We start from the raw sequence: 55,913 nt of genomic DNA, 5'->3' as shown, positions 1-55,913 counted from the left end.
ACCTGGTTATTTGTCGCTGTCGGGGGCGCCTTCGGTGCCTGCCTGCGCTTTGGCATCGCCGAGCTGATGGCATGGCTGCTGGGACGCCACTTTCCCTATGGCACCCTGGTGGTCAACGTGGTGGGTTCCTTCATCATGGGGATTGCCTATGCCCTGATCAGCCATGGTCACGTGGTGGAACACCCGATGAAGCCATTGCTGATGGTGGGTATCCTCGGCGCCTTGACCACCTTCTCCTCCTTTGCCCTCGACACGGTCGTGCTGGCCCAGCAAGGGGCCTATCTGAAGGCGCTGCTCAATATCGGTCTCAATCTGTTCCTCTGTCTGGCCATGGTCGTGCTGGGTATGCAGTTGGTCGCAAGCCGGGTTTGAGGTGTCCGCACGCCATCGGCTCTGGTAAACTGGCGGCCATTCTTTGCTCTATGGGTATTTGAGGGATGTCGGAACAGACTACTACTACGCATTTTGGCTATAAAACCGTGGCAGCGACCGAGAAGGAAACCCTGGTCGCCGGTGTCTTTCATTCGGTAGCGGCCAAGTACGATCTGATGAACGATCTGATGTCGTTCGGCATCCATCGCCTCTGGAAGCGCTTTACCATCGACTGCTCCGGTGTCCGCAAAGGACAGAAGGTGCTGGATCTGGCTGGCGGCACAGGGGATTTGACCGCCAAGTTCTCCCGCATCGTGGGCGAGACCGGTCAGGTGGTCCTGGCGGACATCAACGACTCCATGCTGAAAGTGGGCCGCGACAAGCTGCGCAACCTGGGGGTGGCCAACAACGTCTCCTACGTACAGGCCAATGCCGAGGCGCTCCCCTTCCCGGACAACCACTTCGACGTCATCACCATCGGCTTCGGCCTGCGCAACGTCACCGACAAGGACAAGGCGCTTGCCTCCATGTTCCGGGTGCTCAAGCCGGGTGGCCGCCTGCTGGTGCTGGAGTTCTCCAAGCCGGTGAGCGAAGTGATCGCCAAGCTGTATGATCTCTACTCCTTCAAATTGCTGCCGAAAATGGGCGAAATCGTCGCGAATGACAGCGAAAGTTACAAATACCTGGCGGAATCCATCCGCATGCACCCGGATCAGCAGACCCTGGCAGGCATGATGGAGAATGTCGGGTTCGAACAGGTTGAGTTCTACAACCTGACCCAGGGCGTGGTTGCCCTGCACCGCGGTTACAAGTTTTAAGGTCGCCTATGCCGATGGATGCCATGGTCACCGCAGTGATCGAAACCAGCCTCAACCAGTTGCTGGCCCTGGACAAACAGAGCCCGGAGCGGCTGCGCAAGCTGACGGGCAAGGTACTCAAACTGGAGCTGCGCGAGCTCAAGCCGCTCTGGTTTGTCTTCTCGGAGCGCCGTCTGGATGTGCTGGCCAGGTTTGAAGGGGAGGCGGATGCGGTGCTGAGCCTCTCCCTGACCGCCCTCGGCCTGCTCAAAGAGCCTTCCGCCCTGACCCGCTATATCCGCGAGGAGAAGCTGGACCTGAGCGGTGACCCCCTGCTGGTGCAGGCATTCAGCGCCCTGCTTGGCGAGCTCGATATCGACTGGGAAGAGGAGCTGTCCCGCTACACCGGCGATGTGGTGGCCCACACCCTGTGCAGTGGTGCCCGTCAGGCTCGCCGTTTTGTGGGGCGAGAGTTGTGCCGTTCCCAGCGTCAAGTGGCTGAGTATCTGACCGAGGAGGCGAGGCTTGCCCCGGGTCCGCTGGAAGTGGCGAGCTTCAATGACGATGTCGAAGAGCTGGCCCAACAGATGAAGGCGATCGAGTTGCGGCTTGCCCGCCTCGAACAGCAGGTGAGCTGATGACCCCGAAGGAGTTCAAACGCCTCTATCGCATCGTCAGCATCCTGCTGGAACAGGGCATCGACGAGCTGGTGCCCGCCCGTTATCAGCCCTGGCCTGGCCGTCTGGCCCGTCGCAGTCTGTTCTGGCTCAAGAACAAGCAACAAGGCATGAGCCGTGGCGCCCGTATTCGCCTCGCCTTCGAGGCCCTGGGCCCCATCTTCATCAAGTTCGGCCAGATGCTCTCGACCCGCCGAGACCTGCTGCCCCCCGACATTGCCGAAGAGCTGGCCCTGCTGCAGGACAGGGTGCCTCCCTTCTGTGGTCAGGCCGCCCGTCGCCAGATAGAAGAGAGCCTGGGTTGCCCCGTCGAGGCCCTGTTCGATGACTTCGATGAGACGCCGCTGGCGTCCGCCTCCATCGCCCAGGTGCACACCGCCCGGTTGAAGGAGAACGGCCGCGAGATCGTCATCAAGGTGATCCGTCCCGATATCGAGCCGGTCATCGAGGCCGACCTGCGCCTGATGCAGGCCCTGGCCCGTCTGGTGGCCCGTTTCGTGCCCCAGAGCGGACGACTGCGCCCCGTCGAGGTGGTGGAGGAGTATCGCAAGACCATACTCGACGAGCTCAACCTGATGCGCGAAGCGGCCAACGCCATCCAGCTGCGCCGCAACTTCACCGGTTCCGAGGCGCTCTATGTGCCCGAGGTGTTCACGGACCATTGCCGTGAGCAGGTGCTGGTGATGGAGCGTATCTACGGCATTCCGGTCTCCGACATTGCCGCGCTGGAAGCCAACGGCACCAACATGAAGCTGCTGGCCGAGCGCGGAGTGGAAGTGTTCTTCACCCAGGTGTTCCGCGACAGCTTCTTCCACGCCGACATGCACCCGGGCAACATCTTCGTCTCTTTCGAACACCCCGAGAATCCGCTCTGGATCGGCATCGACTGCGGCATCGTCGGCACCCTCAACCGGGAAGACAAGCGCTACCTGGCGGAGAACTTCCTCGCCTTCTTCAACCGCGACTACCGCCGTGTGGCCGAGCTGCACGTAGAGTCAGGCTGGGTACCGCCCGATACCAAGGTGGACGAGTTCGAGTTCGCCATCCGCACCGTGCTGGAGCCCATCTTCGAGAAACCGCTCTCCGAGATCTCCTTCGGCCACGTGCTGCTCAATCTGTTCAACACCGCTCGTCGCTTCAACATGCAGGTGCAGCCGCAGCTGGTGCTGCTGCAAAAGACCCTGCTCTATGTGGAAGGGCTGGGTCGCCAGCTCTATCCCCAGCTGGATTTGTGGCAGACCGCCAAGCCCTATCTGGAAAACTGGATGCACGAGCAGGTCGGCCCCAAGGCGGTGTGGAATGCCATCAAGGAGAAGGCGCCGTTCTGGGCGGAGAAACTGCCGGAGCTGCCGGAGCTGGTCTACGAGACCCTGCGTCAGGCCCGCCATCAGCAGCACCACTTCGACCAGATGTTTGCCGATTTCCGCCGCCACAGTCGCCGTCAGGGGCAGGCCCGCTACCTCTTAGGGGTTGGAGCCAGCCTGCTGCTCGCGGGTGTATTCTTGCTGACCCAGAAACAACACATTGAGTGGGGACAAATCAGCCTCGCCGGCGCCGGGTTATGCTGGCTGCTGGGTTGGTTGCGAACCCGTTCCCATTAAATAACCTGCGCCATCGGGCGCCTATCCGGAGAGAAAGTCATGGGTGGTATCAGTATTTGGCAGTTGTTGATCATCGCAGTCATCGTCGTGCTGTTGTTCGGCACCAAGAAATTGCGCGGTATCGGCGGCGATCTGGGCGCGGCGGTCAAGGGGTTCAAGAAGGCGCTCTCCGATGAGCCGGCCGACACCAAACCCGAGCAGAAAGATGCCGAGTTCCCGACCAAGCAGTTGAACGAGACGGCCAGCAACGCCGAAGCCGCCAAGCAGAAAGACAAAGATCAGGCCTAAGCCATGTTCGACATCGGTTTTTGGGAACTGGTCGTCATCGGCGTCGTCGCCCTGGTGGTGCTGGGTCCCGAGCGGTTGCCGGTCGCGATCCGCACCGCCAGCCACTGGATAAGGCTGATCCGCAGCACCGCCAACTCGGTCAAGGCCGAGCTGGAACAGGAGCTCAAGTTGCAGGATCTGCACAACGATCTGAAGAAGGCCGAACGGTTGCAGATGAACAACCTGAGCCCCGAGCTGCAGGAGTCCATCGAGCAGTTGAAAGCGGCCGCCCAGTCGGTGAATCGTCCCTATCAGGGGGAGAACGAGATCCGCCCGCCTCGGGAGCCCGCCCAGGCTGAGCCAGCCATTCCGGTGGCGGCCTCGGTGCCCGCGACCCCAGAGGTGCCACCGGTCAACAGCCAGCGAGAGAGCGAGCCTGTGCCTGCCAGCGAGTCCGCAGCCACAGGGGAGGTGAAGCCATGAGTCAGGCAGAACAACCCCTCATCAGCCATCTGGTGGAGCTGAGAACCCGTCTGCTGCGCGCCATCTCCGCCATCCTGCTGGTGTTCATCGCGCTCATCTACTTCTCCAACAACATCTACGACTTCGTGGCCCAGCCGCTGCTCAGCCAGTTGCCGGCAGGCACCAGCATGATAGCGACGGATGTGGCGACGCCCTTCATCACGCCCATCAAGCTGACCCTGGTGGTCTCCTTCTTCGTGGCGATCCCCTATCTGCTCTATCAGGCCTGGGCCTTCATCGCACCCGGTCTGTACCAGCACGAACGGCGGCTGATCCTGCCTTTGGTGGCCTCCAGCGCCGTGCTGTTCTATGCGGGGATGGCGTTCGCCTACTACGTGGTGTTCCCCCTGGTGTTCGGCTTCTTCACCAGTACCGCCCCCGCCGGGGTGACGGTGGCGACCGACATCGCCAGCTACCTGGACTTCGTGCTGACCCTGTTCTTCGCGTTCGGGGTGGCGTTCGAGATCCCGGTGGCCACCATACTGCTCTGCTGGACCGGGGTGACCACCCCCAGGAGCCTGAAGGAGAAGCGCCCCTACGTCATCGTCGGGGTCTTCGTGGTCGGTATGTTGCTGACGCCGCCCGATGTCTTCTCCCAGACCCTGCTCGCGATCCCCATGTGGGGCCTGTGGGAGATAGGTCTGTTCTTCGCCCGCTTCTACGTGAAGAAAGAGGACGAAGAGCAGCAACAAACGGAAGAGGGGAGCTGAGGCTCCCTTCCTCTTTTCATGCATCCGTTCGAGGCGTATGGTAAGGCCCCATCGAGTAGATGGTTTTCAAATGCCTGATATGCACCTCGTTTGTCCGGAACCCCTGACTCCATGATCGACATCGGTTTGAACCTGACCAGCAGCCAGTTCGCAGGCGAACAAGCCGACCTGGTGGAACGCGCGCGCGCCGCCGGGGTGGAAGCCCTGATCCTGACCGGCACCGATCTGGCCGGCAGCCGCGAAAGTGCCGCATTGGCCGCCCGCTGGCCCGGTTACTGCTTCTCCACCGCCGGGGTACATCCCCATGATGCCAAAAGCGTCAATGAGGCGACCCTGCCCGCCCTGCGGGAACTGGCGGCCCTGCCCCAGGTGGTGGCTATCGGCGAGTGCGGTCTCGACTACAACCGGGACTTCTCCCCCCGCCCGGTGCAGGATGCGGTGTTTGACGCCCAGCTGGCGCTCGCCGCCGAGCTCGGGATGCCGGTGTTTCTGCACTGCCGCGATGCCCATGACAAATTCGTCGAGATCCTGCGCCCCTGGTTGCCCCGCCTGCCGGGGGCCGTGCTGCACTGCTTCACCGGCTCCGACGCCGAGCTGGACGAGTGCCTGGCGCTGGGGCTGCATATCGGGGTGACCGGCTGGCTCTGTGACGAGCGCCGTGGCCAGCTGCTGCGCGAGCAGGTGGCCCGCATTCCGGCGGGTCGCCTGATGATAGAGACGGACGCCCCCTACCTGGTGCCGCGGGATCTGAAACCCAGGCCCAAACGCAACGAACCCGCTTTTTTGCCGCACATCGCCCAGGTGGTGGCGGCCTGCCGTGGTGAAGCGCCCGAGGCCTTGCTGGCCCATACCCGGGCCACCTCCGCCGCATTCTTCCAACTTCCGCTTTTGGAGTGATTCATGGCCACAACTCTTCCGGGGGCCTTCCCGGGCCGTCGCCTGCGCCGGGTGCGCAAACATGACTTCAGCCGCCGCCTGGTGCGCGAGAACGTACTGACCGTCGACGATCTCATCTATCCCGTGTTCGTGCTGGAGGGGGAGGGTCAGCGAGAGGCCGTTGCCTCCATGCCGGGGGTGGACAGGCTCTCCATCGATCTGCTGCTCGAAGAGGCCGCCGAACTGGTGGCCCTGGGTGTGCCGGCGGTGGCCCTGTTCCCGGTGACGCCGCTGGAGAGAAAGAGTCTGATGGCGGAAGAGGCTTACAACCCGGATGCCCTGGCCCAGCGGGCGACCCGTGCCCTCAAGGCTCGCTTCCCGGAGCTCGGGGTCATCACCGATGTGGCGCTCGACCCCTTCACCACCCATGGCCAGGACGGCATCATCGATGACGAAGGCTATGTGCAGAACGACATCACCACCGAGATCCTGGTGAAGCAGGCGCTCTCCCATGCCGCCGCCGGGGCCGACATGGTGGCCCCGTCCGACATGATGGACGGCCGCATTGGTGCCATCCGCGCGGCGCTGGAGGAGAATGGCTTCGTCAACGTGCAGATCATGGCCTACTCCGCCAAGTACGCCTCCCACTACTACGGCCCGTTCCGCGATGCGGTGGGCTCCGCCGCCAACCTCGGCAAGAGCAACAAGGCCACCTACCAGATGGACCCGGCCAACGGCAACGAAGCCCTGCACGAGGTGGCCCTCGACATCGCCGAAGGGGCGGACAGCGTGATGGTCAAGCCGGGCATGCCCTACCTGGACATCATCCGCCGGGTGAAGGATCAGTTCGGCGTGCCGACCTTCGCCTATCAGGTGAGCGGCGAGTACGCCATGCACATGGCGGCGATCCAGAATGGCTGGCTCAAGGAGAAAGAGTGCGTGATGGAATCCCTGCTCTGCTTCAAGCGGGCCGGGGCCGATGGCATCCTCACCTACTTCGCCAAGCGGGTCGCCCAGTGGTTGAAAGAGGACGCCCGACGCTGAGGCGGGGAGTGTCCATGCCCTCACAATGCCGGCCCTCGGGCCGGCATTGTCGTCTCTGGCTGATGAAGTGCTGGTTTTATGAACAAAATGCCTGAAAAAGTGGGCAACATGCCCGTCTCTTGGCGGCAAAGGCTTGATAAATGGGGTTTCTGCCTACATCTTAGATGGTCCAAGCAGGCTTCTGGACGGCAGGGGCTGCAGAGCATTTAGAGGTACCGCAGATGACTAACCCTTTGCTGACAATGGACTCGCTGCCTCCCTTCAGCCAGATCCAGCCCGATCAGGTGCAACCTGCCGTGACGCAGGCCATCGCCGATTGCAAACAGAAGATTGAGGACGTGCTGGCCCAGAAGGAGCCTCACACCTGGGACAGCCTGATCGCCCCGCTGGAAGAGGTCAACGACCGCCTCTCCCGGATCTGGTCCCCCATCAGCCACCTCAACGCCGTGCAGAACAGCGAGGCGCTGCGGGCGGCTCACGATGCCTGCCTGCCGCTGCTTTCCGAATTCCAGACCTATGTCGGTCAGCATGAAGGGCTCTATCAAGCCTATCTGGCCCTCTCCGAGAGCGATGACTTCCCCCGGCTCGATGATGCCCAGCGCAAGGAGATCCTGAACACCCTGCGCGATTTCCGCCTCTCCGGCATCGGTCTGCCTGCCGAGGCGCAGCAGCGCTACGGCGAGATCCAGGCCCGCCTCTCGGAGCTCGCCTCCCGTTTCAGCAACAACGTGCTGGACGCGACCCAGGGCTGGCACAAGCTGGTGACCGACGAGGCCGAGCTGGCCGGTCTGCCCGCGAGCGCGCAGGCTGCCGCGCGCCAGATGGCCGAACTCAAGGGCAAGGAGGGGTGGCTGTTCACCCTGGACATCCCCTCCTACCTGCCGGTGATGATGTATGCCGACAGCCGCGCCCTGCGTGCCGAGCTGTATGAGGCCTTCACCACCCGCGCCTCCGACCAGGGCCCCAACGCCGGCAAGTGGGACAACTCCGCCATCATGACCGAGTTGCTCACCCTGCGCCGGGAGCTGGCCCGACTGCTGGGCTTTGCCAACTATGCCGAGCTCTCCCTCGCGACCAAGATGGCGGACAAGCCGGAGCAGGTGGTGGACTTCCTCACCGACCTGGCTGCCAAGTCCCTGCCCCAAGGCAAGGCGGAGCTGGAGGAGATCCGCGCCTTTGCCGCCGAGCAGCACGGTCAGGACGAACTGGCGGCCTGGGATCTTGCCTATTACGCAGAAAAGCTCAAACAGCACAAGTTTTCGGTCTCTGATGAGCAGTTGCGTCCTTATTTCCCCGCTGGTCGGGTCGTGAAGGGGCTGTTCGAGGTGGTCAAGCGGGTGTTCGGCATGAAGGTGCGCGAGCGTCTCGGCATCGACACCTGGCACCCGGACGTGCGCTTCTACGACATCTTTGACGCCGATGACGAGCTGCGCGGCAGCTTCTACCTGGATCTCTACGCCCGCGAGCACAAGCAGGGCGGCGCCTGGATGGATGTCTGCCTGGGTCGCCGCTACCGTCAGGACGGCTCCCTGCAAAAGCCGGTGGCCTACCTGACCTGCAACTTCAACGGCCCGGTGGACGGCAAACCGGCCCTGTTCACCCACAACGAAGTGGTCACCCTGTTCCACGAGTTCGGCCACGGCATTCACCACATGCTGACCCGCATCGATGTGGCTGGCGTGGCCGGCATCAACGGCGTGGCCTGGGATGCGGTGGAGCTGCCGAGCCAGTTCCTCGAGAACTGGTGCTGGGAATCCGAGGCGCTGGCCTTCATCTCCGGCCATTACGAGACCGGGGAGCCGCTGCCCGCCGATCTGCTGGAGAAGATGCTGACCGCCCGCAACTTCCAGGCGGCGATGCAGATGCTGCGCCAGCTGGAGTTCGCCCTGTTCGACTTCCGTCTGCACCAGACCTTTGACCCGACCAGAGCGGATCAGATCCCTGCGCTGCTGGATGAGGTGCGCAGCCAGGTCGCCGTGATGACGCCTCCGGCGTTCAACCGCTTCCAGCACAGCTTCTCCCACATCTTCGCGGGCGGCTATGCGGCGGGCTACTACAGCTACAAGTGGGCCGAGGTACTCTCTGCCGACGCCTTCTCCCGCTTCGAGGAGGAGGGGATCTTCAACCCGGCCACGGGCCACTCCTTCCTGAAGAACATTCTGGAAAAGGGCGGCTCCAGGGAGCCGATGGAGCTGTTCCGTGCCTTCCGTGGCCGGGAGCCCCAGGTGGATGCGCTGCTGCGTCACAGCGGTATCGCCGCGTGAGGTCCCGCCGCCACAGTGAGCCTCGATTGGATGAGCTGCCGCGCCACTGCGGGAGCTTCAAGCAGGTACACATTTGCGGCATAGTGGGATCGAAACGTGATTTTTGATAGAAAAAGGGACCTTTTGGTCCCTTTTTCCAAGCCTTTTTAATATCTTGCGGAGTGCATGTTTGCACTGTCCCCGCCTCTTCAGTAGAGTCGGGTTCTACCTTCCAGGGAGAGAAAGAACCTTGCCATGAGGCGAGCACTCGAGTCTGTCTATCAAATCATCTCCAGCCTGTCTCATTCGAGTGGTCAGGGATATTTTGATGCCTTTGTGAGTGAAATCGCCAACGCGGTGGGGGCTGACTTCGTCCTGGTGTCCGGCAAGGATCAGGCGGGTCTGTTCTTTACCGTGCATGCCGCCTATCCCGCCTCCCTCGACATCAACTCCTACAGCTTCCCCCTCGCCGACACTCCGGGCGAGATCGCCATGCAACAGGGTGAAGCCTGGTTCAGTGATCGCACCCGCCAGCTGTTCCCCCACGCCGCCGTGCTGGAGCGCTGCGAGGTGAGAGCCTATGCCGGCGTCGCGCTCAAGAACGCCGAGGGAGAGACCATCGGCCTGTGTAGCGTCATGTTCAAGCGGGCCATGCCGAGAATGGAGAAGATAGTGGGCCTGCTGCGTCTGCTGGCCCCGCTCGCCGGTCGTGAACTGGCGCTGATGTATCAGCAGCGCCAGAGCCAGGAGCAGCCGGCGCAACCGGAACATCACCACTTCCTGGACACCATGATGTCCCATGCGCCCGTGGGCATCGGCAAGGTGGATCTGGGCGGCAAGATCCTCTGGGCGAACCCGGCCATCGAGAAGATGCTCGGCTACAGCCAGGAGGAGCTGCAACAGCTCACCGTCGCCGAAATCAACCATCCGGACGACTGGCAGACCAGCATTGCGCTCTACGACGCCCTCAAGCGGGGAGAGCGTCCCGCGTTTACCCAGGAGAAGCGTTATCTCCATCGGGATGGGACCGTCCTGTGGGGACGGGTGACGGTGACCCTGATCCGCAACGAGCAGATGCACCCCGACTATCTCATGGTGGTGCTGGAGAACATCGATCCCATCAGGCGCCATGCGGAGCAGCTCAAGCTCTCCCACCGGGTCTATGACAATCTCTCCGAAGCCATTCTGGTGTGCGATGCCGACAGTCGCATCATCTCGGTCAATCCGGCCTTCGAGAAGATCACCGGTTACAGCGAGGAGGAGGCGTGTGGCCAGCGGCCCAGCATGCTCAAGTCCGGACTGCACGATCAGACCTTCTATGCGGACATGTACCACGCCCTGGAGCGGGTGGGGATCTGGCGTGGGGAGGTGTGGAACAAGCGCAAGAACGGCAAGCTTTATCCCCAGCAGCTGATGATCAGCGCCGTGCGGGAAGGGGGCAAGATCAGTCAGTACATCGCCATCTTCAGCGATCTTTCCCAGACCAAGCTGGCGGAGCAGAAGATCGCCGCCCAGGCCAACTACGACAACCTCACCGGCCTGCCCAACCGCTGGCTGTTCGGTCGCTGTCTGGCCCGCTTCTGCGAGCGGGGGGAGCGCTTCGCCCTCATGGTGCTCGACCTCAACAACTTCAAGGCGGTCAACAACAGCATGGATCACCATGTGGGCGACGCCCTGCTGCGGGAAGTATCGGATCGGCTGGTGAGCCGGGTGCGCACCGAGGACCTGGTGGCCCGCATCGGCGGCGACGAGTTTGCCTTCCTGGTGCCCGGCATCGTCAACCGCCGTCAGGCCGAGGTGTTTGCCAAGCAGGTGATCGGCGGCTTTGCCCGCCCCTTCATGCTGGCCAACCAGCACCTCTATGTGACCGCCACCCTGGGGATCACCCTCTGTCCCAATGACGGCGGCGATAGCGACGAGCTCTTGCGCAATGCCGAGCAGGCCCTGTTCGTCGCCAAGCGCCAGGGACGCCCCCTCGGCACCTACAACGCCTCCATGCGGGAAGAGGTGAGCCAGCGCCACCAGATGCAGCACGATCTGGCGGAGGCCATCAAGCTGGGCCAGCTGACCATGGCCTACCAGCCCATCTGGGACAACCGCAGCGGCCGGGTCGCCAAGCTGGAGGCCCTGGTGCGCTGGTATCACCCCCACTGGGGTCAGGTCTCACCGGCGGATTTCATCCCGCTGGCGGAAGAGGCGGGGCTCATCCAGGGGCTGGGTGCCCTGGTGCTGTGGCAGTCTTGCCGGGATCTGGCCAGATTGCAGCAGTCCGGCTTCCCGGATCTGCAGATGTCCATCAACCGCTCCACCCTGGAGTTCCAGACCATAGACCCGGAGGCCAACGAGTGGCTCAGGGTGATCCGCCACTTCGAGCTGGATCCGGCGGACATCATCATCGAGATCACCGAATCTCTGCTGATGGAGACCAGCGATCAGCACAGGGTGCGGATCGATGCTCTGCGCGAGGCGGGCTGCAAGCTGGCCATCGACGACTTCGGCACCGGCTACTCGGCACTGAACTACCTGCGTACCTTCCCGGTGGATCTGGTGAAGATCGATCGCTCCTTCGTGCGCCATATTCCCTTCAACGAGCAGGACCGCCTGCTGCTCGACGGCATCATCAACATCGTGCACAACCTCGGCATGCAGGTGGTGATCGAAGGGGTGGAGACCCGGGAGCAGCTCAACTTCCTCTGCCAGAAGGGGTGCGCCTTCACCCAGGGGTATCTGCTCAGCCGCCCGCTGCCCTTCGACGATCTGACCGAGTACCTGAGTCTCAACCGTCAGGGAATGAACCTGGCGAATCTGACCACGGTGAGCTGACCCCCCGCTTCTGCTATCATGCCGGCTTCTGCGCCGTGATGAGTCCATGTTATGCCCCATATTCAGGTTTTCAGTGAAGTGCCCGCCCGCGATGGCGAGCTCGACGCCCTGCGCCAGCGCCTTGCCGACGTGGCGTTTCCCGCTCCCTTCGCCCTGGTGCTGACCGAATCGCGGTTGGAGCTGCGCAAGCTGGACGAACCCAAGCTGGGGGCCGTCTATGTGGACTTCGTGGAAGGGGCGGTGGCCCATAGGCGCAAGTTCGGTGGCGGGCGCGGCCAGTCCATCGCCAAGGCGGTGGGATTGAAGTCGGGAGCCATGCCGACCGTGGTGGATGCCACCGCCGGGCTCGGGCGCGATGCCTTCGTGCTCGCCTCCCTCGGCTGCAAGGTGACCCTGATCGAGCGCAGCCCCGTGGTGGCGGCCCTGCTCCAGGACGGTCTGACCCGGGCGGGGCAGGATCCCGAGATAGGCCCCTGGGTGCGCGAGCGGATGCAACTGCTGCAAGGCCCGGCGGTGGAGACCCTGCTGGCGCTGGCCGAGCGGCCGGAGGTCATCTACCTGGATCCCATGTTCCCCCACAAGCAGAAGTCGGCGCTGGTGAAAAAAGAGATGCGGGTGTTCCAGTCCCTGGTGGGGGCGGATCTCGACGCGGATGCTCTGCTGCCGGCGGCGCTCAGGATGGCTGACAAGCGGGTGGTGGTGAAGCGGCCCGACTATGCGGGCTGGCTCAACGAGCACAAGCCCAGCATGGCCATCGAGACCAAGAGCAACCGCTTCGACGTCTATGTGATGGCGGCGCTGGCGAGTTGAGTGGCGACTGGCAGGGAGTCTGAGCGTCAAACGAAGAGGGCCAACCTGATCAGGTTGGCCCTCTTGCTATTCATTGGCTGCGGGGTGGGGCGAAGTGGATCCGCTTTTCTTCCCCTTGCCAGACGAGTTCCAGGGTCGCCAGGTCCGCCAGGCTGAGGCGCTCAGCGCGCTCCAGCAGCAGATATTCGACTCCGTCGCTGGCTTCTATGGTGCGGATCCTGTCCGTCCAGGTTCGTCCAGCCCGGTCGGTGATCGTGACGGGCAGTTGCCAGCTTGCGGCGATCTCCAGCCAGTCGTACAGGTCACAGCTGACGGGTTGGTAATCGGCCATGGGGTGTGCGGCTCAGGCTTCCAGCAGCCGGGTGGACCAGCCCATCTTCTGCTGGCGTTCCACCTCGAGGCGCAGCTCGCTGGCGCGCAGGTAGTGCTCGTCCAGCCACCCCTTGGGCAGGGTCAGGGTCAGGGCATCTTCATCGGCTTGCAGCATGAACCTGGGCACAGTGCCCTGGGTCCGGCGCATGCAGAGGATGAGGGAGATGCGCAGGATGCGGGCCAGCCGGATCGCCTGGCGACCGGTGACGGCGCCCTGTTTCTCCAGCGGCTCCAGCTTGAATTCATCCCGCTGGTTGAACAGCAGGGCCGACAGCAGCTTCTTCTGCGCGGGGGTGAAGCCCGGCATGTCGATGTTGTCGATGATGTAGGCGGCGTGCTGCGGCGCCTTCTTGTACTCGATGCACAGACCGATTTCGTGCAGCAGGGCTGCGTAGCGCAGGATCGGGCGACCGTAGCGCTTGGAGAGGCGCCAGGCCGGCTGCAACTGGGTGAACGCCTCGATGGCGGTGTCGCGGACCCGCTCGGCGTGCTCCTTGTCGAGCTGGTAGCGGCTGATCAGGCTTTCGGCGGTGCGATCCCGGGCATCACAATCGTAATTGTTGCCGAGCAGGCCGTAGATGAGCCCTTCACGCAGTGCACCACCCGCCAGGGTCATGCTCTCGATGTCGAGGGTCTCGAAAATGGCGATCAGGATGGCGAGACCGGAGGGGAACACGGTCAGCCGTTCGGCCGCCAGCCCTTCGAGCTGCAACTTATCGAGTCTGCCGCAGGCGATGGCCTGACCCATCAGCTCTTGCAACTTGGGCAGGGTGACCCGCTCGCTCTTGCCCTGAGCCAGCATGATCTCCTGCAGCGCCTGGACGGTGCCGGAGGCGCCGACGCAGGTTCGCCAGCCGAGGACACGGTAGTCCGCAGCCACTTTCTCCAGTACCGCCTTGGCGGCGGCAATGGCCTGGTTGAAGCGCGCCTCGGAGAGCTCGCCATCACCGAAGTGGTTGTTGAGCCAGGTGACGCAGCCCATGTGCAGGCTGTTGAGCAGCTTGGCTTCGCTCTGCTCGCCGATCACCAGCTCGGTGCTGGCGCCGCCGATATCGATTACCAGCCGGTTGCCTTCCCCTGCCGACGTCCAGGAGACACCTTCATAGATGGTCTTGGCTTCTTCCTCACCCGAGATGATCTCGATGCTGTGGTTGAGCACCCGTTCCGCTTCGCTGATGAATTCGTCGACGTTGGTGGCCAGGCGCAGGGTGGCGGTGCCCACTACCCGGATGTTGTCGGACGGGATGTCCTGCAACTGCTCGGAGAAGAGGCGCAAACAATCCCAGCCCCGCTCCATGGCGGCACGGTTGAGGCGAAAATCGGCATCGAGGCCCGCGGCGAGGCGTACCTTGCGCTTGACCTTGGTGACGGTGCGCAGGGCACCGGCGACCTCGCGAACCACCAGCATGTGAAAGCTGTTGGAGCCGAGGTCGATGGCGGCATAGAGAGGCGAGTTGTGCAACTTGGCCGATCCCTCAGTTCTTGCGGGGGGGACGACGACGGTTGTTGCTGTTGCCACCGCCCTGGCGATCCCGCATGTTGCGGTTCACCGGCTGGCGGTTGCGGAACACCCGTTTTGGTGCGGTGACGTCATCCAGCAGCGCCTCGCGGTCATACTTGCTGACCGGGATGGGGTGGTGGATGTACTCCTCGATGGCCGGCAGGTTGAAGGCATAGTCTTCACAGGCCAGGCTGATGGAGTGACCGCTTCTGCCGGCGCGGCCGGTACGACCGATGCGGTGGACATAGTCTTCGGCATCGTCGGGCAGGTCGTAGTTGAAGACGTGGGTCACGTCGGGGATGTGCAGACCACGGGCGGCCACGTCGGTGGCGACCAGGATATCCAGGGTACCCTTGGTGAACTCTTCCAGGATCTTCATCCGCTTCTTCTGCGGCACGTCGCCGGTCAGCAGGCCGACGCGGTGGCCGTCGTTCTCCAGCCAGGCGTGAACGTCTTCACAGACGTGCTTGGTGTTGGCGAAGACGATGGCTTTCTCGGGCCACTCCTCTTCCATCAGGGAGAGCAGCAGCAACATCTTGTCTTCGTTGGAGGGGTAGAAGAGCTCCTCCTTGATCCGCACGCCGGTCATCTGTTCCGGTTCGACCTGTACATGTTCCGGGTGGTTCATGTGTTCATAGGCCAGCTCCTGCACCCGCAGGGAGAGGGTGGCGGAGAACAGCATGCTCAGACGCTCGGTAGCGGGGGGCATGCGGCGGAACAGGAAACGGATGTCCTTGATGAAGCCCAGATCGAACATGCGATCCGCTTCGTCCAGTACCACGACCTGGATGTTGCCGAGATCGATGACCTTGGACTTGAAGTAGTCGATGATGCGACCCGTGGTGCCGATCAGGATGTCGACGCCCTGTTCCAGCACGGCCAGCTGCTTGTCGTAGCCTTCGCCACCATAGGCGAGACCGAGCTTGAGGCCGGTGGAGGCGGACATGCTCTCTGCATCGTTATAGATCTGGACGGCCAGCTCCCGGGTCGGGGCCATGATGATGGCGCGGGGCTGGTTGACGAGGCGCGGCCTGGTCAGCGGATGGGTCAGCAAATAGTTGAATGTCGCCGCCAGGAAAGCCAGGGTTTTGCCGGTCCCCGTCTGGGCCTGACCGGCGAGGTCATGACCTTCAACCAGCAGGGGCAGGGACAGTGCCTGGATGGGCGTACAATAGTGAAACCCCTTTGATTCCAGACCAGCCAGAACTTCGGGTTCGAGGCCCATTTGGGCGAATTTTTCGGTCGTTAGATGTGTTTTGCTCATGGCGGTAGGTTATCAGGTTAGGCTTGCAATAATAAACAGGATCATTTCAAATAGGGCAACTATTGCCTTTGTTGAACCATCAATAAAGCCTTAATTACTGACTGGAGTTGGAGATGAGTGACAAGATTGTTCAGCTGAGCGATGCCAGCTTCGAGGCCGATGTAATCAACGCCGACAGCCCTGTTCTGGTCGATTTCTGGGCCGAATGGTGTGGACCGTGCAAGATGATTGCCCCGATCCTGAACGAAGTTGCTCAGGAATATGAAGGTCGCGTGACCGTGGCGAAATTGAACATCGATCATAACGCCGACACTCCGCCCAAGTACGGCATTCGTGGTATCCCGACCCTGCTGCTGTTCAAGAATGGTGAAGTGGCAGCGACCAAGGTCGGCGCCCTGTCCAAGACCCAACTGAAAGAGTTCCTGGACGGCAACCTGTAATAATCAAGAAGGAGCGCATTGCAATAATGCGCTCCTTGTGTTTTATCACCTAGACGCTCACCCTGATTGGTGCTAGTTTATCGCTCGTTTGCTAACCTTTTTGCCTGACTCTTTGCTTAACTACCAGCCTGGCAAGTCAAATCCGATCAACATCAATCCAGCAGACTGTCTCCTCATTTCAATCCTTGCTTACAGACTTTCACCACTATGAATCTGACTGAACTTAAGAACACTCCTGTGTCCGAGCTGGTCCAGCTTGGCGAATCCATGGGGTTGGAAAATCTGGCTCGGGCGCACAAGAAAGACATTATCTTTGCAATCCTCAAGGCGCACGCCAAGGGCGGCGAGGATATCTTTGGCGACGGTGTGCTGGAAATCCTGACCGACGGTTTCGGTTTCCTGCGCAGTGCAGACGGCTCTTATCTCGCTGGTCCGGATGACATCTATGTCTCCCCGAGCCAGATCCGCCGCTTCAACCTGCGTACCGGCGATACCATCTCCGGCAAGATCCGGCCGCCGAAAGAGGGCGAGCGCTATTTCGCCCTGCTCAAGGTCAACGACGTGAACTACGACCGTCCGGAAAACTCCCGCAACAAGATCCTGTTTGAAAACCTCACGCCCCTGCACGCCAACGAGCGTCTGCGCATGGAGCGTGGCAACGGTTCCACCGAAGACATCACCGCCCGTGTACTGGATCTGGCATCCCCGATCGGCAAGGGCCAGCGCGGTCTCATCGTTGCACCGCCCAAGGCCGGTAAGACCATGCTGCTGCAGAACATCGCCCAGAGCATCGCCTACAACCACCCGGATTGTGAGCTGATCGTGCTGCTGATTGACGAGCGTCCGGAAGAAGTGACCGAGATGCAGCGGATGGTGAAGGGCGAAGTCATCGCCTCCACCTTCGACGAGCCGGCCTCCCGTCACGTCCAGGTCGCCGAAATGGTGATCGAGAAGGCCAAGCGTCTGGTCGAGCACAAGAAGGACGTGGTGATCCTGCTGGACTCCATCACCCGTCTGGCTCGCGCCTACAACACCGTCATCCCGTCTTCCGGCAAGGTGCTGACCGGTGGTGTGGATGCCAACGCCCTGCACCGTCCGAAGCGTTTCTTCGGTGCGGCGCGCAACGTCGAAGAGGGCGGCAGCCTGACCATCATCGCCACCGCGCTGATCGATACCGGCTCCAAGATGGATGAAGTCATCTACGAAGAGTTCAAGGGTACCGGCAACATGGAACTGCACCTCTCGCGCAAGATTGCCGAGAAGCGCGTCTACCCGGCCATCGACATCACCCGCTCCGGCACCCGCAAGGAAGAGCTGCTGACCGCACCGGACGAGCTGCAGAAGATGTGGATCCTGCGCAAGATCATTCACCCCATGGGCGAGATCGACAGCATCGAGTTCCTCATCGACAAGCTGGCTGCGACCAAGACCAACGACGAGTTCTTCGACTCCATGAAGCGTCAACAGAAGTAACAGCCTCTTCCATGACAAAACCGCGGCCCAGGTCGCGGTTTTTGTTTATCTATTTCACGGCTGGCTTAGTAGTATGAAGCCTCGATGTCACAAGGAAAGGGACGTCATGAAGCTGGTGTTGTTCATATGGATGGGTTGGTTGTGGCTGGCGGCCCCGGTGCATGCCGATTCCCCGCCGCAATTGCAGGCTCCCCTGGTGGCGGACGAGGGACTGGAGGGGCATCGGGCGTACCTGGACGGCCGTATGGCGCTCGGGCAGTTTGATGCCATGGACTCGTTGCTCGAGACCCTGTCGGTGGGGCAGCGGGAGTTCCTGTTGTTCCAGTTGCTGGGTGAGCTCAAGTCATCGGGCGCACCGAGCCCGGCGCTGCTGGCCTGGGTGCGGGCACAAGCGGCCAAGGCGCCACAATGGCTGGTGGAAGGGAAGGTGGACGGTTTCTTGGTGCAGCTACCCGCCTACGACTTCCCCGCCGAGGCCCGGCTGGTGCTGAGCCACTGGCAGCAGCTGGCCTGGCAGGACAACTATCGCCAGTTGCTGGAGCAGGATCGCTTCGACTTCAAGCAGGTCTACTACAGCCGCAATCCCGAGCTGACACAGCAGCAGCAGGCCCTGCTGGCGGTGCTCGATCGGCAGCCGGTATCCGTGCTGCGCCGAGAGGCGCAGCGGCTTGCCGCCCTCAATCTCTTCCTGCCGGACAACCAGTTGCTGCTGCACTTCATCGAACAGACCGGGGAGACGGCACTCTACCTCAAGCTGTGGCGTCAGCCAGTGGATCACGATAGTCTGACTGCGCTACACACCATTTCCCGCTTTTATTCAGGGCAGGAGGCGAGCGATCTGCTGATCGCCGCCAGCCAGAACAGCCGCCTGATGGTCCCCGCCCTGCACCAGCTCAGCCGCCTCTCCCCCTTGCCGGACGGGGCCCAGCAGTTCCTCCTGGCCGAACTCGGCAAGCACCAGTATGGCGGGCTGGTGGCCGGCCTGTTGTTGCAGATGGACGAGCCCAGGCTCCTGGGTCAATTGGCAAACCGGCTGACGCTTCAGGAGCGGCGACACGCCTCGTCCGTCATGAGGTCCGATACGGGTACACCGGATACGCCGCCAGGGTTATAATGCGGGACCACCTGATCCCGCTGGGGTACTTGCATGAAATACAAGGACTTGCGTGATTTTATCGCGCAGTTGGAACAAAACGGACAGCTCAGGCGCATCAGTCGCGAGATAGACCCCTATCTGGAGATGACCGAGATCAGCGACCGTACCCTGCGTGCGGGGGGCCCGGCTCTGCTGTTTGAGAATCCCAAGGGCTACACCATGCCGGTGTTGACCAACCTGTTCGGCACGCCGGACCGGGTTGCCATGGGCATGGGCCAGCCCAACGTCAGCGCCCTGCGCCAGGTGGGGACCTGGCTCTCCTACCTGAAAGAGCCGGAGCCGCCTCGCGGGCTCAAGGAGCTGATGGAGAAGCTGCCCATCTTCAAGCAGGTGCTCAACATGCCGACCAAGCGGCTCTCTTCGGCCCCCTGTCAGCAGGTGGTGCTGGAAGGGGACGCGGTGGATCTGGATCAGATCCCCATCCAGCACTGCTGGCCCGGGGATGTGGCGCCCCTGGTCACCTGGGGGCTGACCATCACCCGCGGTCCCTACAAGAAGCGGCAGAACCTTGGCATCTATCGCCAGCAAAAGATCGGCAAGAACAAGCTGATCATGCGCTGGCTGGATCACCGGGGTGGCGCCATCGATTTTCGCGAGTGGCAGGAGGCCCACCCGGGCGAACGCTTCCCGGTGGCGGTGGCGCTGGGCGCCGATCCGGCGACCATCCTGGGCGCGGTGACGCCGGTGCCGGACAGCCTCTCCGAATACGCCTTTGCCGGTCTGCTGCGGGGCAGCCGTACCGAGGTGGTGAAGGCGCTGAGCTGCGATCTGGAAGTGCCCGCCAGCGCCGAGATCGTGCTGGAAGGCTATCTGGAGCCGGGGGAGATGGCCCCCGAAGGGCCTTACGGCGATCACACCGGCTACTACAACGAAGTGGACGAGTTCCCGGTCTTCACCATCACCCACATGACCATGCGCCGGGATGCCATCTACCACAGCACCTACACCGGCCGTCCGCCCGATGAGCCGGCGGTGCTCGGGGTAGCGCTCAACGAGGTGTTCGTGCCGCTGTTGCAGAAGCAGTTCCCCGAGATAGTGGACTTCTACCTGCCGCCGGAGGGGTGCTCCTACCGGATGGCGGTGGTGACCATCAAGAAGCGTTACCCTGGCCACGCCAAGCGGGTGATGCTTGGAGTCTGGTCCTTCCTGCGCCAGTTCATGTACACCAAGTTCGTGATCGTCTGCGATGACGACATCAACGCCCGCGACTGGAAGGACGTGATCTGGGCCATCACCACCCGGATGGACCCGGCTCGGGACACCACCCTGATCGAGCACACCCCCATCGACTACCTGGACTTCGCCTCGCCGGTCTCCGGGCTCGGCTCCAAGATGGGGCTGGATGCCACCAACAAGTGGCCGGGGGAGACCAATCGCGAGTGGGGTCAGCCCATCGTCCAGGACGAGGCGGTAAAGCAGAAGATCGATGCCATCTGGGACGAGCTGAAGATCCTCGACTGAGGGATCCCCGATGCGGCGCGGCCATTGTGACGCAAAAGTGCGGTATTGCCGTGCCGAATTGGGTATGCTCGACGGACCTGACCACCAACTGGTCGCCATAAAAACAGTGAAACCATGAGCGAAGCGGGCCGGGCAGGCCCCTCACAAGGACAAGAATGCAACGTATCAAGTGCCGCGTAGAGGAACTGCGCGAATATGTCGACACCATCTGGCACGTGGCGCTGGCGCCGCAGCAGGAGGTGAGCTTCAAGCCGGGCCAGTATCTGCTGGTGGTGATGAGCGATTCGGACAAGCGCCCCTTCTCCATCGCCAACTCGCCGACCCGCTCCGGCGTGCTGGAGCTGCAGATCGGTGCCACTCCCGAGAATGCCTATGCCGGTCAGGTGCTGGCCCGCATGCGCGAGCAGGGAGAGATCGAGGTCGAGCTGGCCGCCGGCAAGGCGTTCCTGCGCGACGAATCCCCCCGACCGCTGATCCTGATGGCGGGAGGCACCGGCTTCTCCTATGCCCGCGCCATCCTGGAATACCTGATCGGCAGTGGCAGCAAGCGTCCGGTGTTCCTCTACTGGGGCGTACGCCAGGCGCACTGGCTCTACGAGCTGGAGCAGATGCAGCAGTGGGAGCGCGACTACGCGCCGCTGACTTTCATTCCCGTGGTGCAGGAGCCCGAGAGCGACTGGACCGGCAGGACCGGGCTGGTGCACAAGGCCATCATGGATGACTTCGTCAGCCTGCATGACTACGACATCTATGTGGCGGGCCGCTTCGAGATGGCCGGTGCCGCGCGGGAAGAGTTCAAGGTGCTGGGCGCCGAGCCCGAGCGCATCTTCGGCGATGCCTACGAGTTTATCTGACCACGGCCAACCGCAGAGCGTCGATCTGCCCCCTTATCGTCTTGCGAGAGAAGGGGGATGAGAAACTCGTTGTCCCCATAAAAACGACAAACCCCAGCCTGGCTGGGGTTTGTGCTATCTACGGCGGGTCACGCCGGATCATTCGCCCTTGGCAGCGAGCTGCTGCTCGAGCTGGGCCAGCTTGGCCTCGAGGGCGGTCAGCTTCTCCCGGGTGCGCAGCAGCACCTTGGTCTGCACGTCGAACTCCTCGCGGCTCACCAGATCCAGCTTGTTGAGCTGGGCCTGCAAGACCTGACGGGTCTTTTTCTCCACCTCTTCACCCATGCTGCGAATGCCGGGGGGCAGGGCGTTGTGTATCTGTTTGGCGATCTCTTCCAGTTTTTTCGGGTCGATCATGGGGGTCTCCTTAAGCAATGGCGCCATTCTACCGACAAATCGTCCCCTTTGCCGAGATCGGGGCGGCTTTTTGCGCCATGGATCCCATCGGGCTCTGGTCGGGTCTGGTTGATGCACCCTGGCTGCTACCCTGTGACACCGGGAATCAATTCCAATTCCTTGATGGTGTACACAAAAAAATCAGATCAGATGACTGACCAGAGGCTTATTAATTGTTGCGTTGCTGTTAATATGATTCGGTCGGGTTTGAACCCTACCCCGTCAGGCTCATCATGGATAACAACATAAAAGAGATAAGGATATGAAGAAAAAGCTAATTTACGCGGCCGTCGTCAGTGCGCTGCTGAGCGGTTGTGGTGGCAGTGACGACAACACAGGCGATACCTCAAGCTATCTCGATTATCTGCTGAGCGGCTCCAATGCAGTCCGACCCAGCGCCCTGGCAGCCCGTGCGACCGACGGTACCCTGAAATTCTCCACGGAAACGGCGGATCTCTCCAACCCGGTGTCCGCCCTCTCCACCCTGGATGGCTGGTCGACTACCCAGGCGATCCAGATAGTGCCGGTGACGGCCTCCGGCATCCAGGTCAAGGCGCCGGCCGCTGCTGAATTCGCAGCCTCCGTGGCACCCCTCTACCTGATGGAGCTGGAGTTTGACAGTGCGGCCCTGCGTCCGAGCGGCGTGAAAAAGGTGCTGACCTACGGAGTGGACTTCGTGGTGGCTGAGACGACCGGCAAGCTGAATCTGGTGCCGCTCAAGCCGCTCAACCCCTCTTCCTACTACATGATAGTGGCGACCGATACCCTCAAAGACAGCACGGGTGCCCCCCTGCGACCGGGGAGCGACTACAGCAACTACAAGACCAGCACCGGCAGCAACGCCCAGGAGCAGACCATCAGCGGCCTGATTGCGCTGCAGGAAGGGCTGTTCAAGGCTGCCACCGGCATCACCAGCGATCACGTGATCTTCTCCGACTGGTTCGGTACCCAGTCCGGCGCCGACGTGCTGGTGGCGGTGAAAGGGGCGGCCGCATCCGTGCTCAAGAGCCCGACCCTGGACGCCGCCGCTCTGTGGAAGCAGGACGCCCTGGGCAATACCAGCCTGCCTGGCACCTATACCCTGTCGGTGAGCGGCGGCAGCCCCTTCCTGACCCAGCTGGACGCCGAGAACTTCCTGCCCCAGGAGCAGAAGGATGCGATTGCCGCCGTTTTTGGTGACGGCACTCCACTCCACAATCTGGCCTTGGGCACCACCGTCTACAGCGGCACCGTCAAGCTGCCCTACTTCCTCTCCTCCCCGGCCACCGCCGGCTCCTGGGACAAGGCGAAGACCCAGTCCTGGCACGGTGCCATCCCCAGCCTCTACGCCATCGCGAACGCCCTGAAGGCCCAGGATGCCGAAGTGATCGGCGGCCTGGTGGGGGCGGGTGTGGATCCGGCCCTGCTGGGCGAACTCATCGCCGATCCGAGCCGCCAGGCCGAGCTGCTGGCGGAGGCGAGCAAGTTGATCGGGGTGACCCTCACCTCCGGCGGCAAGGCGCTGGATCCCGAGATGAATATCGGGCGCTTCAACCCGCTGCCGGCATTGGAAGAGGTGCAGTCCGTCCCGATGCGGATCTTCGCCGCCGCACCGCTGGCGAACATCACCGACGTGATCATCTATCAGCACGGCGTCACCTCCGTGAAGGAGAACGCCTACGCCCTGGCCCTTGGCCAGATTGGTGCCGGTGCCCAGGCGAGCAAGAACGTGGCCGTGGTGGTGATCGATCATCCGTTGCACGGTGAACGCGGCTTCGCCCTGACCGGCAGCATGGACTCGGTGACCACCTCCGACAACCCGACCCCCTACCTGAACCTGAGCTACCTGACCGTGGCCCGCGACAACCTGAAACAGAGCGTGGCGGATCTGCTGGGCCTGCGTCTGGCGGTGGGGCTGGCAAATGCCAAGGGGGCTATCGGCACTGCTGGCAGCCTCAAGGTACACTTCCTGGGTCACTCTCTGGGTGCCATCGCGGGGGCCAACCTGCTGGCGGTGGCCAACCAGTCTGTTGGCAACCCGACGGCAGACGCCCTGTTCAAGTTCGACACTGGCGGCCTGGCCATGCCGGGTGGCGGCATAGCGCCGCTGTTGCTGAACTCGCCGACTTTCGGCCCGACCATCCAGATGAGCGTGCTGACCGCTGGCAGTGCGGCCCTGAAGGCAGCCTTCACCGCCTACGCCCCGAACTGCAAGACGGCGGTGCCGACCTGCTTCGTCAACGAGTTCCTGCCGAGCCAGGATGCGGCCACCCAGGCCACGGCGGCCAGCACCCTGCAGAGCTACAGCTTCGCGGCGCAGTCGGTGCTGGATTCGGCAGACCCCATCAACCTGGGGAGCGGTATCGCGGCGGACTTCCCGCTGTTTGCCACCGAAATCGTCGGCGACGGCGCCCTGAGCCTGTCGGATCGAGTGATCCCGAACAGCATCGCCACCGCCCCCCTGGGTGGCACAGAGCCGCTGTTCAAGGTCCTGGCCCTGCAACCGCTGACCGCCACCGGCGCCGCCAACCACAGAGCGGCCCGCTTCGTGGCCGGGGGTCACAGCTCGCTGCTGGCACCGGACGAGAACTTCGATCCGACCGGCGCCGTCACCACCGAGATGCAGACCCAGTTCGGCAGCTTCTTCGCAAGCGGCGGTACCGCGGTCAAGGTGACCGACGGCAGCCTGCTCAAGCAGTAAGCCGGCCGACCAATAAAAACGCCGCCCCTTGGGGCGGCGTTTTTTTATGGCAAATCGGCTCAGGCTGGCCTGTGGCGCCTGTCCAGCCAGCCTTGGGCAAGACCGATCAGCAGGCCCGCCAGGTGAGCCATGTTGGTGGTCGCTTTGGTTGCCGAGCCGTTGCCGGCAACCAGGCCTCACCCCGGCCTGTGGTGTCTGTCCAGCCAGCCCTGGGCAAGGCCGACCAGCAGGCCCGCCGGTGAGCTATGTTGGTGGTCGCTATGGTTGCCGAGCCGTTGCCGGAACCAGGCGTCACCCCGGCCTGTGGTGTCTGTCCAGCCAGCCTTGGGCAAGGCCGACCAGCAGGCCCGCCAGGTGAGCTATGTTGGTGGTCGCTTTGGTTGCCGAGCAGTTGCCGGCAACCAGGCCTCACCCCGGCCTGTGGTGCCTGTCCAGCCAGCCTTGGGCAAGACCGACCAGCAGGCCGACCAAATGGGCCATGTTGGCGGTGGGGGTGCCGAGCATGTCCAGGAAGCCGAGCACCAGCCAGACCAGCATGAAGCCCATCAGGGCTGGCGGCATGGCGAGGCCGCAATCCGGTTGCAGCCTGGTTCGCAGCCAGCTGTAGCCGAGCAGGGCATAGACCACCCCGGAGAGGCCGCCAAAGCGCGGGCCGCTGGCAAAGAACTCGGCGATATTGGGCAGGGCAGCCCCGACGATGAGCAGGATGAACAGCTTGCCGCTGCCAAGGCGCTGCTCGATCTGACCACCGAGATACCACCACCACAACAGGTTGAACACCAGGTGCAGCACCGAGAAGTGGATGAAGGCCGGAGTGACGTAGCGCCAGGCCTGCCAGTCGGTGAACTGGGCCAGGGTGGGGTGGAAGGCGAGCTCGTCGAAGATGGGCAGGCCGATGGCATCCAGAGCGTAGATGGCCAGGCAGGCGATGATGACCACCAGGGTCAGAGGGCCCGCCTGGTGGAGGAAGTCGGTGACCGGATCCGTCATCCCCTTGCTGTAGTCGATCCGGGCATCGGCATGGCCGGATTGCCAGGAGGCCTCCATGTAGCGGGGATGATTGGGTTCGCTCAGGAAGCGTTTGACCTCCTGCTGGGCCTGGGCGAGGCGCCGTTCGTCCGCCAGCCAGACCGAGACGCCGAGCTCGGACTGGGTCAGCTCGCACGGAATGCCCAGGGTAGCGAGATAATCCACCAGCGCCTGGGCCATGCGGGCGTCGCCCAGCACCAGCAGTTGGATCATGCCGGTCGAGGAGGAGCGACCCGCCTCTGTCATGCGTCCCCCGCCTGGATGGGGAACTCCCTGCGCCAGGCCTCGAAACCGCCATCCAGGCTATAGACCTCGTCATAGCCCTGTTGCAGCAGGTACTGGGCCGCCCCCTGGCTGCTGTTGCCGTGATAGCACATCACGATGACGGGGGTATCGAAGTCCACCTCGTTCATAAAGCGAACCAGGGTGCCGTTGGTGAGGTGGAAGGCGCCGACCGCGTGGGCCGTCTCGAAGGATTGGGGATCGCGAATGTCCACGAGACGGGCTTCGCCTGCGCTCAGCTTCTGGTGGGCATCATGGGCGCTGATATGGGCAAACTGGTCCATTGAGATGTCCTGAAAATGGAGGGTTGAAGGGCAGTTTACCGCAAGCGGCGGTTTGCGCTAAGTGTGCAATGGGGGCGGCATCCAGGGGATCGCAATTTTCTTCAATATCGGGCCGCCCGGGCCGGGTAGGCTCGGGCTTCCCTCAATTGAACGAGCATCATCCATGGAATTCAGTCTGCTGTTATCCATGGCCGGGTTTGCCCTAGCCATGTCCATCTCCCCGGGGCCGGTCAATCTGGTCGCCCTTGGCACCGGCGCCCGGTACGGTTTCACGGCCAGCCTGCGCCACGTGGTGGGGGCCACCCTCGGCTTCATCCTGCTGCTCCTGCTGATGGGGCTGGGTCTTGGCGGCGCCCTGTCCCGCTGGCCTGTGGCGCTGGGGGCCATTCACTGGGGCGGCGTGCTCTTTCTCGGCTGGATGGCCTGGCAGTTGCTGGTGGACAGCGGCGAGGTGGAGGAAGTGGAGGGCGTACCCCCCGCTTTCTGGTACGGGGCCTTGATGCAGTGGCTCAATCCCAAGGCCTGGCTCGCCGCCAGCATGGGGATGGGAGCCTATGGGATCGCGGGCGGCATGAGCCAGATCGCCCTCTTTACCGGCATCTATCTGGTGATCTGCCTCGGCTCCATCGCCTGCTGGGCCTATGCGGGCAGCCGATTGCAGGGGTGGCTGGTCTCTCCCCGCCGGTTGCGCTGGTTCAATCGGGCCATGGCGCTCTTGCTGCTGCTCAGCGCCGCCTATCTGGTGCGCTCGTCCTGAGGGGCGAGCTGCGCTCTGTACTGGCCCGGGGTGGCGGCCACCCGGCGTTTGAACTGGCGCTGGAAGTGGGCCTGATCGGCAAAACCGCTGGCAAGGGCCACTTCCGCCAGGGGCTGCCCCTGGCGCAGCAGGGTGCGGGCGTGGCGAATGCGCTGATCGAGCAGGTAGGCGTGGGGCGTCATGCCGTAGTGGCGGCTGAAGGCACGCACGAAGTGGGAAGGGGTAAGCCCGGCCACCGCACTCAGCTGTGCCAGGGTGAGGGCGCAGGCACTCTCGTCCTGCATCAGCTCGGCGGCTTGCTGCAGGTGCCGGGGAGGGCGGTCATCCCACTTGGCCGGGGTGAGCCTGGCCAGAAGCTGGCGGCTGAAGAGGTGGCAGGCCACTTCGCGAGCCAGGGGATCCGGCTCCGCCACCAGTTGCCGATGAAGCCGGCAGAGCCCCTGGTAGAGCAGGGGATCCCGGCTTGCGGTCATGTCGAAGGGGCGAAACGCGTTGCCGAGCCCGGCCTCCTCCTGCTGGCGCTGCAACCAGAGGTTGTCGATGTAGAACATCAGATAGGACCAGGGCTGGTCCGCGACGGGATTGCAGGCATGCACCTCTTCCGGGTTCATCAGCACCAGGCTGCCGCGGCCGACCTCTTGCAGGCTGCGCTGGTTGAGGTAGTGGCTGTGGCCGCCGGTGATGGCACCGATGGAGAAGTGGGGGTGGCTGTGCTTGTCATAGCAGACGCGCCGGCCATCCTGCACCGCCCGCGCCTCGATGAAGGGCAGGGCGGGATCGTGCCAGAAGTGGTGCTGATCCTGCGTCGCCCGCGCACGGCTCACGATGTGCTCCTCGGCGGGGGGCTGTTCCCCTGCCGGGCTCGGGGAGCGCGGCAGGGGAAGGGTGACGATGGTTGCTGCATCCTCAGCCGCCGAGATAGGCCTGGCGGACGGCGGGGTTGGCCAGCAGGGCCTCTCCCGTGTCTTGCAGCACCACCCGGCCGTTCTCCAGCACATAGCCGCGATCCGCCAGCTTGAGCGCCTGGTTCGCGTTCTGCTCCACCAGGAAGATGGTCATCCCCTTCTGGCGCAGTTGCTCTATGGTGTCGAAGATCTGCTGGATGACGATGGGCGCGAGTCCCAGGGAGGGTTCATCCAGCAGCAGCAGGCGCGGCTTGCTCATCAGGGCGCGGCCGATGGCCAGCATCTGCTGCTCGCCGCCGGACATGGTGCCTGCCCGCTGCTCCAGCCGCTCGTGCAGGCGGGGGAACAGGGTAAAAATCTGATCCAGCAGGCCGCGCTGCTCCGCCTTGTCGACGAAGAAGGCCCCCATCAGCAGGTTCTCCTCCACCGTGAGGCGGGCGAAGATGCGGCGCCCCTCCGGCACCACGGCGATGTCCTTGCGCATGATGCGGGCGGTGGTGAGAGAGTCTATCTGCTCCCCCTCGAACCAGATGGAACCGCTGCTGGGCTTGGGCTCGCCACACAGGGTCATCAGCAGAGTGGTCTTGCCGGCGCCGTTGGCGCCGATCAGGGTGACGATTTCCCCCTCTTTCACCTCGACGCTGACGTCGTGCAGCGCCTGAATTTTGCCGTAGTGGGTCGATACGTTGCGAAGTTCTAACATCTTTTTGTCCTTACGACTCGCCCAGATAGGCCTTGATCACCGCCGGATTGCTGCGGATTTCGTCCGGTTTGCCGTGGGCCAGCGGGGTGCCCTGGTTGACCACGAAGATGCGGTTGGAGATCTCCATCACCAGCTTCATGTCGTGCTCGATCAGCAGCACCGAGACCCCGAACTCGTCCCTCAGGTTGGAGATGAGCTCGTTGAGCTCGTCGGTCTCCTTGGGGTTGAGGCCTGCGGCCGGTTCATCGAGCATCAGCAGCTCGGGCCGGGTCGCCATGCAGCGGGCGATCTCGAGGCGGCGCTGCTGGCCGTAAGCCAGGTTGCCCGCGGCGCGGTTGGCGAGATCCTTGAGGCCCACCTTTTCCAGCCAGAAGGCGGACTGCTCCAGCCCCTCTTTCTCGGCGCGGCGGAAGGAGGGGGTCTTGAACAGGCCGGCGATGAAGCCGGTATTGAGATGCCTGTGCTGGGCCACCAGCAGGTTTTCCACCGCTGTCATCTCCTTGAACAGGCGCACGTGCTGGAAAGTCCGCACTATGCCCTTGCGGGCGATGAGGTGGCCGGGCAACCCCTGGATCTCCTCACCCTTGTAGCGAATGACACCGCCACTCGGGCGATAGAAGCCGGTCAGGCAGTTGAAGATGGTGGTCTTGCCCGCCCCGTTGGGGCCGATGATGGAGATCACCTCCCCCTTTTCCACATCCAGCTTGACGCCGTTGACCGCGAGCAGGCCGCCAAAGCGCATCGACAGATCTGAGACATCCAACAATGGTTGATTGTTGCTCATTTACGCAGCTCCATATGGGGTCGACTCATGGGCAGCAGTCCCTGCGGCCGCCAGATCATCATGAATACCATCAAGAGACCGAACATCAGCATGCGATATTCGTTGAACTCGCGGGCGAGCTCCGGCAGCACCGTCATCACGATGGCCGCCAGCACGACCCCGATCTGGGACCCCATGCCCCCCAGCACCACAATCGCAAGGACGATGGCCGACTCGATGAAGACGAAGGATTCCGGGCTGATGAAGCCCTGGCGCGAGGCGAAGAAGCTGCCGGCAAAGCCCGCGAAGCAAGCGCCTATGGTGAAGGCGGTCAGCTTGATGATGGTGGGGTTGAGCCCCAGGGACTTGCAGGCGATCTCGTCTTCCCGCAGCGCCTCCCAGGCACGGCCGAGCGGCATGCGCAGCAGGCGGTTGATGACGAACAGGGTCGCCACTACCAGCACCAGGGCCATCAGGTAGAGGAAGATCACCTTGTGGTTGGCGTTGTAGGCGATGCCGAAGAAGTCGTGGAAGGTGCCAAAGCCCCCGTCCTTGACGGTGCGGTTGAACTCGAGCCCCCCCAGGGTCGGTTTCGGAATGCCGGAGATCCCGTTCGGACCGCCGGTCAGGGTGGTCATGTTGTTGAGCAGGATGCGGATGATCTCGCCAAAGCCCAGGGTGACGATGGCCAGGTAGTCCCCCCGCAGCCGCAGCACCGGGAACCCGAGCAGGAAGCCGAAGGTGGCCGCCAGCAGACCTGCGATGGGCAGACACTCCCAGAAGCTCAGACCGAAGTAGGTGTTGAGCAGGGCGTAGCTGTAGGCGCCGACCGCATAGAAGCCGACATAGCCGAGGTCGAGCAGACCGGCGAGGCCCACTACCACGTTCAGTCCCAGCCCCAGCATGATGTAAATCAGGGTGAGGGTGGCCAGATCGATGGCGCCGCGAGAGGCCATGAAGGGCCAGCTCACCGCAAACAGCAGCACCAGCACGGCGGTGAGGTTATAGAGCTTGGGGGCCTCTTCGGGGCTTGGCAGCACCAGCTTGGTGAAGCCGACGGAGAAGCCGCTGATGGAAGCCTGGAACAGCCGGCTTATCTGGCCGCGCAGCATCTGGAACCAGAAGACGATGGTGGCGCCCCCCAGCAGCCAGGCCAGCGACACATCGAGGCGGCTCACCACCAGCAGGCGGGAGCCATCGGTCTCCAGCTTGAAGCCGAGCAGCCAGAAGGAGAGCACCAGCAGCACCAGGCTGGCGATGCAGGCATGGATAAATTGACGTTTCATCAGACTTTCTCCACTTCCGGACGGCCGAGAATGCCAGTGATGGTCATGAACAGCAGCACGAGGGCATGCATAGATTGGTTTTTCATACCTTCTCGACCTCCGGACGACCCAGGATGCCGGTGGGCATGAAGAGCAACACGAAGATGAGCAGGGCGAACGCCATCACATCCTTGTACTCGGTGCTGAGATAGCCCGCGGTGAGCGCTTCCACCACGCCGAGCAGCAGGCCGCCCAGTACGGCACCGGGAATGCTGCCGATGCCGCCCAATACCGCGGCGGTGAAGGCCTTCAAGCCTGCCATGAAGCCGAGATAGGGGTTGATGACACCGTAGTACATGCCGAGCAGCACCCCCGCGACGGCGGCCAGGGCGGCCCCCAGCACGAAGGTGATGGAGATGACCACGTGGGTGTCTATCCCTAACAGGTTGGCCATCTTGATGTCTTCGGAACAGGCTCGGCAGGCACGCCCCATGCGGGAGCGGCCGATGAACTGGGTCAACGCCAGCATGGTGACGAAGGTCACCACGAAGATGATGAGCTGCATGTAGGAGAGGCTGGCCTGGAAGCCATCCTCGCCGCCGAGGGTCCAGCCCCCGGAGATCAGAGTGGGCATGGCGATGTCACGCGAGCCCTGGGCCATCCGCATCATGTTCTGCAGGAAGATCGACATGCCGATGGCGGAGATGAGGGGGATCAGGCGGTTGCCGCCCCGCAGCGGACGATAAGCCACCCGCTCTATGGACCAGCCATAGCTGCCGGTGATGATGATGCTGACCAGGAAGGCGCCCCCCAGCAGCAGCACGGTGCTGTCGATGCCCATCATCATGAGCCCGGCCATCACCATGAAGGCGACATAGGAGCCGATCATGTAGACCTCGCCGTGGGCGAAGTTGATCATGCCGATGATGCCGTAGACCATGGTGTAGCCGATGGCGATCAACGCATAGGTGCTGCCTATGGTCAATCCGTTCAGCAACTGCTGAACCAGATAAAGAAGGTGTTCGGACATACCGCGTTCCCTGTGTACTTGCCCGCAAAGAAAGGAGGGGTGACTCACGTCACCCCGACCGGCAGATTATTTGAGTTGAGTGGAGGTACCGTCGGCGTGCCACTGGAACACACCGAACTCGAAGCCTTTCAGGTCACCGTTCGGTGCCCAGGTCAGGGGGCCCATCACGGTGTCGATCGGTGCGGCCTTGATGGCGGCAGCGACGGCAGCCGGATCATCCTCGCCCGCCTTGGCGATACCGGCCGCCAGGGCCTGCATGGCGGCATAGGTGGTCCAGACGAACGGACCGGAGGAGTCCTGACCCTTGGCCTTGAACGCTTCTACGATGGGGGCGTTGGCCGGCACCAGGTCATATTTGTTCGGCAGGGTCACCAGCAGGCCTTCGGAAGCCGGGCCGCCGATGGCGGAGATGTCCTTGTTGCCTACGCCTTCCGGACCCATGAACTTGGCCTTCAGACCCTTCTCGCCAGCCTGGCGCAGGATCAGACCCAGCTCCGGGTGGTAGCCGCCGTAGTAGACGAAGTCGACGTTCTCTTTTTGCAGCTTGGCGATCAGGGCGGAGAAGTCCTTGTCGCCGGCGGTGATGCCCTCATAGGCAACGACCTTGACGCCGGCCTTGTCCAGCGCGGCTTTCACGCTGGAGGCGATGCCTTCACCGTACTGTTTCTTGTCGTGGATGACGGCCACGCGCTGGGGTTTGACCTGCTCGATGATGTACTTGGCGGCGGTCGGGCCCTGGTCACTGTCCAGACCGATGGTACGCAGGGTCAGCTGGTAACCGCGCTCGGTGATCTTGGGGTTGGTGGAGGCGGGGGTGACCATCAGGACCCCTTCATCTTCATAGATGTCGGAGGCGGGCAGGGTGTTGTCGGAGCAGAGGTGGCCGACCACGAACTTGACGCCGTCGTTGATCACCTTGTTGGCGATGGCCACGGCCTGCTTGGGATCGCAGGCATCGTCATAGATGACGGCTTCGATCTGCTTGCCCTTGATGCCGCCCGCCTTGTTGATCTGCTCGACCGCCATCTTGCCGCCGGTGAACTGCATGTCACCGTACTGGGCGACCGGGCCGGTCAGGGGGCCGGCGATGCCGATCTTGATGGTGTCGGCCGCATTGGCCATGGAAACTGATCCAAACAGAGCCAAAGAAACCGCTGCTCTGACTGCCATTTTGCTGAAGTTATGCATTGATTCGTCCCTTAATCAGTGAATTGTTTCATTTTATGCACGTCATTCCGAGCCTGTGTCCCGCCAGCCCGGCGATAGATAAGGTTCTATCATTCCTCGCCGGGCAATAACAAGATGTTAAAGATACTAACCGGAGCAGGCGCGAGAGGGGTTTTGTGAAACTAACACGCAGTTTATTGCTGTTTATTGGAGTTTAATGTCGCCGCGATGGTGCAACATACAGATAACAAATTGTCATGGTGACAATTTCCAGAGTAAAAAACTGACGATATTTCATTCTGCGTCCGCTCTCATTTTGACCAAAATCCGTTTGCGCAAAAAGAAATGACCGCATAGATTAGCCAGCATTGATAATTCACTGGCAGCGCCCGTTAAAACCAAGCCTTTATTCGGGAAATCTGCTACTGTTCCGCCTTTGTTATTCAGGAGACAGAGATGGCAACTATCAAGGATGTCGCCTCGCGCGCAGGCGTATCCATCTCCACCGTCTCACATGTACTCAATCACACCCGTCGGGTCAGCGAAGACGCAACCCAGAAAGTGCTTGAGGCGGTGGCAGAGCTGAACTACGCGCCCAACTCGGTGGCGCGCAGTCTCAAGATCAATTCGACCAAGACCATTGGCATGCTGGTGACCACCAGTGCCAACCCCTTCTTCGCGGAAGTGGTACAGGGGGTGGAAGCCTACTGCTTCGAGCAGGGTTACAGCCTGATCCTGTGCAACACCGAGAACCAGCCGCCACGCCAGCAGCACTATCTGCGCATGCTGATGGAGAAGCGGGTCGACGGTCTGCTGGTGCTGGGGACCGATATCGACACCCAGTTCAGGGACATGCTGCGTATCCACAAAAACGTGCCGCAAGTGGTGCTGGACTGGGGCAACGAGTGCGATTTCGCCAACGTGATCAACGACAACGCCCGCATCGGCGCGCGTCTGGCGGTGCGTCATCTGCTGGAGCAGGGCCACACCAACATCGTCTGCATCACCGGCCATCTCGCCAAGCCGACTACCCAGCAACGGCTGGACGGGGTGCGCGATGCCTTGGCTGAACAGGGGATGACCCTGAAAGAAGAGCAGATCTTCGAAGGGGACTACGAGAGCCAGAGCGGCTTCGATGCCATGCAGCGCATCCTGGCCCTCACCCCTCGCCCGACCGCGGTCTTTGCCTTCGACGATCCCATGGCCATCGGTGCCATCTGCGCCGCCTGGGAGGCCGGGGTCAAGGTGCCGGACGATATCTCCATGATCGGCTATGACGACGTGGAGATGGCGCGCTTCTCCAGCCCGCCGCTCACCACCATCCGCCACCCCAAGGCCGAGCTCGGTCTGCTGGCGGTGCAGCAACTGGTGAGCCGGATCCGCAACAAGGAGCTGGAAGTGGAGTCCATGACGGTGCAGCCCGAGCTCATTGTCCGCCGCTCGGTCAAGTCCCTGCGCTGACGGCGCCACGGGTGCCATGAACAAGAAACCCCCTCGCCAGCGAGGGGGTTTCTGTTTTTGGGCCCCTCTCGTATCTGGGGCGTCAGGCCTTGAGGCCGAGCCGTCTGGCGAGGCGGTGCAGGTTGCCGCCGTCCAGATCCAGCGCCCGGGCGGTGGCGGCCCAGTTGCCGTCATGGGCCGTCAGGGTCTGCTCGATGAGCTGGCGCTGGAACAGATCGGTGGCGGCGCGAAGGCCGAGGCCGGCAATGGCCGGAGAGGCGGGCTGGCTGACGGTGTCGGCGGGAAGGGATGAGCCCGTCGGTCCCAGGTTGAAGTGGTGGGGTTTCAGGGTCGGCGAGGGGCTGCCCTGTTCGGCCCTGGCCAGCACGGCGGCGCGGTGGATGGCGTGCTCCAGCTCCCGCACGTTGCCGGGCCAGTCGTGGCGCTCGAGCAGTTGCAGCGCTTGTGGCTGGATACGCAGCTGATCCAGCCCCAGGCCGAGCCGGCAGCGCTCGCAAAAGTAACCGGCCAGCAGGGGAATGTCGCCTGGGCGTTCCCGCAGTGCCGGGGCGTGGATCGGGAACACGCTCAGCCGGTGGTAGAGGTCGGCCCGAAACTGCCCCTCGACCACCGCCTGTTTCAGATCCCGGTTGGTGGCCGCCAGGATGCGCACATTCACCTTGAGCGGGGTGTCGTCACCGATCCGCTGCAGATCGCCGTATTGCAGCACCCGCAGCAGCTTGGCCTGCAGCGCCAGGGAGAGCTCCCCTATCTCGTCGAGAAACAGAGTGCCCTTGTCCGCGAGCTCGAACTTGCCCGCCCGATTGTGGATGGCGCCGGTGAAGGCCCCCTTCACGTGGCCGAACAGCTCGCTCTCGGCCACGGATTCGGGCAGGGCGGCGCAGTTGAGGTAGACCAGGGGGGCATGGGCGCGGGGCGAGCCGCCATGCACCGCCTTGGCGATCAGCTCCTTGCCGACCCCGGTCTCCCCCAAAATCAGCACGTTCAGCTCGGAGCTTGCCACCACGTCTATCTCGTGGCGCAACCGGGCCATGGCGGGGGAGCGGCCAATCATCTCGGGCTGGCCCGGCCCATTCTGGGTGGAGGGAGCGAGGGGTTCGCTGCTCTGGCGGGCGAGCCGCTCCAGCAGCAGGGCGTTGTCGAGGGCGGCGGCGGCCAGAGCCCCCACCAGCCGCAGCTCCTCGTCGCTGATGCCGTCGAACTGGGCCGGGTTCATGCCGTCTATGGTCAGGGCGCCGATCAGCGCCTGATCCGAGAAGAGCGGCAGGCCGACGCAGGCGTGTACCTTGAAGTCGTCGTGATCCGGCAGCAGGCCGTCATAGGGGTCGGGCAGGGCGCTGTCGGCAGGGAAGCGCACCACATCCCCGGCGCGGGCGATGGCCTCGAGGCGCGGGTGATCCTTGAGGGCGAAGCGGCGCCCCAGCACGTCCTGCATCAGGCCGTCGATGGCCAGCGGGATGAACTGGCCCCCCTCGTAGCGCAGCAGGGCCGAGGCATCCGAGTTCAGCAGGCTGCGCACGCTCTGGATCAGGCGGTGGAAGCGGTCCTGATGAGAGATGCCGAGTTGCAGGTCGAGGGCGATGCGCGCCAGGCTGTCGGTCGAGATCACGATAATTGTCCAAATGACAGTATGTTTGTGATTTTGACTATAAAGGTGTGGTGTCTTAATGACAACGAGTGATATGCGAAGCCATTAAAAACAATGGGTTACAATTTGGCACGTCCGCTGCAATAGCTGGTTCAGTTGAACATCCACTATTGCATTCGAGGAACTGCCTGATGAGCATTCACGTCAAGAACAACATCCACTGGGTCGGCCAACGGGACTGGGAGGTACGCGACTTCCACGGCACCGAGTACAAGACCCACAAGGGCACCAGCTACAACAGCTACCTCATCCGCGAAGGGAAAAACGTGCTGATCGACACCGTCGATCACAAGTTCAGCCGGGAGTTCGTGCAGAACCTGGCGGCCGAGATCGATCTCGCTTCCATCGACTACGTGGTGATCAACCACGCCGAGGAGGATCACGCCGGCGCCCTGACCGAGCTGATGGCCCGCATCCCAGGCACCCCCATCTATTGCACCCACAACGCCATCGACTCCATCACCGGCCATCATCACCACCCGGAGTGGAACTTCCACCCGGTCAAGACCGGTGACAGCCTGGACATCGGCAACGGCAAGCAGCTGGTGTTCATCGAGACCCCCATGCTGCACTGGCCCGACAGCATGATGACCTACATGACCGAGGATGCGGTGCTCTTCTCCAACGACGCCTTCGGCCAGCACTACTGCGACGAGCACCTGTTCAACGACGAGGTGGATCAGAGCGAGCTGATGGAGCAGTGCCAGCGCTACTACGCCAACATCCTCACCCCCTTCAGCCCCCTGGTGACCGCCAAGATCAAAGAGGTGCTGGGCTTCAACCTGCCAGTGAGCATGGTGGCCACCTCCCACGGCATCGTCTGGCGCGAGGACCCCACCCAGATCATCCTGAAATACCTGGAGTGGGCCGACCACTATCAGGAAGATCGCATCACCTTGTTCTACGACTCCATGTCCAACAACACCCGCATGATGGCCGACGCCATCGCCCAGGGCATCCACGAGGTGGACCCCGGCGTGGCGGTGAAGATCTACAACGTGGCCCGCCACGACAAGAACGAGATCCTGACCCAGGTGTTCCGCTCCAAGGGGATACTGGTGGGCTCCTCCACCATGAACAACGTCATGATGCCCAAGGTGGCGGGCATGCTCGAAGAGATCACCGGCCTGCGTTTTCGCAACAAGCGCGCCTCGGCCTTCGGCAGCTACGGCTGGACCGGCGGTGCGGTGGACCGGATCCAGACCCGATTGATGGACGCAGGTTTCGACATCAGCATCGCCCTCAAGGCCAAGTGGCGCCCGGATGGTTCGGCGCTGGCCGAATGCCGCGAGCATGGCCGCCAGCTCGCCCGTCAGTGGGCGCTGCATCCGCTGGATGCGCCCCGCCCGATCACCGCTACTCATGCGGCGGTGGTACCCGTCCCCGCGATGCCTGCTGTTGAGCCGCAAGCCGCAGCGGCCGCCGCCGAATGGGACGATGACCAGGCCATGCTCTGCACCGTCTGCCAGTGGGTCTATGACCCGGCCCAGGGCGAGCCGGATCAGCTGGTGGCGCCGGGCACCCCCTGGGCCCAGGTGCCGGACAGTTTCCTTTGCCCCGGCTGCGGCATCGGCAAGGAGGTATTCGAACCCTGCTCCGTGGAGGCCTGTGTATGAGCGCGGCAATTCAAACTGACGCTGGCATCAGCCGGGAGATAGTGGTGATCGGCAGCGGCTTCGCTGCCCAGCAGCTGGTCAAGAGCCTGCGCAAGCTGGATGCCGAGCAGCCCATCCGCCTCATCACCGCCGACAGCGGTGACGAGTACAACAAGCCCGACTTGAGCCACGTGGTGAGTCGGGGCTGCCCTGCCGCAGCCATGACTCGCCAGAGCGGCAGCGATTTTGCCGAGCAGCAGCGCATCGCGCTGCTGCCACACTGCCCGGTGCATGGCATCGACCCAGCAAGGCGGTTGGTGCTGACCGAGCAGGGGGAATTCCCCTACGGCCAGCTGGTGCTGGCCACAGGGGCGAGCGCGGCGCGCCCCGATCTGCCGGGCAGCGAACACCTGGTCACCCTCAACAGCCAGCAGGAGTACGCCGCCACCGAGGCGCAACTGCGCCAGGCCCGCCGCATCCTAGTGCTGGGGGCGGGGCTCATCGGCTGCGAGCTGGCGATGGACATGGCGAGCGATGGCCGCGAGGTCACCCTGCTGGATCTGGCCGATAGCCCGCTCAGCGCCCTGTTGCCTGCTACCCTGACCCAGCCGCTGCAACAGGCCCTGCGCACCCAGGGGGTCAGTCTGCAGTTCGGGACGGGTCTCGCCAGGATCGATGCCCAGCCGGGGGATGGCTGGCGCGTCACCCTGACCGACGGGCGCGTCAGCGAGCAAGATCTGGCGATCGCCGCGATCGGCCTGCGGCCGAATCTGGCCCTGGCCCGCGGGGCCGGGCTGGCAGTGGAGCGCGGCATTCTGGTCGACGATCGGCTGCAGACCAGCGATCCCCATATCTTCGCGCTGGGGGATTGCGTGCAGTGGCAGGGCCAGCTGCTCCCCTTCCTGCAACCCATCGTGCTGGGGGCCAATGCGCTGGCGCGCACCCTGCTCGGCACGCCAACCCCGCTGGCCCTGCCCCCCATGCTGGTGAAGGTGAAGACGCCGCGCTACCCGCTGCAACTGGCGGGCCTTACCCGGGGCGAGGATCTTGCCTGGCAGTGCCGCTGGAACAGTCACGGCATGGTGGCCGAGGCGCACGGCGAAGATGGCAAGCTGTGCGGCTTCGTGGTGGGTGGGGATCAGATGAGTGCCGCCTTCCCGCTGCTGCGCCAGCTGCCCCGTTAACCCCTTTCATTGCACCGGCCGGGTCGACCCGGCCACTCAAGGAGAACCGATATGGCCATGCAACTGATCCCGTCTCACTGGGTGGTGCGTCGCTCCACCCCCTTCTTCACCCGCGAGAATGTGCCCCAGGCCCTGCTCACCCACCACAACACCGCGGCCGGCGTGTTTGGCCAACTCTGCGTGATGGAGGGCACCGTCACCTATCACGGCTTTGCCGATGAGCAGGCCGAGGAGCCCGAGGTGAGCCTGGTGATCCGGGCCGGGGAGTTTGCCACCAGCCCGCCCCGGTACTGGCACAGGGTCGAGCTGTCGGAGGATGCCCGCTTCAACATCCACTTCTGGGCCGAGCAGGCCGAATCCGACCAGCCGCTGTTCCACAGCCGCAAGGCATAAGGCTCAATCGCGGGCAGGGGCACTGGCCCGAATCTCCCCCTGTGCCTATGCAGATCAAAATAATCAACTCAGATGTTGGTTATCATTGCCGCCAGATCGGGTGTACGCAGTGGAGGATGCATGAGCATGATTGAGGCGATGACCATGGTGGCCGGACTGGTCTATCTGGTCCTGTTGGTGTTGAAAACGGGGCCGGGCTGGTCATCTCGACTCTCCCTCGGAGTGCTGGTCATTGCCTGGTTGGCGGCGGCAGATGTCAGCCTCTGGCTTGGCCTGGGGCTGGTGGTCGGCAGTCTCAGCCTGCTTCATCGCATCCAGCCCTTCCCCGCACTGGACGAGCTGGGTAGTCAGCCGCTGCGGGAGTGGGCGCGTCATCTGCTGCTGCTCTGCTGGTTGCTGGTGTCGGTGCAATATGGGGTCTATATCTGGCTGCTGGCACGGGGGACGGTTCCCTGGCTGGTGCGCCCCGACGTGGTGGACGGTTTCCTGCCCATCGCAGGTGGTCTCGGGCTGCGGGCCTGGCTCGGGCAGGGGCTGACGGACCCCCATCACCCGGCGGCCACCGTCACCGTGCTGGTGCTCTCCCTGTCGGCCCTGCTGCTGGGTCGGGCGTTTTGTGCCTGGTTCTGCCCGCTCGGGCTGGTGGGGGAGTGGCTGCACGGCCTGCGCTCGCGCCTGTTGCCGGGGGAGTGGACCCCGCCGCGCTGGCTCGATGCCGTGTTGCGCGGCCAGAAGTTTCTGGTGCTCGGCTTTTTGCTCTTCATCATATTGCTGGCGGTACCCGCCGCCGCCCTGCCCGGCTACCTCGCCAGCCCCTACCATCAGGCGGCGGACATGAAGATGGGGGCCTTCTTCTTCAACCTGACCCTGATCTCGGGCCTGTGCCTTGGCTGGGTGTTGTTGCTCACCGCCACCTTCCGGCAAGGGTTCTGCCGCTACCTCTGCCCCTATGGCGCCTGGTTCGCCCTGCTCGGCCTGCTGAGCCCATTGCGCATTCGCCGCGACCCGGACCGCTGCCTGCGAAGCCTGGGCCACGATTGTGACAAGTGCAGCCGGGTTTGCCCCTCGCGCATCCAGGTGCACCAGCTCATTGCGGTGCAGAGCCTCGAGTGCACCAGTTGCCAGAGCTGCGTGGCCGCCTGCCCCAAGCGGGCCGATGCCCTGCATCTTGGCACGCAAGGGCAGCGACTCGCCCCCCGACAACTGCTGGGACTGCTCTGTCTGTTGCTGCTGGTGTTGCCGCTGCTCTCCTACGGCTTGCTGGATCTCTGGGTCAGCCAGACACCGATCCCTGACCGCTACGAGTTGTTGCAGCGGCTGCCCTGGTTGACCCACTGAGGGGGAAAGGGAAAAAGGTGGATGATGGGGGGATCTTTCGGATTGGCGATAATAAGCTGTATAAAAATCCCCCGCCAAATTGTTAGCGCCATCCCACTTTGCTCATATTGCAATTGATCATATAGCGCTCCCCACCATAATGGGTGCTGTTATTTGGCGTTGTTAATATCAATTGGATGAGCAACAACATGAATATCAAGGTCAGCTATCCCAAGTGGTTTACCCTGGACCATAAGATCGCGTTCTTCTTCCCGCTGTAATTCCCCGCGGCGGCGCAGCATGCCTGCCATGCCACAAGCCCGCCTCCATTCCTGAACTGAAATAGCTGCACCTGTCTTCGCCTGTTTATTCTGGCGAGGCGATGTCGTGCATCCATTTCCCAATATTTCCCACCTGCCGGACATTCTATTTTCGGCGGGGGAAGAGACTCATTTTGAATATTTAAATCTGGGGTGTTTATATTATGGAAAACTTCAAGCATCTGCCCGAACCCTTCCGTATTCGTGTCATCGAGCCGGTCAAGCGCACCACCCGTGCCTATCGGGAAGAGGCCATTGTCCGGGCGGGCATGAACCCCTTCCTGCTGGACAGCGAAGACGTCTTCATCGACCTGCTGACCGACAGTGGCACCGGCGCCATCACCCAGGACATGCAGGCCGCCATGCTGCGCGGTGACGAGGCCTACAGCGGCAGCCGCAGCTACTATGCCCTGCAACAGGCGGTGCAGGAGATCTTCGGCTACTCCCTGACCATCCCCACTCACCAGGGGCGCGGCGCCGAGCAGATTTACATCCCCGTGCTCATCAAGAAGCGGGAGCAGGAGAAGGGGCTGGATCGCAAGAAGATGGTGGCCCTCTCCAACTACTTCTTCGACACCACCCAGGGCCACACCCAGATCAACTGCTGCGTGGCGAAGAACGTCTATACCAGGGAGGCGTTCGATACCTCGGTCACCGCCGACTTCAAAGGCAACTTCGATCTGGTGAAGCTGGAAGAGGCCATCCTGGAGGCGGGCCCCGCCAACGTGCCCTACATCGTCAGCACCATCACCTGCAACTCCGCCGGGGGGCAGCCGGTCTCCATTGCCAACCTGAAGGCGGTGTACGAGATCGCCAGAAAGTACGACATCCCCGTCATCATGGACTCCGCCCGCTTCGCCGAGAACGCCTACTTCATCCAGCAGCGGGAGCCCGGCTACGCGAACTGGACCATCGAGGAGATCACCAGAGAGTCCTACAAGTACGCGGACGGCCTCGCCATGTCGGCGAAGAAGGATGCCATGGTGCAGATGGGGGGGCTGCTGTGCTTCAAGGATGACAGCATGCTGGACGTCTACACCGAGTGCCGCACCCTGTGCGTGGTGCAGGAGGGCTTCCCGACCTATGGCGGCCTGGAAGGGGGCGCCATGGAGCGCCTGGCGGTGGGCCTGCGGGACGGCATGCGCCAGGACTGGCTGGCCTATCGCATCGGCCAGGTGCAGTACCTGGTGGACGGGCTGGAGGCCATCGGCGTGGTGTGCCAGCAGGCAGGGGGCCATGCGGCCTTCGTGGATGCGGGCAAGCTGCTGCCCCACATCCCGGCGGATCAGTTCCCGGCCCACGCCCTGGCCTGCGAGCTCTACAAGGTCGCCGGCATCCGGGCGGTGGAGATAGGTTCCCTGCTGCTGGGGCGCGACCCCGCCACCGGCAAGCAGCACCCCTGCCCGGCGGAGCTGCTGCGCCTGACCATCCCCCGTGCCACCTATACCCAGACCCACATGGACTTTGTCATCGAGGCCTTCGGCGAGGTGAAGAAGAACGCCCACCGGGTGAAGGGGCTGGACTTCATTTACGAGCCGGCCGTGCTGCGCCACTTCACCGCCAGACTGAAAGAGGTCGAGCATAACGACTCGTCAGCCGGCAAGACGCAGAAAAAATTGATAGAAGCATAACGAGTCAGGGGCACAGATTTTTCTGTGCCCTTTTTTTTCACTGCTCTGTGAAAGATTTGGAGTGACACACATGACATCAACACCGTCCGTCATTGGAGGGGCCTGCATCATTGCCAGCGTCTGTGTCGGTGCCGGCATGCTGGGGCTGCCGAGCGCGGGAGCCGGGGCCTGGACCAGCTGGTCAACCCTCGCCATCATTCTTACCATGGTCGTCATGACGGTTTCAGGCTGGATGCTGCTGGAAGCCCTGAAACCCTACGCATTGACTGCCTCCTTCAACTCGGTGACCAAGGATCTGCTCGGTCGCAGGATCAATCTCTTCAACAACCTCACCGTCTATTTCGTGGGCGGCATTTTGCTCTATGCCTACATCACCTCGTCGGGTCTCATCCTGGGCGGCCTGCTGGGCATCAATAGCCAGCTGGCCTCGGTGTTGTTCGTGCTGGTGTTCTCCTGGTTCGTCTGGCATTCGACCCGGGCGGTGGACAGGATTTCGGTCGTCCTGATCGTTTTTATGGTGCTGAGCTTCGTGTTCGGGGTCTCCGGGCTTGCCAGCAAGGTCGACACCGCCAAACTGTTCAACTCCTTTGCCGAGGAGCTGGGCCGCGCCCCTTACGCCCTGGCCATGTTGCCGGTGGCGCTCACCTCGTTTGGCTACCACCACTCGGTGGCATCGATGCGCGCCTATTACGGCGAGGAGCAGAAAGCCAGGCAGGCGATCCTGGGGGGGACCCTGATCGCCCTGGCGCTCTATCTGCTGTGGCTGCTCAGCATCTTCGGCAACCTGCCTCGTCCCGCCTTCGGCCCCGTCATCGCCAAGGGGGGTGACGTGGATGTGCTGCTGGGGGCGCTGGCCTCGGTGATCGAGTCCAGGCAGGTCTCCCAGGCCATCAACCTCTTCTCCATGGCGGCCATCCTCTCCTCCTTCATCGGGGTGGGGCTCGGGGTGTTCGACTATCTGGCGGATCTGTTCCGGTTCGACAACAGTCGCCGGGGGCGGGCCAAATCCTGGGCGGTGACCTTCCTGCCCCCCCTGGCGCTCTCCCTGATGTTCCCGTTCGGCTTCGTGGTGGCCATCGGCTATGCCGGGGCCGCGGCGACCGTCTGGGCCTGCATCATCCCGGCCCTGCTGGCGAAGAAGTCCCGGGAGCTGGCCCCGGACGAGGCGGGGTTCAAGGCCCCCGGTGGCCAGCCCATGGTGGTGGCCGTCATCGTCTTCGGGGTGCTTACCGCCATCTTCCACCTGATGGCCATGGCGGGTCTGCTGCCCGTCTACACCGGCTGATCCTGGTGTGCTGAACCTGGCCCCATCCCGAACATATTCCACGGATGGGGCGCAGGATCCGGCCCGTTTCCCCCCATTTCCCCTCCGGATTTGATACCCGAAGGCATGCAGGGTAAAGTCCCCCGGCGCCAGCAGTGGCGAACGCAGGAGAAGCACGGCGGTGTGCCGTGACCAGTCGACAATCCGTTTGGGGGAGTAATGGAACAGAAACCATCGTTGGTGGGCGGGGCATGCATCATTGCCGGCGTCTGTGTGGGGGCCGGCATGCTGGGGCTGCCGAGTGCGGGGGCGGGCGCCTGGACCCTCTGGTCCATGCTCGCGGTGGCACTGACCATGGTGGTGATGACGGTCTCCGGCTGGATGCTGCTGGAGTCCTATCGGGGCTATCCCCTGCGCGTCTCCTTCGATACCGTGACCCGGGATCTGCTGGGGGAGAAGGTCAACGCCCTCAACAATCTCAGCGTTTATTTCGTCGGCGGCATCCTGCTCTATGCCTACATCACCTCGGCCGGTCTCATCATCAACGGCATGACGGGGATGGGCAGCCAGTGGGCGTCCGTGCTCTTTACCCTGGCCTTCTCCCTGCTGGTGTGGCACTCCACCCGGGCGGTGGACCGCATCTCGGTGTTGCTGGTGATCCTGATGGGGCTGAGCTTTGCCTTCGGCATCTCGGGCCTGTCGATGAACGTGCGCCTCGATCTGCTGCTCGACCGGGTGGGCAGCGAAGTGAGCTACGCCCCCTATGCCCTGGTGATGCTGCCGGTGGCGCTCACCTCGTTCGGCTACCACCATTCGGTCTCCTCCATGCGCGCCTACTACGGTGAAGAGCGCCGTGCCAGCCGCGCCATTCTGGGGGGCACCCTGATCGCGCTCGCGTTTTACCTCATCTGGCTGGTGAGCGTCTTTGGCAACCTGCCCCGCAGCGAGTTCGGCCCGGTGATCGCAGAGGGGGGCAACGTGGATGCCCTGCTCAAGGCTCTCGGTTCGGTGATCGAGTCCAAGGCGGTGGCCAGCGCCCTCAACGCCTTCTCCATGGCGGCCATCCTCTCCTCCTTCATCGGGGTGGGGCTCGGGGTGTTCGACTACCTGGCGGATCTGTTCAAGTTCGACAACAGCCGGGGTGGCCGCGCCAAGTCCTGGGCGGTGACCTTCCTGCCGCCCCTGGTGCTCTCCTTGCTGTTCCCGTTCGGCTTCCTGGTGGCCATCGGCTATGCGGGCGCCGTGGCGACCCTGTGGACCTGCATCATCCCGCCCCTGCTGGCCTGGAAGGTGCGGGCGGCCCGGCGCGAAGAAGGTGGCGAGGGTTTCCGCGCCCCCGGCGGCCTCTTCATGATCGTCCTGGTGATCCTGTTCGGCGTGCTGACCGCCGCCTTCCACCTGCTCAACATGGTGGACCTGCTGCCCGCCTACAAGGGCTGAGCCGTTACCCGGGTCGCAGTGCCAGCACACAATGACAAAGAAGGAGCCTCATGGGCTCCTTCTTGCTTGTCACACAGGCAATATTGGCGTCGGTTACTGAATGCCGACCGACAGGGAGTGGGGGACCTTGGCGCCTTTACGGGCGGTGGCGCGCATCTGGTAGACCTGGATCAGGTACTTGCCCGACTTGGGCAGGGTGCCTTGCCATTTTGTGTCCACGTTGCCGCCGCCCAGTGCCTCGGCCTGACCCGGGATGGCGCCCGGCGCGAAGACGTTGAAGTTGGCATTGGTGCTGCCGGTGATGGCGACCGTCATGGTCTGGCCTTCTTTGGCGCCCAGGGTGTAGTTGATGGTGTCATAACCGGAGAAGGTGCCGTCAACCTTGGCGCTGTGCGCGCCTTTGGCGAAGTGCACCGGCACCGTGGTCACCTTGTCTGCCGCCTGAACCGAGGCCGCCATCATCATGGCCAGCAAGGCGGCCGTTACTGCTTTTTTCATTATCTATTGCTCCTGTGATCGGGCCCTGGCACGGGCCTCGAGGGGAAGATATGCCGGAACGATGACGCGACTCCATCGAAATGATGGGGCGGTCGGAGTGGGGGATGTTGCAAGATTTGGGGTATGCACAGACGGACATGGTGCCTTTTGGCCGCAAGCCAGATGAACACAAGGTCGATGGGGTTTTATATGGCGAGTTCCCTGATACAGGGGGCGTTTTTGTCAACGTGGTGTTGACGAACAGGGTGCCCGCTGCGGCCATGACTCTGCGACAGAATTGATCGCCCCGGGTCTCCTGCATGGTCAGGGCGCGGGAGGGCTTGCGGAAAAAGAGGACGTCATGGCTGGCTGGTGCCCTCAGCCGCCATGGCCTGCTGCTCATAGCGCGCTACCGTGCCGTCCTGCTTCATTTGCCGGATCACGCCGGCAAGGGGGGCCAGCAGATCCTGATGCCGTTCGTGCAGATAGACGTAAGAATCGGCCAGCTCCATCACCCCGGCGGAGTAGATGCCGGCATAGCCCGGGTCCTGGCGCGTCAGGGCGGCCAGGGTCTGGCTGGCAATCAGGGTCTGCTCCACATAGAGGTCACTGCGCCCCTTGAGCAGCTTGCCCATCCCCTGCTCGGCGGTGGCGATGGCAAAGAGCCGGTCCGGTGCCACCACCTTGCCCAGCATCATCTCCGGCAGCTTGGCGCCACGGCGAAACTCGACCCGATAACCGGTGCCCTGCAGGCTGTGCCACCCCTGCAGCTGGATCCCGGGCTGGTGGGCATAGGCCTGATAGGAGACGGCGAAATGGGGCTCGGGCACGCGCTGGAGGGTGCGGGTCTGCTGCTGGTAGCTGGCGGCGCGGTGGATCTCGCCATCGACCTGTCCCTGCTCTGCCAGCAGGGGGGCCCGTCCCCCGGGGTAGCCCTGGTACTGGAATGCATAGCCCAGGCGGGCGAACGCATCCCGATAGATGAGATCGAGCCAGCGACCATAGGGGGACTCCCTGGTTTCAAGGGAGCTCACCAGTGTGATGTTGCCCCTGCCTTGCGCCCCCCATACCTGGAAGGCCAGCAGCAAGAGCAGTGAAAGAGCGAAGAAGCGGTATCCTGAAACCTGCGCCATGGTGTCCCTGTCAGAGCGGTGGTTGCAAAGGGTGACAGTCCTATCCTAGCCCAGGGGGTTGCCCGGTCCAGCGCTTTCTGCCGCCCGCCCGTGGATACCCTCCGGGCCGCCTCCCGTCCCGCCTTGCCCGAATGAACGCCAACCAAGGGAGATAGCCAGCGTCGCTCACAGGCTGGCGAAATCCACTTCGGGCAGGGTTTCGAAGCCGGGGCGGGCAAACAGATAGCCCTGCATCAGGCTGACGCCCATCTCCCGCAGGCAGGCCATCTCGTCGCGGGTCTCGACCCCTTCCGCCAGCGGGGTGATCTGCAACTCCGTGAACAGCGCCAGACAGTGGCGAACGATGGCCTGACGGATCGGGTCCTGATCGATGCCGCGCAGCAGGTGCATATCGAGTTTGATGATGTCGGGGCGAAAATCGGCCAGCAGGCTCAGGCCCGAGTAACCGGCGCCAAAGTCGTCGATCGCCGTCTTGAAGCCAAGGGCCTGATAGTGATCCACGATGCCGCGAATATGGCGGTTGTCCTGCACCTGCTCCACCTCGGTGAACTCGAACATGATCTGTTCGATGGGAAAGAGATGCTCGCGCGCCGCCTGCAATGTGGTGCGGATGCAGCGCTCCGGGCGATAGACCGCATTGGGCAGGAAGTTGATGCTCAGCATGCCCCGCATATCGAGGCGGGCGGCCAGCGCGATGGCCTTGATCCGGCACAGCTGATCGAAGCGGTAGCGGTTGTCGTCGTTGACCCGATCAATCACGCTCTGCGCTGGCTCGTTGTTGAGCCCCCGCACCAGCGCCTCGTAGCCGAAGAGGGTGCGCTGGCTGCAATCGACGATGGGCTGGAAGGCCATGGTGAAATCGAAGTCGAGATCCACCTGCTCATGACACTGCTGGCAGAGGGGGGAGGACGGGGCGGCAGGTATGTCCATGACGTTCCTTTCAAGGCGTGGGGTCGCGAGAGATTGCCTCAAAGGATAACAGCTCATATCTCGCCGGCAGAGGTTATTCATTGGAGCTGGCGGGTATCGGGTAGAGGATTGTGTGGCAAAGTCGGGGCCATGATGGATTCGACAATGACCGATCAATACCAAGCAGCATACCCCGTAGGCCTCCGTCGCCCCGTAGGTTCGATTAGCGCAGCGTCATCGGACGAACGAGAGGTGTTGATAGTGGTTGTTGCCGTGCAACAGGAGCGGTCAGCCGGAGGGAGAAATGCGGCTGGTCGTTATGGCTGGATAATTAATTTATGCAAACATCCAATTACGTCTACCGGCTAATAAATAATTACGGATTAACAGGATCCAGATTTTGGAAGAAGTTGAATAGCCTTTCAATTGAATCAAGAATTTGGGTCTCCTGATTAACTTTATCTTCCCATGACTCACCAAAACTTGCGTAAAGGTGAATGTTATTTCTTTTTACTAGGAGACGGTCTAAATCTGCCACTACACCAGAAATTTCATTTGAGAAAACACCATGGTTTTTCCACGAGTGAACAACTTTGCCGAAGGTTCTATGTTTGGGGTCTTTTTTCATTAAAGACCTGATTTTTCTATTCTCAGCATGCGATCTCATTGCGCATTCAATAATTGATGAACCAACCGAAATACAACTGGAAATGGCTCCTGCTCGTGCAGACAATACTAGTTTAGATGGGGTGAACCAAGTTTCTCTTTGGGCTAATGGGTGTGACCAACTTTGAACTCTTCCAACGATCATATCATTTAGAAAATCATAGTATTGATGTGCTTCTGCAACGGCATTTATTGCATCTTGGTTAGGAAGTTTTTGCCAGATTTCTCTTAACTCCCCCAAACTGTAAAATTCATATTCATCACTTGATAAAGTCAAAATATCTTGCCATGAAAATAACCCTCGCTAGTTAATTTTTAATTTCACTTAAGCAGCATGTATTTTTAGTCGCTAGAAAAACATTTTACTGCTGGCTTTGTAAAAAGGAAGGCTAATATAGCTTTAATGTGTTCTTGATCAAGAATTTACTTTTTCATGATTACGACAACGCAAACGTCATATTACGCTCGGCTACTAATTTAACCTACGAGTTAGTGTGGGTCAGTTCAATGTTTTTTAATCATATAATTGATCTTTTTGTCTTTCCGTGTTTAATAGCAATAGATGATACCTCATCTGCAGCTATTAGAGTTAACCATTTTAGAAGGAGCTATGTAATGGTTCGGTTTTCAGTGCTTTTAATGACCGCAAGTTTGATTATTTCCCCTGCATATGCAGTTCCTAATATATGGAAAGGCGAATTTGGACAGGGCTTTTTAGCGCTTAACATTAATAATGAATCAGGGGATGAGTTCACCATTATGTGTGATCTTGGTTATACAGAAACAGGTGAAAAAACATCGGCTAGCTTTAGACTAGGAAATGGAAATGATTTATCTCCATCATCTAACAATAAAGTGGAAATTGTTGTTGATGGGAATTCATACCTTATCCCAGAAGGCGTTGGGTTCAGAAGTGGAGACATTGCATGGGAGCAATTTATCCATGTCATTAACACTGCAAGTAACTTCGATATATATGTAAATGACAAAATGATGGCCAGTTTTAATCCAACGCCACAAAGTACGAAGAAAGAACTTGCTGATCTCAGTCAATGTACTTATCGACCAATAGATAGCTAGTATTATAAAGTTTGATTGATATTATTAACTTCATATGGGGTAGATGGAGTTAAAATGTTTTTTGTTCATCTCCGTTTGTTTTATAAAAACGGCGCCTTTCGGCGCCGTTTTTTGATCTAGCCAACAAACCTCAATCACTGCAGCAGGGAGATATCCGCGACTTGCAGGAACAGGTTGCGCAGGTTGTTCAGCAGTGCCAGACGGTTGGCCTTGAGGGCTTCGTCGTCGGCCATCACCATCACCTCGTTGAAGAAGGTGTCGACCGGCTCGCGCAGGGCGGCCAGACGGGTGAGGGCAGCCTGATAGTCACCGGCAGCGAACAGCGGGGCCAGTTCGGCTTGCAGTCCGGCAACCTGGGTGGCCAGTGCCTTCTCGGCGGCATCGACCAGCAGTTCCGGTTTGACGGTTGTGGGCAGTGGAACCTCGACCTTGGCCAGAATGTTGCTCACGCGCTTGTTGGCGGCAGCCAGTGCCAGTGCGGCATCCAGCGTGCGGAAGTGGCTGACGGCTTTGATTCGACGGTCTACATCTAACAGGTTGGTATAGATAACGATATGTGCGTCATCAACCCCTCTGCCAGCCAGAACAGCTTGAATTACATCAGGGCTGAACCCCTGTCCTTGGTACCAAGGGCGCAAGCGTTCAAGAATAAAGGTCTGAATTTGGTCTGCACACTGCTCAACTTTTCCGTCATAAAGTGATAGCGCTTTAGAGATCACTTCATGCAGGTCTAGTTTGAGCTCTTTCTCCACAATAATGCGGATAATGCCGAGAGCGGCGCGACGCAGGGCGAACGGGTCCTTGTCACCCTTGGGCAGCATGCCGATGCCGAAGATACCGGCCAGGGTGTCGAACTTGTCGGCCAGCGCGACGGCGCAGGCAACCAGACCGGACGGCAGGGCATCGCCGGCAAAGCGCGGCATGTACTGCTCGTTGAGGGCCACTGCAACCGCTTCGTCTTCGCCATCGTGACGGGCGTAGTGCATCCCCATGACACCCTGGGTGTCGGTGAACTCGCCGACCATGTTGGTCATCAGATCACACTTGGAGAGCAGACCGGCACGCTTGGCCTGAGCCACATCGGCGCCGATACGCTCGGCGATAAAGCCGGCGACGGTCTCGATGCGCTCGACCTTGGCCTTGACGGTGCCCAGCTGTTGCTGGAACAGCACGGTTTCAAGGCGCGGCAGGCGGGAGGCCAGGGTCTGCTTGAGGTCGGTCTTGAAGAAGAACTCGGCGTCAGAGAGACGGGGGCGAACCACCTTCTCGTTGCCGCTGATGATCTGGCTCGGGTCTTTGGACTCGATGTTGGTGACGAAGATGAACTTCGGCAGCAGCTTGCCGTTCTTGTCGTAGACCGGGAAGTACTTCTGGTCACCCTTCATGGTGTGAACCAGCGCTTCAGCCGGAACGGCCAGGAACTTCTCTTCGAAGTTGGCGGTCAGCACCACCGGCCACTCGACCAGTGCGGTGACTTCTTCCAGCAGGGCGTCATCCAGATCGGCTACGCCACCGAAGGCGGCAGCGGCCGCTTCGGCGTCAGCCTTGATCTTGGCCTTGCGCGCCATAAAGTCGGCAATCACCATGCCGCGCTCCTGCAGGATCTGCGGGTACTGGCTGGCGTTGTCGATGGTGAACTCGCTCTCGCCCATAAAGCGGTGGCCGCGGATGGTGCGGGCAGAGTCGATACCCAGAATGTGAGCGGGAACCAGATCCCCATCCAGCAGCAGGGTCACGGTGAAGACCGGACGCACGAACTGGATGGTCTTGTCGCCCCAGCGCATCATCTTCGGGATCGGCAGTTTGGCCAGTGCCTGGCTAACCAGTTCGCCCAGCAGATCGACGGCCGGACGGCCTTCGACCTTGGCGGTGTGAACCAGCCACTCGCCCTTGTCGGTGACCAGACGCTCGGCCTGCTCAACGGTGATGCCGTTGCCACGGGCCCAGCCTTCGGCAGCCTTGGTCGGCTTGCCTTCGGCATCGAACGCCTGGGAGACGGCCGGGCCGCGCTTCTCGACGCTCTTGCTCGGCTGTTCGCCAGCCAGCTCGCTTACCTTCAGCGCCAGACGGCGCGGTGAAGCAAACCACTCGACGTCGCCGAAGGCCAGATCGGCCTTGGTCAGTTCGGCTTTGAAGTTGTCGGCAAAGGCTTCGGCCAGGGAGCGCAGGGCTTTGGGCGGCAGCTCAGCAGTACCGATCTCTACCAGAAATGTATGTTGTGCCATGTCCGTTCCTTAACCTTGCTTGTTCTCTGTGCGCTGACACATGGGGAAACCCAGCGCTTCGCGGGAGGCGTAGTATGCCTCTGCCACGGCCTTGGTCAGGGTGCGAATGCGCAGGATGTAGCGCTGACGCTCGGTGACCGAGATGGCCTTGCGGGCATCCAGCAGGTTGAAGGAGTGAGCGGCCTTGAGGATGCGCTCGTAGGCAGGCAGCGGCAGCGGTTTTTCCAGTGCCAGCAGATTCTGGGCTTCCTTCTCGTACTGCTCGAAGCAGTGGAACAGGAACTCCACGTCGGCGTGTTCGAAGTTGTAGGTGGATTGCTCCACTTCGTTCTGGTGGAACACGTCGCCGTAGGTGGTCTTGCCCAGCGGGCCGTCAGACCAGACCAGGTCGTAGACGCTGTCCACACCCTGGATGTACATGGCCAGACGCTCGAGACCGTAGGTGATCTCGCCGGTGACCGGCTTGCACTCGAGGCCGCCAACCTGCTGGAAGTAGGTGAACTGGGTCACTTCCATGCCGTTCAGCCACACTTCCCAACCCAGGCCCCAGGCACCCAGCGTCGGGTTTTCCCAGTTGTCTTCCACGAAGCGGATGTCGTGGATCTCGGGATCCATGCCCAGCTCTTTCAGGGAGCCCAGATAGAGTTCCTGAATGTTGTCTGGGGAGGGCTTGATGATCACCTGGAACTGGTAGTAGTGCTGCAGGCGGTTCGGGTTCTCACCGTAGCGGCCGTCAGTCGGACGGCGGGACGGTTGTACGTAGGCGCAGGCGATGGGCTCCGGGCCCAGGGCGCGCAGGCAGGTCATGGGGTGGGAGGTACCGGCACCCACTTCCATATCCAGCGGCTGAATGATGGTACAGCCCTGGCGGGACCAATAGTCCTGCAACTGCAGGATCAGGCCCTGAAAGGTTTTGACATCGAATTTTTGCATAGTGTTTTTCGCGCGAAATGAAATCAGAGCAAGATTTGCTGAATGTGAACCGAGGGAGTATACCGTCTGGCATGGTCGGATAATAGGCGAAATTACAGGGGATTAGTGGGGCTATGTTGTCGCTTGCTCTATGATGTCGCCGACGCAAGCGGCCTGCCGATGGCCGATGAAAAACAGGGGAGAGGAAATGGAACTGCGCTGCGCCTGGGTGACCAGAGACCCGGAATACATCGAATACCATGACAAGCAGTGGGGCAGGCCGGTGTATGACGCCCGCGAGTTGTTTGCCAAGCTCTGCCTCGATGGTCAACAGGCGGGGCTGTCGTGGATCACCATCCTCAAGCGCACCGAGAGCTACCATCGCGCCTATGCGGATTTTGATCCGGTGCGCATCGTGCAGTTCGACGACCAGGACGTGGCGCGGCTGATGCAGGATACCGGCATCATCCGCAACCGGCTCAAGGTGCAATCGATCATCAAAAATGCCCGCGCCTATCTGGCGCTGGAGGCGGAAGGCATCGACTTCGTGGATTATCTGTGGAGCTTTGTCGGCGGCGCCCCCATCGTCAACCAGCGTCAGGGCAACGGCGACATTCCGGCGACCTCACCGGAGTCGGATGCCATGTCCAAGGCCCTCAAGAAGCGCGGCTTCACCTTCGTCGGCAGCACCATCTGCTACGCCTTCATGCAGGCGGTGGGGATGGTGAACGATCATCTGGTGACCTGCCCCTGCCACGCCGAGTGCCAGCAAGCAGCGGCGACGTGAAGGGAAATGAACGAAGAAGGGAGGCTCAAGCCTCCCTTCTTTTTTTGCTCTGAATCAGCAGGGCTCAAGGGGGCGGCCGAGCGCCTCGCACACCTCGTCGCTGCTCATCAGCCGCACGAAGGGGCCGGCCAGGGTGGCGTTGTGATGGGCGATGATCTGGGGGGCGGTCAGTTGCGGCGTGTCCATGCAGGTGTGGGCATCGCTCACCAGCACTACGGTGTAGCCGAGATCTGCCGCCGCCCGGCAGGTGGTGTCGATGCAGTACTGGGTCTTCATGCCGGTGACGATCAGGGTCTGCACGCCGTCCTCTTTCAGCCAGCCATCGAGACCGGTGCCATGGAAGGCGCTGGGGCGCTGCTTGTCGAACACCCGATCGGCCTCGCCGACGACCAGCTCAGGCGCAAGCTGCCAGAACGGACTGCCGGCGGCGATGGGGCTGCCGGCCGGGCCCGTGTGGCGCACCGCCAGTACAGGGAGAGCGGCACTGCGGGCCGCCTGGCTCAGGCGATTGATGTTGGCCAGGGTCTCGGCCCCGGCATGGGGGGCTTCCGGGCCGTGAAGGAGGCCCACCTGGATGTCGATGATGAGCAGCGCGGGGCGGGAAAGGGACGACATGGTCATGGCTCCGTGAGAAATGTCACCCACTCTGGGGCCATGGGCTCTTATGAGACAACCCGCATCTGGGGGGCAACCACTCCAGACCCCGGGAGCATGTTCCGTTGCGCCGGGCCGGGAGCCTTTTCGCCCCTTGGTACAGCCGGGATACAGTCACACGGGTTCACCATCGGGAGCGCCATCACGATGGAGCCCCGTGTCACTGAGCGCCGTTCGCCCTCTCTCCCCCGGTCTGATCGGCTGCCCCCTGGGGATGACGTTGCTCGTCAGGGCAAACACGAGGGGAAGCTGGCCCTGTGCAAGAAGGTCCGAGGCTGCACAGACGACGCCCCCGAGGGCCGAGTTGGCGCTACCGGGATCTTGCCCCTCCCCTATCATTGAAAGACGCCGGACCGGTTCAGGTTGTCTGGCGAAGGAGCCATCATGAAGAAGTCCGTATTGGCGCTGCTTGCCGCCACCGCCTTGCTGGCCGCCCTGCCTGCACAGGCCACCAAGCAGGCCCAGGAGCGCCGTGACGCCCGCGATGTGCGTCAGGATACCCGTCAGGAGTCCCGTGACGCGAAACAGGCGTGTCGTGAGGGGGTGGTGGGCAATGCCGACTGCCGCCAGGAGCATCGTGAAAACAAGCAGGAGGGGCGAGACAAGGCCCGGGATATCAAATATTGATGCGGGCCCGTCCGAAGATGGCCTGCACCGGGTAAGTCGCAAGGGGCAGGGGGCGTTTTGCCCCCTGCCCATCTTCGCAATGCGCGCGTCACACTCTGGCGCCTCTCTGGGTTAGAATGCGCGGCTATCGGCTAGAGTCGTTCTTTTTCAGAGGTTTTTTCATGCATTTCAAGAAACTGGTTCCTGCACTTGCCCTGACCGTCGCCATCACTGGCTGTACCACCAACCCCTATACCGGTGAATCCCAGACCTCCAAGGGCGCCTGGGGCGCGTTGGCGGGTGCGGCGACCGGCGCAGCCGTGGGGGCGCTCTCCTCCAGCAAGGGCGACCGCAAAAAGGGCATCCTGACTGGCGTCGCCGCCGGTGCGGCCCTGGGTGGTGGTATCGGTTACTACATGGATGTGCAGGAAGCCAAGCTGCGCGAGAAGCTGCAAGGCACCGGCGTCAGCGTGACCCGCAACGGTGATCAGCTGATCCTCAACATGCCGAACAACGTCACCTTCGACAGCTCCAGCGCCCAGCTGAAAGCCGCCGGTGCCAACACCCTGTCCGGCGTGGCCCTGGTGGTTGCCGAGTTCGACAAGACCCGTCTGAACGTGGTCGGTCACACCGACAGCACCGGCTCCCGCGAGCTGAACATGAAGCTCTCCCGGGATCGCGCAGATGCCGTTGCCGCCCAGCTGATCGGCCAGGGCGTGTCCGGCAGCCGTATCGCCATCAGCGGTGTGGGCCCGGATCAGCCGGTGGCCAGCAACAGCACCGCCGAAGGCAAGGCCCAGAACCGTCGGGTGACCATCACCCTGACCCCGACCGCCTAAGCGGCCCGGTTCGATGCCAAAAAAAGGCCCCGCCAGCGATGGCGGGGCCTTTCTATTGGCGCCGGTGCGTGTCCTTTGCTCCTTGCCCCCTTCTCCTCTTGCGGGAGAAGGGTCGGGGATGAGGGGATAACCGCCTCTTAGACAGCCGCAGTCAGCTGCACTTCTACCCTGTAGCCTTCGTGGGCGAGACGGGCCTGCACGCAGGCACGGACGGGGGCGGTGCCTGCCGGGATCCAGGCATCCCACTGCGCGTTGAAGGCGGCGATGTCTTCAATGTCCTTGAGATAGATGTTGGCCATCAGGATCCTGTCGACGCCGGAGCCGTTGGCTTCCAGCAGACGCTGCAGGCTTTCCAGCACTTCACGGGTCTGCTGGTGGATGTCGGCGGTCTCGGTGGCGGGCACTTCCACCACGTAGAGGGTGCCGTTGTGGATGACCACATCAGACCAGCGCTGGGTGGTCCCGATACGGGTAATGGATGTCATGTTTGCTCCGGTACGGGGTTATTGACCCTTGCGGATCAGGTAGCGGTAAGGGGCCTGCTCAGTCTCGCTGGCGACCAGGGTGTGATCCATAAAGCGGCAGAAGCTGGGAATGTCGCGGGTGGTGGAGGGGTCGTCGGCGCTGACCAGCAGGGTCTCCCCATCCGCCATCAGCCGCACTTTCTTGCGAACCATCATCACGGGTTCGGGGCAACGAAGCCCGATTGCGTCCAGCTCGTGGGTCGCATTGCAGAATTCAGTACTCATGAATAATCAACCTTCAGCCGCACCTTCTTGCGCGCCATCGTCACGGGTTCGGGGCAACGA

At 62.1% G+C, this 55,913-nt stretch carries 55 protein-coding genes (1 of these 55 running past the window's edge); 33 read left to right on the top strand and 22 right to left on the bottom strand.

Annotated features, from left to right (window positions below; translation table 11 throughout):
* From crcB to AB5Y47_RS01335, 12 genes are all read left to right on the top strand, one after another.
* A protein-coding gene (gene crcB, locus AB5Y47_RS01390; RefSeq protein WP_039041077.1) for a fluoride efflux transporter CrcB crosses the window boundary here: on the top strand, positions 1–372 show its 3' portion. 6 nt of this gene lie to the left of the window's left edge; 372 of the gene's 378 nt are visible here — the last part of the coding sequence; the start codon falls outside the window, past its left edge; it ends in the stop codon at positions 370–372.
* A 65-nt stretch (positions 373–437) separates the two neighbouring features.
* On the top strand, positions 438–1,190 hold the full coding sequence (ubiE, locus tag AB5Y47_RS01385) for a bifunctional demethylmenaquinone methyltransferase/2-methoxy-6-polyprenyl-1,4-benzoquinol methylase UbiE (RefSeq protein WP_039041078.1): 753 nt from the start codon (positions 438–440) through the stop codon (positions 1,188–1,190).
* 8 nt (positions 1,191–1,198) lie between these two features.
* Complete coding sequence (locus AB5Y47_RS01380; protein ID WP_368219636.1) at positions 1,199–1,807, top strand: SCP2 domain-containing protein; 609 nt, start codon at positions 1,199–1,201, stop codon at positions 1,805–1,807.
* Complete coding sequence (gene ubiB / locus AB5Y47_RS01375; RefSeq protein WP_039041079.1) at positions 1,807–3,447, top strand: ubiquinone biosynthesis regulatory protein kinase UbiB; 1,641 nt, start codon at positions 1,807–1,809, stop codon at positions 3,445–3,447. Before AB5Y47_RS01380 ends, ubiB begins: the two co-directional genes overlap by 1 nt.
* A gap of 39 nt (positions 3,448–3,486) precedes the next feature.
* Complete coding sequence (gene tatA, locus AB5Y47_RS01370; RefSeq protein ID WP_010672358.1) at positions 3,487–3,735, top strand: Sec-independent protein translocase subunit TatA; 249 nt, start codon at positions 3,487–3,489, stop codon at positions 3,733–3,735.
* A gap of 3 nt (positions 3,736–3,738) precedes the next feature.
* Entirely contained in the window at positions 3,739–4,197 is a 459-nt protein-coding gene (gene tatB, locus AB5Y47_RS01365; RefSeq protein WP_368219635.1) for a Sec-independent protein translocase protein TatB, read from the top strand.
* Positions 4,194–4,946: a twin-arginine translocase subunit TatC gene (gene tatC / locus AB5Y47_RS01360; RefSeq protein ID WP_010672360.1), complete on the top strand. Its 753-nt coding sequence runs from the start codon at positions 4,194–4,196 to the stop codon at positions 4,944–4,946. The genes tatB and tatC overlap by 4 nt, the downstream gene beginning before the upstream one ends.
* Positions 4,947–5,057: 111 nt before the next feature.
* Positions 5,058–5,843: a TatD family hydrolase gene (locus tag AB5Y47_RS01355; RefSeq protein ID WP_049636359.1), complete on the top strand. Its 786-nt coding sequence runs from the start codon at positions 5,058–5,060 to the stop codon at positions 5,841–5,843.
* 3 nt (positions 5,844–5,846) lie between these two features.
* The gene (hemB, locus tag AB5Y47_RS01350; RefSeq protein WP_039041081.1) at positions 5,847–6,866 is read left to right on the top strand and encodes a porphobilinogen synthase; all 1,020 of its coding nucleotides are present in this window, start codon (positions 5,847–5,849) and stop codon (positions 6,864–6,866) included.
* A gap of 221 nt (positions 6,867–7,087) precedes the next feature.
* On the top strand, positions 7,088–9,130 hold the full coding sequence (gene prlC / locus AB5Y47_RS01345; protein ID WP_045522605.1) for an oligopeptidase A: 2,043 nt from the start codon (positions 7,088–7,090) through the stop codon (positions 9,128–9,130).
* A gap of 234 nt (positions 9,131–9,364) precedes the next feature.
* Positions 9,365–11,932, top strand: a complete 2,568-nt coding sequence (locus tag AB5Y47_RS01340) for a bifunctional diguanylate cyclase/phosphodiesterase (RefSeq protein ID WP_043155406.1) — start codon at positions 9,365–9,367, stop codon at positions 11,930–11,932.
* 60 nt (positions 11,933–11,992) lie between these two features.
* Positions 11,993–12,742, top strand: a complete 750-nt coding sequence (locus tag AB5Y47_RS01335; protein WP_069784359.1) for a class I SAM-dependent methyltransferase — start codon at positions 11,993–11,995, stop codon at positions 12,740–12,742.
* Between the two features lie 70 nt (positions 12,743–12,812).
* Here AB5Y47_RS01335 and AB5Y47_RS01330 read toward each other — a convergent pair whose 3' ends face one another.
* Genes AB5Y47_RS01330 through rhlB form a run of 3 tightly spaced genes read right to left on the bottom strand, consistent with a single transcriptional unit; the run spans position 12,813 to position 15,879 of the window.
* Entirely contained in the window at positions 12,813–13,073 is a 261-nt protein-coding gene (locus AB5Y47_RS01330; RefSeq protein ID WP_069784334.1) for a Rho-binding antiterminator, read from the bottom strand.
* Positions 13,074–13,085: 12 nt separating this feature from the next.
* Complete coding sequence (gppA, locus tag AB5Y47_RS01325; RefSeq protein WP_368219632.1) at positions 13,086–14,576, bottom strand: guanosine-5'-triphosphate,3'-diphosphate diphosphatase; 1,491 nt, start codon at positions 14,574–14,576, stop codon at positions 13,086–13,088.
* 13 nt (positions 14,577–14,589) lie between these two features.
* On the bottom strand, positions 14,590–15,879 hold the full coding sequence (gene rhlB / locus AB5Y47_RS01320; RefSeq protein ID WP_029313424.1) for an ATP-dependent RNA helicase RhlB: 1,290 nt from the start codon (positions 15,877–15,879) through the stop codon (positions 14,590–14,592).
* Positions 15,880–15,992: 113 nt separating this feature from the next.
* Here rhlB and trxA point away from each other — a divergent pair, with 113 nt between their 5' ends.
* The 5 genes from trxA (at position 15,993) to fre (ending at position 21,263) form a co-directional block, all read left to right on the top strand.
* A complete protein-coding gene (trxA, locus tag AB5Y47_RS01315; protein WP_010672369.1) occupies positions 15,993–16,319 on the top strand; it encodes a thioredoxin TrxA in 327 nt (108 codons plus the stop codon).
* Between the two features lie 207 nt (positions 16,320–16,526).
* On the top strand, positions 16,527–17,792 hold the full coding sequence (gene rho, locus AB5Y47_RS01310) for a transcription termination factor Rho (RefSeq protein WP_010672370.1): 1,266 nt from the start codon (positions 16,527–16,529) through the stop codon (positions 17,790–17,792).
* Between the two features lie 106 nt (positions 17,793–17,898).
* Complete coding sequence (locus tag AB5Y47_RS01305) at positions 17,899–18,906, top strand: hypothetical protein (protein WP_045522595.1); 1,008 nt, start codon at positions 17,899–17,901, stop codon at positions 18,904–18,906.
* 33 nt (positions 18,907–18,939) lie between these two features.
* Positions 18,940–20,409, top strand: a complete 1,470-nt coding sequence (gene ubiD / locus AB5Y47_RS01300; protein ID WP_052815127.1) for a 4-hydroxy-3-polyprenylbenzoate decarboxylase — start codon at positions 18,940–18,942, stop codon at positions 20,407–20,409.
* Between the two features lie 155 nt (positions 20,410–20,564).
* Positions 20,565–21,263, top strand: coding sequence for an NAD(P)H-flavin reductase (gene fre / locus AB5Y47_RS01295; RefSeq protein WP_010672373.1), 699 nt, complete (start codon positions 20,565–20,567; stop codon positions 21,261–21,263).
* Between the two features lie 138 nt (positions 21,264–21,401).
* Here the strand turns inward: fre and AB5Y47_RS01290 are convergent, their stop codons facing one another.
* Positions 21,402–21,659, bottom strand: coding sequence for an accessory factor UbiK family protein (locus AB5Y47_RS01290; protein ID WP_010672374.1), 258 nt, complete (start codon positions 21,657–21,659; stop codon positions 21,402–21,404).
* A gap of 301 nt (positions 21,660–21,960) precedes the next feature.
* On the opposite strand from AB5Y47_RS01290, the gene AB5Y47_RS01285 reads away from it, so the two are divergent.
* Entirely contained in the window at positions 21,961–24,378 is a 2,418-nt protein-coding gene (locus AB5Y47_RS01285; protein ID WP_368219631.1) for a VolA/Pla-1 family phospholipase, read from the top strand.
* A 408-nt stretch (positions 24,379–24,786) separates the two neighbouring features.
* Here AB5Y47_RS01285 and glpG read toward each other — a convergent pair whose 3' ends face one another.
* Both glpG and glpE read right to left on the bottom strand, forming a co-directional pair.
* Positions 24,787–25,620: a rhomboid family intramembrane serine protease GlpG gene (gene glpG, locus AB5Y47_RS01280; RefSeq protein WP_049636383.1), complete on the bottom strand. Its 834-nt coding sequence runs from the start codon at positions 25,618–25,620 to the stop codon at positions 24,787–24,789.
* Positions 25,621–25,649: 29 nt separating this feature from the next.
* The gene (gene glpE, locus AB5Y47_RS01275) at positions 25,650–25,973 is read right to left on the bottom strand and encodes a thiosulfate sulfurtransferase GlpE (protein WP_005307320.1); all 324 of its coding nucleotides are present in this window, start codon (positions 25,971–25,973) and stop codon (positions 25,650–25,652) included.
* 163 nt (positions 25,974–26,136) lie between these two features.
* Between glpE and AB5Y47_RS01270 the strand changes: the two genes are divergently transcribed.
* Positions 26,137–26,730: a LysE family translocator gene (locus AB5Y47_RS01270; RefSeq protein WP_010672378.1), complete on the top strand. Its 594-nt coding sequence runs from the start codon at positions 26,137–26,139 to the stop codon at positions 26,728–26,730.
* Here AB5Y47_RS01270 and AB5Y47_RS01265 read toward each other — a convergent pair.
* The 6 genes from AB5Y47_RS01265 to AB5Y47_RS01240 all read right to left on the bottom strand — a co-directional run bounded on the left by AB5Y47_RS01265 (position 26,709) and on the right by AB5Y47_RS01240 (position 32,584).
* Positions 26,709–27,554, bottom strand: coding sequence for an AraC family transcriptional regulator (locus AB5Y47_RS01265; RefSeq protein ID WP_319895807.1), 846 nt, complete (start codon positions 27,552–27,554; stop codon positions 26,709–26,711). The genes AB5Y47_RS01270 and AB5Y47_RS01265 overlap by 22 nt on opposite strands.
* Before the next feature lie 82 nt (positions 27,555–27,636).
* Positions 27,637–28,338, bottom strand: a complete 702-nt coding sequence (locus AB5Y47_RS01260; protein WP_010672380.1) for an ABC transporter ATP-binding protein — start codon at positions 28,336–28,338, stop codon at positions 27,637–27,639.
* Positions 28,339–28,348: 10 nt separating this feature from the next.
* On the bottom strand, positions 28,349–29,122 hold the full coding sequence (gene livG, locus AB5Y47_RS01255) for a high-affinity branched-chain amino acid ABC transporter ATP-binding protein LivG (protein ID WP_010672381.1): 774 nt from the start codon (positions 29,120–29,122) through the stop codon (positions 28,349–28,351).
* Positions 29,119–30,387, bottom strand: a complete 1,269-nt coding sequence (locus AB5Y47_RS01250) for a high-affinity branched-chain amino acid ABC transporter permease LivM (RefSeq protein WP_039041002.1) — start codon at positions 30,385–30,387, stop codon at positions 29,119–29,121. The genes livG and AB5Y47_RS01250 overlap by 4 nt, the downstream gene beginning before the upstream one ends.
* A gap of 82 nt (positions 30,388–30,469) precedes the next feature.
* Positions 30,470–31,396 carry a high-affinity branched-chain amino acid ABC transporter permease LivH gene (livH, locus tag AB5Y47_RS01245; protein WP_010672383.1) on the bottom strand — a complete coding sequence of 309 codons (927 nt, stop codon included), beginning with the start codon at positions 31,394–31,396 and terminating at the stop codon, positions 30,470–30,472.
* A gap of 66 nt (positions 31,397–31,462) precedes the next feature.
* Entirely contained in the window at positions 31,463–32,584 is a 1,122-nt protein-coding gene (locus AB5Y47_RS01240) for a branched-chain amino acid ABC transporter substrate-binding protein (protein ID WP_039041003.1), read from the bottom strand.
* A 435-nt stretch (positions 32,585–33,019) separates the two neighbouring features.
* Here AB5Y47_RS01240 and AB5Y47_RS01235 point away from each other — a divergent pair, with 435 nt between their 5' ends.
* On the top strand, positions 33,020–34,024 hold the full coding sequence (locus AB5Y47_RS01235) for a substrate-binding domain-containing protein (RefSeq protein ID WP_010672385.1): 1,005 nt from the start codon (positions 33,020–33,022) through the stop codon (positions 34,022–34,024).
* 82 nt (positions 34,025–34,106) lie between these two features.
* Here AB5Y47_RS01235 and norR read toward each other — a convergent pair whose 3' ends face one another.
* Positions 34,107–35,633 carry a nitric oxide reductase transcriptional regulator NorR gene (norR, locus tag AB5Y47_RS01230; protein ID WP_368219629.1) on the bottom strand — a complete coding sequence of 509 codons (1,527 nt, stop codon included), beginning with the start codon at positions 35,631–35,633 and terminating at the stop codon, positions 34,107–34,109.
* A 170-nt stretch (positions 35,634–35,803) separates the two neighbouring features.
* Between norR and norV the strand changes: the two genes are divergently transcribed.
* The 8 genes from norV to AB5Y47_RS01190 all read left to right on the top strand — a co-directional run bounded on the left by norV (position 35,804) and on the right by AB5Y47_RS01190 (position 44,816).
* Positions 35,804–37,288 carry an anaerobic nitric oxide reductase flavorubredoxin gene (norV, locus tag AB5Y47_RS01225; RefSeq protein ID WP_368219627.1) on the top strand — a complete coding sequence of 495 codons (1,485 nt, stop codon included), beginning with the start codon at positions 35,804–35,806 and terminating at the stop codon, positions 37,286–37,288.
* Complete coding sequence (gene norW, locus AB5Y47_RS01220; RefSeq protein WP_368219626.1) at positions 37,285–38,451, top strand: NADH:flavorubredoxin reductase NorW; 1,167 nt, start codon at positions 37,285–37,287, stop codon at positions 38,449–38,451. Before norV ends, norW begins: the two co-directional genes overlap by 4 nt.
* A 51-nt stretch (positions 38,452–38,502) precedes the next feature.
* Positions 38,503–38,844: a DUF1971 domain-containing protein gene (locus AB5Y47_RS01215; RefSeq protein ID WP_049636368.1), complete on the top strand. Its 342-nt coding sequence runs from the start codon at positions 38,503–38,505 to the stop codon at positions 38,842–38,844.
* 120 nt (positions 38,845–38,964) lie between these two features.
* Positions 38,965–40,182, top strand: coding sequence for a 4Fe-4S binding protein (locus AB5Y47_RS01210; RefSeq protein WP_368219624.1), 1,218 nt, complete (start codon positions 38,965–38,967; stop codon positions 40,180–40,182).
* Between the two features lie 176 nt (positions 40,183–40,358).
* Positions 40,359–40,442, top strand: a complete 84-nt coding sequence (tnaC, locus tag AB5Y47_RS01205; protein ID WP_069652909.1) for a tryptophanase leader peptide — start codon at positions 40,359–40,361, stop codon at positions 40,440–40,442.
* 203 nt (positions 40,443–40,645) lie between these two features.
* The gene (gene tnaA, locus AB5Y47_RS01200) at positions 40,646–42,112 is read left to right on the top strand and encodes a tryptophanase (protein ID WP_049636370.1); all 1,467 of its coding nucleotides are present in this window, start codon (positions 40,646–40,648) and stop codon (positions 42,110–42,112) included.
* Positions 42,113–42,182: 70 nt separating this feature from the next.
* Positions 42,183–43,397: an aromatic amino acid transporter gene (locus AB5Y47_RS01195; protein ID WP_045522579.1), complete on the top strand. Its 1,215-nt coding sequence runs from the start codon at positions 42,183–42,185 to the stop codon at positions 43,395–43,397.
* A 198-nt stretch (positions 43,398–43,595) separates the two neighbouring features.
* On the top strand, positions 43,596–44,816 hold the full coding sequence (locus AB5Y47_RS01190) for an aromatic amino acid transporter (protein ID WP_049636371.1): 1,221 nt from the start codon (positions 43,596–43,598) through the stop codon (positions 44,814–44,816).
* A gap of 93 nt (positions 44,817–44,909) precedes the next feature.
* On the opposite strand, the gene AB5Y47_RS01185 is transcribed toward AB5Y47_RS01190, so the two are convergent.
* Positions 44,910–45,314 carry a hypothetical protein gene (locus tag AB5Y47_RS01185; RefSeq protein WP_010672394.1) on the bottom strand — a complete coding sequence of 135 codons (405 nt, stop codon included), beginning with the start codon at positions 45,312–45,314 and terminating at the stop codon, positions 44,910–44,912.
* Positions 45,315–45,418: 104 nt separating this feature from the next.
* On the opposite strand from AB5Y47_RS01185, the gene AB5Y47_RS01180 reads away from it, so the two are divergent.
* Positions 45,419–45,595, top strand: coding sequence for a hypothetical protein (locus AB5Y47_RS01180; protein ID WP_154670450.1), 177 nt, complete (start codon positions 45,419–45,421; stop codon positions 45,593–45,595).
* 57 nt (positions 45,596–45,652) lie between these two features.
* Here the strand turns inward: AB5Y47_RS01180 and AB5Y47_RS01175 are convergent, their stop codons facing one another.
* The 3 genes from AB5Y47_RS01175 to AB5Y47_RS01165 all read right to left on the bottom strand — a co-directional run bounded on the left by AB5Y47_RS01175 (position 45,653) and on the right by AB5Y47_RS01165 (position 48,278).
* On the bottom strand, positions 45,653–46,426 hold the full coding sequence (locus AB5Y47_RS01175) for a hypothetical protein (RefSeq protein ID WP_049636373.1): 774 nt from the start codon (positions 46,424–46,426) through the stop codon (positions 45,653–45,655).
* 165 nt (positions 46,427–46,591) lie between these two features.
* The gene (locus AB5Y47_RS01170; RefSeq protein ID WP_049636374.1) at positions 46,592–47,356 is read right to left on the bottom strand and encodes an EAL domain-containing protein; all 765 of its coding nucleotides are present in this window, start codon (positions 47,354–47,356) and stop codon (positions 46,592–46,594) included.
* 355 nt (positions 47,357–47,711) lie between these two features.
* Positions 47,712–48,278, bottom strand: a complete 567-nt coding sequence (locus AB5Y47_RS01165; protein ID WP_125117532.1) for a hypothetical protein — start codon at positions 48,276–48,278, stop codon at positions 47,712–47,714.
* Between the two features lie 338 nt (positions 48,279–48,616).
* Between AB5Y47_RS01165 and AB5Y47_RS01160 the strand changes: the two genes are divergently transcribed.
* Complete coding sequence (locus AB5Y47_RS01160; RefSeq protein ID WP_125117531.1) at positions 48,617–49,081, top strand: hypothetical protein; 465 nt, start codon at positions 48,617–48,619, stop codon at positions 49,079–49,081.
* Between the two features lie 134 nt (positions 49,082–49,215).
* Here the strand turns inward: AB5Y47_RS01160 and glyS are convergent, their stop codons facing one another.
* Together glyS and glyQ are read right to left on the bottom strand one after the other, a co-directional pair.
* On the bottom strand, positions 49,216–51,306 hold the full coding sequence (gene glyS, locus AB5Y47_RS01155; protein ID WP_049636375.1) for a glycine--tRNA ligase subunit beta: 2,091 nt from the start codon (positions 51,304–51,306) through the stop codon (positions 49,216–49,218).
* A 9-nt stretch (positions 51,307–51,315) separates the two neighbouring features.
* Complete coding sequence (glyQ, locus tag AB5Y47_RS01150; protein ID WP_041212022.1) at positions 51,316–52,239, bottom strand: glycine--tRNA ligase subunit alpha; 924 nt, start codon at positions 52,237–52,239, stop codon at positions 51,316–51,318.
* Between the two features lie 187 nt (positions 52,240–52,426).
* Between glyQ and AB5Y47_RS01145 the strand changes: the two genes are divergently transcribed.
* Positions 52,427–53,005 carry a DNA-3-methyladenine glycosylase I gene (locus AB5Y47_RS01145; RefSeq protein ID WP_160839475.1) on the top strand — a complete coding sequence of 193 codons (579 nt, stop codon included), beginning with the start codon at positions 52,427–52,429 and terminating at the stop codon, positions 53,003–53,005.
* A gap of 54 nt (positions 53,006–53,059) precedes the next feature.
* Here the strand turns inward: AB5Y47_RS01145 and AB5Y47_RS01140 are convergent, their stop codons facing one another.
* Positions 53,060–53,620: a cysteine hydrolase family protein gene (locus tag AB5Y47_RS01140; protein ID WP_080989849.1), complete on the bottom strand. Its 561-nt coding sequence runs from the start codon at positions 53,618–53,620 to the stop codon at positions 53,060–53,062.
* Positions 53,621–54,043: 423 nt separating this feature from the next.
* Here AB5Y47_RS01140 and AB5Y47_RS01135 point away from each other — a divergent pair, with 423 nt between their 5' ends.
* Entirely contained in the window at positions 54,044–54,286 is a 243-nt protein-coding gene (locus AB5Y47_RS01135) for a hypothetical protein (protein ID WP_109112318.1), read from the top strand.
* A gap of 161 nt (positions 54,287–54,447) precedes the next feature.
* Positions 54,448–55,104: an OmpA family lipoprotein gene (locus tag AB5Y47_RS01130; protein ID WP_010672405.1), complete on the top strand. Its 657-nt coding sequence runs from the start codon at positions 54,448–54,450 to the stop codon at positions 55,102–55,104.
* A gap of 137 nt (positions 55,105–55,241) precedes the next feature.
* Here the strand turns inward: AB5Y47_RS01130 and AB5Y47_RS01125 are convergent, their stop codons facing one another.
* Together AB5Y47_RS01125 and tusA are read right to left on the bottom strand one after the other, a co-directional pair.
* Entirely contained in the window at positions 55,242–55,589 is a 348-nt protein-coding gene (locus AB5Y47_RS01125; RefSeq protein WP_128297086.1) for a RidA family protein, read from the bottom strand.
* Between the two features lie 18 nt (positions 55,590–55,607).
* Entirely contained in the window at positions 55,608–55,853 is a 246-nt protein-coding gene (gene tusA / locus AB5Y47_RS01120) for a sulfurtransferase TusA (protein WP_041214136.1), read from the bottom strand.
* Positions 55,854–55,913 lie beyond the last annotated feature (60 nt).

The organism is Aeromonas sp. R7-2, from assembly GCF_040908105.1.
Lineage (GTDB): Bacteria > Pseudomonadota > Gammaproteobacteria > Enterobacterales > Aeromonadaceae > Aeromonas > Aeromonas caviae.
The sequence above is the reverse complement of the archived record's forward strand: the minus strand, read 5'-3'. Positions and strand labels throughout refer to the sequence as shown.

Bases quoted from the DNA above. Each gene is read 5' to 3' on its own strand.
- ubiE (WP_039041078.1), top strand. From the start codon at position 438: ATGTCGGAACAGACTACTACTACGCATTTTGGCTATAAAACCGTGGCA.
- AB5Y47_RS01380 (WP_368219636.1), top strand. From the start codon at position 1,199: ATGCCGATGGATGCCATGGTCACCGCAGTGATCGAAACCAGCCTCAAC.
- ubiB (WP_039041079.1), top strand. From the start codon at position 1,807: ATGACCCCGAAGGAGTTCAAACGCCTCTATCGCATCGTCAGCATCCTG.
- tatA (WP_010672358.1), top strand. From the start codon at position 3,487: ATGGGTGGTATCAGTATTTGGCAGTTGTTGATCATCGCAGTCATCGTC.
- tatB (WP_368219635.1), top strand. From the start codon at position 3,739: ATGTTCGACATCGGTTTTTGGGAACTGGTCGTCATCGGCGTCGTCGCC.
- tatC (WP_010672360.1), top strand. From the start codon at position 4,194: ATGAGTCAGGCAGAACAACCCCTCATCAGCCATCTGGTGGAGCTGAGA.
- AB5Y47_RS01355 (WP_049636359.1), top strand. From the start codon at position 5,058: ATGATCGACATCGGTTTGAACCTGACCAGCAGCCAGTTCGCAGGCGAA.
- hemB (WP_039041081.1), top strand. From the start codon at position 5,847: ATGGCCACAACTCTTCCGGGGGCCTTCCCGGGCCGTCGCCTGCGCCGG.
- prlC (WP_045522605.1), top strand. From the start codon at position 7,088: ATGACTAACCCTTTGCTGACAATGGACTCGCTGCCTCCCTTCAGCCAG.
- AB5Y47_RS01340 (WP_043155406.1), top strand. From the start codon at position 9,365: ATGAGGCGAGCACTCGAGTCTGTCTATCAAATCATCTCCAGCCTGTCT.
- AB5Y47_RS01330 (WP_069784334.1), bottom strand. From the start codon at position 13,073: ATGGCCGATTACCAACCCGTCAGCTGTGACCTGTACGACTGGCTGGAG.
- rhlB (WP_029313424.1), bottom strand. From the start codon at position 15,879: ATGAGCAAAACACATCTAACGACCGAAAAATTCGCCCAAATGGGCCTC.
- trxA (WP_010672369.1), top strand. From the start codon at position 15,993: ATGAGTGACAAGATTGTTCAGCTGAGCGATGCCAGCTTCGAGGCCGAT.
- rho (WP_010672370.1), top strand. From the start codon at position 16,527: ATGAATCTGACTGAACTTAAGAACACTCCTGTGTCCGAGCTGGTCCAG.
- AB5Y47_RS01305 (WP_045522595.1), top strand. From the start codon at position 17,899: ATGAAGCTGGTGTTGTTCATATGGATGGGTTGGTTGTGGCTGGCGGCC.
- ubiD (WP_052815127.1), top strand. From the start codon at position 18,940: ATGAAATACAAGGACTTGCGTGATTTTATCGCGCAGTTGGAACAAAAC.
- fre (WP_010672373.1), top strand. From the start codon at position 20,565: ATGCAACGTATCAAGTGCCGCGTAGAGGAACTGCGCGAATATGTCGAC.
- AB5Y47_RS01290 (WP_010672374.1), bottom strand. From the start codon at position 21,659: ATGATCGACCCGAAAAAACTGGAAGAGATCGCCAAACAGATACACAAC.
- AB5Y47_RS01285 (WP_368219631.1), top strand. From the start codon at position 21,961: ATGAAGAAAAAGCTAATTTACGCGGCCGTCGTCAGTGCGCTGCTGAGC.
- glpG (WP_049636383.1), bottom strand. From the start codon at position 25,620: ATGATCCAACTGCTGGTGCTGGGCGACGCCCGCATGGCCCAGGCGCTG.
- glpE (WP_005307320.1), bottom strand. From the start codon at position 25,973: ATGGACCAGTTTGCCCATATCAGCGCCCATGATGCCCACCAGAAGCTG.
- AB5Y47_RS01270 (WP_010672378.1), top strand. From the start codon at position 26,137: ATGGAATTCAGTCTGCTGTTATCCATGGCCGGGTTTGCCCTAGCCATG.
- AB5Y47_RS01260 (WP_010672380.1), bottom strand. From the start codon at position 28,338: ATGTTAGAACTTCGCAACGTATCGACCCACTACGGCAAAATTCAGGCG.
- livG (WP_010672381.1), bottom strand. From the start codon at position 29,122: ATGAGCAACAATCAACCATTGTTGGATGTCTCAGATCTGTCGATGCGC.
- AB5Y47_RS01250 (WP_039041002.1), bottom strand. From the start codon at position 30,387: ATGAAACGTCAATTTATCCATGCCTGCATCGCCAGCCTGGTGCTGCTG.
- livH (WP_010672383.1), bottom strand. From the start codon at position 31,396: ATGTCCGAACACCTTCTTTATCTGGTTCAGCAGTTGCTGAACGGATTG.
- AB5Y47_RS01240 (WP_039041003.1), bottom strand. From the start codon at position 32,584: ATGCATAACTTCAGCAAAATGGCAGTCAGAGCAGCGGTTTCTTTGGCT.
- AB5Y47_RS01235 (WP_010672385.1), top strand. From the start codon at position 33,020: ATGGCAACTATCAAGGATGTCGCCTCGCGCGCAGGCGTATCCATCTCC.
- norV (WP_368219627.1), top strand. From the start codon at position 35,804: ATGAGCATTCACGTCAAGAACAACATCCACTGGGTCGGCCAACGGGAC.
- norW (WP_368219626.1), top strand. From the start codon at position 37,285: ATGAGCGCGGCAATTCAAACTGACGCTGGCATCAGCCGGGAGATAGTG.
- AB5Y47_RS01215 (WP_049636368.1), top strand. From the start codon at position 38,503: ATGGCCATGCAACTGATCCCGTCTCACTGGGTGGTGCGTCGCTCCACC.
- AB5Y47_RS01210 (WP_368219624.1), top strand. From the start codon at position 38,965: ATGAGCATGATTGAGGCGATGACCATGGTGGCCGGACTGGTCTATCTG.
- tnaC (WP_069652909.1), top strand. From the start codon at position 40,359: ATGAGCAACAACATGAATATCAAGGTCAGCTATCCCAAGTGGTTTACC.
- tnaA (WP_049636370.1), top strand. From the start codon at position 40,646: ATGGAAAACTTCAAGCATCTGCCCGAACCCTTCCGTATTCGTGTCATC.
- AB5Y47_RS01195 (WP_045522579.1), top strand. From the start codon at position 42,183: ATGACATCAACACCGTCCGTCATTGGAGGGGCCTGCATCATTGCCAGC.
- AB5Y47_RS01190 (WP_049636371.1), top strand. From the start codon at position 43,596: ATGGAACAGAAACCATCGTTGGTGGGCGGGGCATGCATCATTGCCGGC.
- AB5Y47_RS01185 (WP_010672394.1), bottom strand. From the start codon at position 45,314: ATGAAAAAAGCAGTAACGGCCGCCTTGCTGGCCATGATGATGGCGGCC.
- AB5Y47_RS01180 (WP_154670450.1), top strand. From the start codon at position 45,419: ATGTTGCAAGATTTGGGGTATGCACAGACGGACATGGTGCCTTTTGGC.
- AB5Y47_RS01175 (WP_049636373.1), bottom strand. From the start codon at position 46,426: ATGGCGCAGGTTTCAGGATACCGCTTCTTCGCTCTTTCACTGCTCTTG.
- AB5Y47_RS01170 (WP_049636374.1), bottom strand. From the start codon at position 47,356: ATGGACATACCTGCCGCCCCGTCCTCCCCCCTCTGCCAGCAGTGTCAT.
- AB5Y47_RS01160 (WP_125117531.1), top strand. From the start codon at position 48,617: ATGGTTCGGTTTTCAGTGCTTTTAATGACCGCAAGTTTGATTATTTCC.
- glyS (WP_049636375.1), bottom strand. From the start codon at position 51,306: ATGGCACAACATACATTTCTGGTAGAGATCGGTACTGCTGAGCTGCCG.
- glyQ (WP_041212022.1), bottom strand. From the start codon at position 52,239: ATGCAAAAATTCGATGTCAAAACCTTTCAGGGCCTGATCCTGCAGTTG.
- AB5Y47_RS01145 (WP_160839475.1), top strand. From the start codon at position 52,427: ATGGAACTGCGCTGCGCCTGGGTGACCAGAGACCCGGAATACATCGAA.
- AB5Y47_RS01140 (WP_080989849.1), bottom strand. From the start codon at position 53,620: ATGTCGTCCCTTTCCCGCCCCGCGCTGCTCATCATCGACATCCAGGTG.
- AB5Y47_RS01135 (WP_109112318.1), top strand. From the start codon at position 54,044: ATGAAGAAGTCCGTATTGGCGCTGCTTGCCGCCACCGCCTTGCTGGCC.
- AB5Y47_RS01130 (WP_010672405.1), top strand. From the start codon at position 54,448: ATGCATTTCAAGAAACTGGTTCCTGCACTTGCCCTGACCGTCGCCATC.
- AB5Y47_RS01125 (WP_128297086.1), bottom strand. From the start codon at position 55,589: ATGACATCCATTACCCGTATCGGGACCACCCAGCGCTGGTCTGATGTG.
- tusA (WP_041214136.1), bottom strand. From the start codon at position 55,853: ATGAGTACTGAATTCTGCAATGCGACCCACGAGCTGGACGCAATCGGG.